The sequence below is a fragment of the Pantoea phytobeneficialis genome (assembly GCF_009728735.1).
Lineage (GTDB): Bacteria > Pseudomonadota > Gammaproteobacteria > Enterobacterales > Enterobacteriaceae > Pantoea > Pantoea phytobeneficialis.
In genome coordinates, this window is sequence record NZ_CP024637.1 from 442,341 (window position 1) to 499,527 (window position 57,187).

At 55.3% G+C, this 57,187-nt stretch carries 52 protein-coding genes (1 of these 52 running past the window's edge); 24 read left to right on the forward strand and 28 right to left on the reverse strand.

Annotated features, from left to right (window positions below; genetic code table 11):
• Positions 1-388 precede the first annotated feature (388 nt).
• The 10 genes from CTZ24_RS22280 to CTZ24_RS22325 all read right to left on the reverse strand — a co-directional run bounded on the left by CTZ24_RS22280 (position 389) and on the right by CTZ24_RS22325 (position 9,097).
• Complete coding sequence (locus tag CTZ24_RS22280) at positions 389-736, reverse strand: YebG family protein (protein ID WP_208725738.1); 348 nt, start codon at positions 734-736, stop codon at positions 389-391.
• Between the two features lie 73 nt (positions 737-809).
• Positions 810-1,604, reverse strand: a complete 795-nt coding sequence (locus tag CTZ24_RS22285; protein ID WP_013511679.1) for an SIR2 family protein — start codon at positions 1,602-1,604, stop codon at positions 810-812.
• Positions 1,601-2,161, reverse strand: coding sequence for a non-canonical purine NTP pyrophosphatase (locus CTZ24_RS22290; RefSeq protein ID WP_208725740.1), 561 nt, complete (start codon positions 2,159-2,161; stop codon positions 1,601-1,603). Before CTZ24_RS22290 ends, CTZ24_RS22285 begins: the two co-directional genes overlap by 4 nt.
• Before the next feature lie 202 nt (positions 2,162-2,363).
• Entirely contained in the window at positions 2,364-3,158 is a 795-nt protein-coding gene (locus CTZ24_RS22295; RefSeq protein WP_208725742.1) for an amino acid ABC transporter ATP-binding protein, read from the reverse strand.
• Positions 3,142-4,056, reverse strand: coding sequence for an amino acid ABC transporter permease (locus tag CTZ24_RS22300; RefSeq protein ID WP_208725743.1), 915 nt, complete (start codon positions 4,054-4,056; stop codon positions 3,142-3,144). Before CTZ24_RS22300 ends, CTZ24_RS22295 begins: the two co-directional genes overlap by 17 nt.
• Positions 4,053-4,562, reverse strand: a complete 510-nt coding sequence (locus CTZ24_RS22305; RefSeq protein ID WP_208725745.1) for a GNAT family N-acetyltransferase — start codon at positions 4,560-4,562, stop codon at positions 4,053-4,055. The genes CTZ24_RS22300 and CTZ24_RS22305 overlap by 4 nt, the downstream gene beginning before the upstream one ends.
• A gap of 9 nt (positions 4,563-4,571) precedes the next feature.
• Positions 4,572-5,507, reverse strand: a complete 936-nt coding sequence (locus CTZ24_RS22310; RefSeq protein WP_208725747.1) for an ABC transporter substrate-binding protein — start codon at positions 5,505-5,507, stop codon at positions 4,572-4,574.
• A gap of 15 nt (positions 5,508-5,522) precedes the next feature.
• Entirely contained in the window at positions 5,523-6,836 is a 1,314-nt protein-coding gene (locus CTZ24_RS22315; protein WP_208725749.1) for an LLM class flavin-dependent oxidoreductase, read from the reverse strand.
• A gap of 82 nt (positions 6,837-6,918) precedes the next feature.
• Positions 6,919-8,076, reverse strand: coding sequence for an amidohydrolase (locus tag CTZ24_RS22320; protein ID WP_208725751.1), 1,158 nt, complete (start codon positions 8,074-8,076; stop codon positions 6,919-6,921).
• Positions 8,077-8,098: 22 nt separating this feature from the next.
• Positions 8,099-9,097, reverse strand: coding sequence for an MsnO8 family LLM class oxidoreductase (locus CTZ24_RS22325; RefSeq protein WP_208725753.1), 999 nt, complete (start codon positions 9,095-9,097; stop codon positions 8,099-8,101).
• A gap of 186 nt (positions 9,098-9,283) precedes the next feature.
• On the opposite strand from CTZ24_RS22325, the gene CTZ24_RS22330 reads away from it, so the two are divergent.
• The 9 genes from CTZ24_RS22330 (at position 9,284) to CTZ24_RS22370 (ending at position 19,556) form a co-directional block, all read left to right on the forward strand.
• Positions 9,284-10,189: an alpha/beta hydrolase fold domain-containing protein gene (locus CTZ24_RS22330; protein ID WP_208725755.1), complete on the forward strand. Its 906-nt coding sequence runs from the start codon at positions 9,284-9,286 to the stop codon at positions 10,187-10,189.
• 192 nt (positions 10,190-10,381) lie between these two features.
• Complete coding sequence (locus CTZ24_RS22335) at positions 10,382-12,004, forward strand: TIGR04028 family ABC transporter substrate-binding protein (RefSeq protein WP_208725757.1); 1,623 nt, start codon at positions 10,382-10,384, stop codon at positions 12,002-12,004.
• Positions 12,005-12,016: 12 nt separating this feature from the next.
• The gene (locus tag CTZ24_RS22340) at positions 12,017-12,958 is read left to right on the forward strand and encodes an ABC transporter permease (protein ID WP_208725759.1); all 942 of its coding nucleotides are present in this window, start codon (positions 12,017-12,019) and stop codon (positions 12,956-12,958) included.
• On the forward strand, positions 12,958-13,815 hold the full coding sequence (locus CTZ24_RS22345; RefSeq protein ID WP_208725761.1) for an ABC transporter permease: 858 nt from the start codon (positions 12,958-12,960) through the stop codon (positions 13,813-13,815). Before CTZ24_RS22340 ends, CTZ24_RS22345 begins: the two co-directional genes overlap by 1 nt.
• Positions 13,812-15,422, forward strand: coding sequence for a dipeptide ABC transporter ATP-binding protein (locus tag CTZ24_RS22350; RefSeq protein ID WP_208725763.1), 1,611 nt, complete (start codon positions 13,812-13,814; stop codon positions 15,420-15,422). The genes CTZ24_RS22345 and CTZ24_RS22350 overlap by 4 nt, the downstream gene beginning before the upstream one ends.
• Positions 15,419-16,414, forward strand: a complete 996-nt coding sequence (locus CTZ24_RS22355) for a putative FMN-dependent luciferase-like monooxygenase (RefSeq protein WP_208725765.1) — start codon at positions 15,419-15,421, stop codon at positions 16,412-16,414. The genes CTZ24_RS22350 and CTZ24_RS22355 overlap by 4 nt, the downstream gene beginning before the upstream one ends.
• Before the next feature lie 12 nt (positions 16,415-16,426).
• Positions 16,427-17,530 carry an alkylhydroperoxidase domain protein gene (locus tag CTZ24_RS22360; RefSeq protein ID WP_208725772.1) on the forward strand — a complete coding sequence of 368 codons (1,104 nt, stop codon included), beginning with the start codon at positions 16,427-16,429 and terminating at the stop codon, positions 17,528-17,530.
• 2 nt (positions 17,531-17,532) lie between these two features.
• Positions 17,533-18,684 carry an amidohydrolase gene (locus CTZ24_RS22365; RefSeq protein WP_208725773.1) on the forward strand — a complete coding sequence of 384 codons (1,152 nt, stop codon included), beginning with the start codon at positions 17,533-17,535 and terminating at the stop codon, positions 18,682-18,684.
• Between the two features lie 23 nt (positions 18,685-18,707).
• Complete coding sequence (locus CTZ24_RS22370; RefSeq protein ID WP_208725775.1) at positions 18,708-19,556, forward strand: VOC family protein; 849 nt, start codon at positions 18,708-18,710, stop codon at positions 19,554-19,556.
• A 93-nt stretch (positions 19,557-19,649) separates the two neighbouring features.
• Here the strand turns inward: CTZ24_RS22370 and CTZ24_RS22375 are convergent, their stop codons facing one another.
• Positions 19,650-20,426, reverse strand: a complete 777-nt coding sequence (locus tag CTZ24_RS22375; RefSeq protein ID WP_208725782.1) for an ABC transporter ATP-binding protein — start codon at positions 20,424-20,426, stop codon at positions 19,650-19,652.
• A 195-nt stretch (positions 20,427-20,621) separates the two neighbouring features.
• Here CTZ24_RS22375 and CTZ24_RS22380 point away from each other — a divergent pair, with 195 nt between their 5' ends.
• From CTZ24_RS22380 to CTZ24_RS22390, 3 genes are read left to right on the forward strand one after another with little or no spacing between them, the layout of a single operon-like run.
• Positions 20,622-21,683, forward strand: coding sequence for an ABC transporter substrate-binding protein (locus CTZ24_RS22380; protein ID WP_208726599.1), 1,062 nt, complete (start codon positions 20,622-20,624; stop codon positions 21,681-21,683).
• A 10-nt stretch (positions 21,684-21,693) separates the two neighbouring features.
• Positions 21,694-22,701 carry an ABC transporter permease gene (locus CTZ24_RS22385; protein ID WP_208726606.1) on the forward strand — a complete coding sequence of 336 codons (1,008 nt, stop codon included), beginning with the start codon at positions 21,694-21,696 and terminating at the stop codon, positions 22,699-22,701.
• Positions 22,702-22,724: 23 nt separating this feature from the next.
• On the forward strand, positions 22,725-23,240 hold the full coding sequence (locus CTZ24_RS22390; RefSeq protein ID WP_244634058.1) for a pyridoxal-phosphate dependent enzyme: 516 nt from the start codon (positions 22,725-22,727) through the stop codon (positions 23,238-23,240).
• Between the two features lie 45 nt (positions 23,241-23,285).
• On the opposite strand, the gene CTZ24_RS22395 is transcribed toward CTZ24_RS22390, so the two are convergent.
• Positions 23,286-24,335 (reverse strand): ABC transporter substrate-binding protein, encoded by a 1,050-nt coding sequence (locus CTZ24_RS22395; RefSeq protein ID WP_208725784.1) that lies wholly within the window; start codon positions 24,333-24,335, stop codon positions 23,286-23,288.
• Between the two features lie 213 nt (positions 24,336-24,548).
• On the opposite strand from CTZ24_RS22395, the gene CTZ24_RS22400 reads away from it, so the two are divergent.
• Together CTZ24_RS22400 and CTZ24_RS22405 are read left to right on the forward strand one after the other, a co-directional pair.
• A complete protein-coding gene (locus CTZ24_RS22400) occupies positions 24,549-25,688 on the forward strand; it encodes an acyl-CoA dehydrogenase family protein (RefSeq protein ID WP_208725786.1) in 1,140 nt (379 codons plus the stop codon).
• A gap of 178 nt (positions 25,689-25,866) precedes the next feature.
• Positions 25,867-26,385, forward strand: a complete 519-nt coding sequence (locus CTZ24_RS22405; RefSeq protein WP_208726608.1) for an SRPBCC family protein — start codon at positions 25,867-25,869, stop codon at positions 26,383-26,385.
• A gap of 64 nt (positions 26,386-26,449) precedes the next feature.
• Here CTZ24_RS22405 and fhuE read toward each other — a convergent pair whose 3' ends face one another.
• Together fhuE and CTZ24_RS22415 are read right to left on the reverse strand one after the other, a co-directional pair.
• The gene (gene fhuE, locus CTZ24_RS22410; protein ID WP_208725788.1) at positions 26,450-28,648 is read right to left on the reverse strand and encodes a ferric-rhodotorulic acid/ferric-coprogen receptor FhuE; all 2,199 of its coding nucleotides are present in this window, start codon (positions 28,646-28,648) and stop codon (positions 26,450-26,452) included.
• Between the two features lie 393 nt (positions 28,649-29,041).
• Entirely contained in the window at positions 29,042-29,929 is an 888-nt protein-coding gene (locus tag CTZ24_RS22415) for a LysR family transcriptional regulator (RefSeq protein ID WP_208725789.1), read from the reverse strand.
• A 125-nt stretch (positions 29,930-30,054) separates the two neighbouring features.
• On the opposite strand from CTZ24_RS22415, the gene CTZ24_RS22420 reads away from it, so the two are divergent.
• The 3 genes from CTZ24_RS22420 (at position 30,055) to CTZ24_RS22430 (ending at position 33,318) form a co-directional block, all read left to right on the forward strand.
• Positions 30,055-31,185: an L-dopachrome tautomerase-related protein gene (locus CTZ24_RS22420; protein ID WP_208725792.1), complete on the forward strand. Its 1,131-nt coding sequence runs from the start codon at positions 30,055-30,057 to the stop codon at positions 31,183-31,185.
• A 271-nt stretch (positions 31,186-31,456) separates the two neighbouring features.
• Complete coding sequence (locus CTZ24_RS22425; protein ID WP_208725794.1) at positions 31,457-32,752, forward strand: CitMHS family transporter; 1,296 nt, start codon at positions 31,457-31,459, stop codon at positions 32,750-32,752.
• 164 nt (positions 32,753-32,916) lie between these two features.
• A complete protein-coding gene (locus CTZ24_RS22430; RefSeq protein ID WP_208725796.1) occupies positions 32,917-33,318 on the forward strand; it encodes an H-NS family histone-like protein in 402 nt (133 codons plus the stop codon).
• A 144-nt stretch (positions 33,319-33,462) separates the two neighbouring features.
• Here the strand turns inward: CTZ24_RS22430 and CTZ24_RS22435 are convergent, their stop codons facing one another.
• From CTZ24_RS22435 to CTZ24_RS22445, 3 genes are read right to left on the reverse strand one after another with little or no spacing between them, the layout of a single operon-like run.
• The gene (locus CTZ24_RS22435) at positions 33,463-34,662 is read right to left on the reverse strand and encodes an aminotransferase class I/II-fold pyridoxal phosphate-dependent enzyme (RefSeq protein ID WP_208725805.1); all 1,200 of its coding nucleotides are present in this window, start codon (positions 34,660-34,662) and stop codon (positions 33,463-33,465) included.
• 15 nt (positions 34,663-34,677) lie between these two features.
• On the reverse strand, positions 34,678-35,979 hold the full coding sequence (locus tag CTZ24_RS22440; RefSeq protein WP_208725807.1) for an LLM class flavin-dependent oxidoreductase: 1,302 nt from the start codon (positions 35,977-35,979) through the stop codon (positions 34,678-34,680).
• A 49-nt stretch (positions 35,980-36,028) separates the two neighbouring features.
• Positions 36,029-37,099: an iron-containing alcohol dehydrogenase family protein gene (locus CTZ24_RS22445; RefSeq protein ID WP_208725810.1), complete on the reverse strand. Its 1,071-nt coding sequence runs from the start codon at positions 37,097-37,099 to the stop codon at positions 36,029-36,031.
• 349 nt (positions 37,100-37,448) lie between these two features.
• Between CTZ24_RS22445 and CTZ24_RS22450 the strand changes: the two genes are divergently transcribed.
• Genes CTZ24_RS22450 through CTZ24_RS22460 form a run of 3 tightly spaced genes read left to right on the forward strand, consistent with a single transcriptional unit; the run spans position 37,449 to position 40,461 of the window.
• The gene (locus CTZ24_RS22450; RefSeq protein ID WP_208725812.1) at positions 37,449-37,994 is read left to right on the forward strand and encodes a GNAT family N-acetyltransferase; all 546 of its coding nucleotides are present in this window, start codon (positions 37,449-37,451) and stop codon (positions 37,992-37,994) included.
• A complete protein-coding gene (locus CTZ24_RS22455; protein WP_208725814.1) occupies positions 37,991-39,145 on the forward strand; it encodes an amidohydrolase in 1,155 nt (384 codons plus the stop codon). Before CTZ24_RS22450 ends, CTZ24_RS22455 begins: the two co-directional genes overlap by 4 nt.
• Positions 39,142-40,461: an MmgE/PrpD family protein gene (locus CTZ24_RS22460; protein WP_208725815.1), complete on the forward strand. Its 1,320-nt coding sequence runs from the start codon at positions 39,142-39,144 to the stop codon at positions 40,459-40,461. The genes CTZ24_RS22455 and CTZ24_RS22460 overlap by 4 nt, the downstream gene beginning before the upstream one ends.
• Positions 40,462-40,550: 89 nt before the next feature.
• Here CTZ24_RS22460 and CTZ24_RS22465 read toward each other — a convergent pair whose 3' ends face one another.
• The 4 genes from CTZ24_RS22465 to CTZ24_RS22480 are packed head-to-tail and all read right to left on the reverse strand — an operon-like array spanning position 40,551 to position 45,424.
• On the reverse strand, positions 40,551-42,839 hold the full coding sequence (locus CTZ24_RS22465) for a molybdopterin-dependent oxidoreductase (protein ID WP_208726610.1): 2,289 nt from the start codon (positions 42,837-42,839) through the stop codon (positions 40,551-40,553).
• Positions 42,840-42,871: 32 nt separating this feature from the next.
• Positions 42,872-43,633 (reverse strand): amino acid ABC transporter ATP-binding protein, encoded by a 762-nt coding sequence (locus CTZ24_RS22470; protein ID WP_208725816.1) that lies wholly within the window; start codon positions 43,631-43,633, stop codon positions 42,872-42,874.
• The gene (locus tag CTZ24_RS22475; RefSeq protein ID WP_208725817.1) at positions 43,626-44,549 is read right to left on the reverse strand and encodes an amino acid ABC transporter permease; all 924 of its coding nucleotides are present in this window, start codon (positions 44,547-44,549) and stop codon (positions 43,626-43,628) included. The genes CTZ24_RS22470 and CTZ24_RS22475 overlap by 8 nt, the downstream gene beginning before the upstream one ends.
• Positions 44,546-45,424: an ABC transporter substrate-binding protein gene (locus CTZ24_RS22480; protein WP_208726612.1), complete on the reverse strand. Its 879-nt coding sequence runs from the start codon at positions 45,422-45,424 to the stop codon at positions 44,546-44,548. The genes CTZ24_RS22475 and CTZ24_RS22480 overlap by 4 nt, the downstream gene beginning before the upstream one ends.
• Before the next feature lie 655 nt (positions 45,425-46,079).
• Here CTZ24_RS22480 and CTZ24_RS22485 point away from each other — a divergent pair.
• The gene (locus tag CTZ24_RS22485) at positions 46,080-48,272 is read left to right on the forward strand and encodes a TonB-dependent siderophore receptor (protein WP_208725818.1); all 2,193 of its coding nucleotides are present in this window, start codon (positions 46,080-46,082) and stop codon (positions 48,270-48,272) included.
• A gap of 54 nt (positions 48,273-48,326) precedes the next feature.
• Here the strand turns inward: CTZ24_RS22485 and CTZ24_RS22490 are convergent, their stop codons facing one another.
• The 4 genes from CTZ24_RS22490 to CTZ24_RS22505 form a co-directional block, all read right to left on the reverse strand.
• Entirely contained in the window at positions 48,327-49,055 is a 729-nt protein-coding gene (locus CTZ24_RS22490) for a helix-turn-helix transcriptional regulator (RefSeq protein ID WP_208725819.1), read from the reverse strand.
• Between the two features lie 212 nt (positions 49,056-49,267).
• Positions 49,268-49,873, reverse strand: coding sequence for an N-acetyltransferase (locus tag CTZ24_RS22495; RefSeq protein WP_208725820.1), 606 nt, complete (start codon positions 49,871-49,873; stop codon positions 49,268-49,270).
• 47 nt (positions 49,874-49,920) lie between these two features.
• Complete coding sequence (locus CTZ24_RS22500; RefSeq protein ID WP_208725822.1) at positions 49,921-51,333, reverse strand: pyridoxal-dependent decarboxylase; 1,413 nt, start codon at positions 51,331-51,333, stop codon at positions 49,921-49,923.
• Positions 51,334-51,576: 243 nt separating this feature from the next.
• Entirely contained in the window at positions 51,577-52,440 is an 864-nt protein-coding gene (locus CTZ24_RS22505; RefSeq protein WP_208725824.1) for a LysR family transcriptional regulator, read from the reverse strand.
• Between the two features lie 133 nt (positions 52,441-52,573).
• Between CTZ24_RS22505 and CTZ24_RS22510 the strand changes: the two genes are divergently transcribed.
• Positions 52,574-52,999 (forward strand): VOC family protein, encoded by a 426-nt coding sequence (locus CTZ24_RS22510; RefSeq protein WP_208725826.1) that lies wholly within the window; start codon positions 52,574-52,576, stop codon positions 52,997-52,999.
• A gap of 23 nt (positions 53,000-53,022) precedes the next feature.
• Here CTZ24_RS22510 and CTZ24_RS22515 read toward each other — a convergent pair whose 3' ends face one another.
• Both CTZ24_RS22515 and CTZ24_RS22520 read right to left on the reverse strand, forming a co-directional pair.
• A complete protein-coding gene (locus CTZ24_RS22515; RefSeq protein ID WP_208725828.1) occupies positions 53,023-53,928 on the reverse strand; it encodes an alpha/beta fold hydrolase in 906 nt (301 codons plus the stop codon).
• 52 nt (positions 53,929-53,980) lie between these two features.
• Entirely contained in the window at positions 53,981-54,580 is a 600-nt protein-coding gene (locus CTZ24_RS22520; RefSeq protein ID WP_208725830.1) for a TetR/AcrR family transcriptional regulator, read from the reverse strand.
• Between the two features lie 165 nt (positions 54,581-54,745).
• On the opposite strand from CTZ24_RS22520, the gene CTZ24_RS22525 reads away from it, so the two are divergent.
• Positions 54,746-55,654 carry a DMT family transporter gene (locus CTZ24_RS22525; protein WP_208725832.1) on the forward strand — a complete coding sequence of 303 codons (909 nt, stop codon included), beginning with the start codon at positions 54,746-54,748 and terminating at the stop codon, positions 55,652-55,654.
• Positions 55,655-55,659: 5 nt separating this feature from the next.
• Here the strand turns inward: CTZ24_RS22525 and CTZ24_RS22530 are convergent, their stop codons facing one another.
• Positions 55,660-56,550 (reverse strand): MurR/RpiR family transcriptional regulator, encoded by an 891-nt coding sequence (locus tag CTZ24_RS22530; RefSeq protein ID WP_208725834.1) that lies wholly within the window; start codon positions 56,548-56,550, stop codon positions 55,660-55,662.
• Between the two features lie 353 nt (positions 56,551-56,903).
• Here CTZ24_RS22530 and CTZ24_RS22535 point away from each other — a divergent pair, with 353 nt between their 5' ends.
• Positions 56,904-57,187, forward strand: the start of a protein-coding gene (locus tag CTZ24_RS22535; RefSeq protein ID WP_208725846.1) for an ABC transporter substrate-binding protein. Its footprint extends 802 nt past the window's final position; the window shows 284 of its 1,086 coding nt (coding positions 1-284); the start codon lies at positions 56,904-56,906; its stop codon lies off the right edge, out of view.

Sequence of the window (57,187 nt, forward strand, 5' to 3'; positions counted from 1 at the left end):
TTCCCGTTGCCGGGCAACAGGCAGAGGTCGAGTTTGTTTTTACTGACATCAATACCGAGATAAATCATAAGACAGCTCCCTTTCACATGAACCATCACGCCATCTTGCCTTGTACATACGAAGTCAGAGCTTCTGGTTACCGTTCAGAGTAGATGCTGGCGTGAAAGGAGAAACGGAGGGCTTTAAGCTACGGCACAAGATCGGGTCTTAAGCGGCGCGACAAGCTGCCTCCGTTTCGTGTAACGGGTAGCTAACCAGTTACAACTTCAAGATACAAGCGGCGCGATTTATCGCGCAATTTGATGCAATGTCAGAAAAAACCGCGCGATAAATCGCGCCGCTACGGGGGAAACAATCACGCCGCCCTTTACGACGGCGTGGTATTAAATCAGGCGGCTTTTACCGCGCGCGGTTTCTTTTCGGGTGCATCCGCCGTTGCCTCTTCGGCATCATCCACTTTGGCGGTTTCGGCAGCCACAGCGTCTTCCGCATTTACCGGCTCCGGCAGTTTGCTGGTACGCAGAATATGCTGCACCGCGTCTTTCTGCTCCGCCAGTTGCAAACCCAGCGCTTCGGCCTGGCCTTCATCCATCTCTGGATTGTTTTGCAACAGCCAGTCAGTAAAGGCATCGGCCATATCGAGCATTTTGTCCCAGGCATCTGCGTCTTTTTTATTGGCAAACGTCATTTTCTCTTCACCCTTTCTGACCACAACATATTTGGTTTCGACTGCCATGATGCACCTCGTTAACTGTATTTATATACAGTATATTCCGAATTATCGTTGCCAGGCAATGGTTTTTTGCCTGTCAGGCGATCAATTCCTGCAAAAAATCCGCGAGTGCTTTGCGCGGATCATCCTCTTCAGAGACGATCATCTCAATCCCCCACTGCCCCAGCACCTCTTTCGCCACCGGATTATTGCGATTGGTAAACAGGTAAGATTTCGGTCGCGCCGATGCCAGCCCGGTACGCCCCCACATCTTGGTCAGGCGATAGAACAACAGACGGATGTTGAAATCGCTGATGCTGTAGCCCACAAACAACACCGAGTTGCCCATCACATCATGTGTCAGCTTAATGTCCAGCGGCGAATCGAAGTACAGTCGTTCAAAATAGCTGCTTTCATCGAGGACAATCGAGGTGTCATCGTCAAAATCACCATGTAATTTGATGATATGCCGCTTATCTTCAGTGAGCGACACCAGATCGGCGGCATTTGCGACCTTACTGTAGGGCACGCCATGCGCCTCGTGCGCCATCTCCAGCCAGCGATCGTAATTGGTCGTGTAGATACGCGAAAAATTACCCTGAGTGATCATGGTATGGATTTCGGAGCTGCGCACATCAATATCCGGGCGATGCCATTCACGATCCATCCAACTGCGTAACGGGCCGAGCGACCCTTTACGCTGCTTGTAATATTCCGCCAGCGACAGATGCGTACCGTAAGTATTGAAAATTTTCGGATCGTAGCCCAGTTCATTGGCGAGATGCGCAATCAGCTCATGCCACTCCGGCAGGCCGAGGTTACGCGAAATCCCGGCCCCGGCAAACAGAATCAGCTTGCCAGCATCGTAGGCGCGTTTCAGTTCCGGTTTCATGCCAATCCCCGTGACGTTTTCAAAAATGTGGCGAAGCGATCCAGCGCCAGGCGACGCATGGAAATCTCGTTTTTCAGCTCGCCCATCTCGGCAAAGGTTTGGTTGTGTCCTTCCGGGATAAACACGCAATCCCACTGAAACTGGCGCGGTCCCGCCGCCTGCGCAGCAATGGTGCCACGAACTTCACCTTCAAACAGGTACATTTTGCGGCCATCGCAATAACCCAATACGGTTTTGGCGGTCACGCTTTGGCTCTCCAGCCCTTGCACCAGCTTGGTAAAACGTTCCGCCTCGAGGCGATTCCAGAAAATGCGGGTCAGTCCGGCCGGTAAGCCGTTTAACCCGTCGAGATACAGGCCAGTATGCTCAACAAACAACGGGCGACCGATAATCGAGAACGCCTTGGTGAGCTTATCGCGCACCAGTTCGACTTCATTTTCGGTCTGGATCTCTTCGATACGGCGCGCGATGGGGATCACCTCGACACCGACCGGCTCAAGGATGGTGCGGACTTCAGCCAGTTTATGCTCATTTGCCGACAGGAAGCGTATTTTCATTGCAACCAGTTGATTTTTAATGGGTGGATTGCAGCAGTTATGATTGTATGACGCAGGATAGCTGCTTTTTGTGACGGCGGTTTTAGTCCCGCCGTGTTTGTGAGGATAGTGCAGTTTATTTTGAATGCAACTGTTTGACCAATAAGTAGCGGCGCGATTTATCGCGCTTTATCAGGTAGTTCCTGCACATGATGAATATTCGTTACAGCACCCTCGCCAAAAAGCGCTTCGTCCTTTCATGACGCGGTTGGTTGAGCACCTGCTGGCTGCTGCCCTGCTCGACAATCCGGCCATCCACCATAAACACTACGTTATCCGCCACTTCACGGGCGAAACCGATCTCATGGGTGACGATCACCAGCGTAGTGCCGGACCTCGCCAGTTTCTTGATCACATCCAGCACCTCGCCCACCAGTTCCGGGTCAAGCGCCGAGGTGGGTTCATCAAACAGCATCACGCGCGGATTAAGCATCAACGCGCGGGCAATGGCGATACGCTGCTGCTGCCCCCCTGAAAGATGGCGCGGCCAGGCATCCGCCTTATGGCGCAGGCCAACGATATCCAACAGCTCGCCCGCACGGGTGATCGCTTCGCGGCGCGAGAGCTGACGATGGGCAATCGGCGCTTCAATTAAGTTTTCCAGCACCGTCAAATGGGGAAACAGATTGAAATTCTGAAACACGTAGCCCACGTTAATGCGCTGACGCAGAATAGCTTTCTCTTTTAATTCATAGAGTTTATCGCCCCGACGCTGATAACCAATGTAATCGCCATCAATCTGGATAAACCCTTCATCCACCCGCTCCAGATGATTAATGGTGCGCAGCAGCGTCGATTTTCCCGAACCGGACGGCCCGAGGATCACGGTGACGGAACCGGGAGCGAGTTCCAGCGACACATCATCCAGCGCCTGATGTTTGCCAAAAAACTTGCTGACATGGGTGATGCTGATGGCACCGGTGGCATGGAGATTACGGTAATCAATGGCTTCGGACATGGGAGAGATCCTCAGTAGTGGCGCGGTTGCGCCATTGACGCCAGCGCGAGGGTTGCGGTTCGCGGGTGACGCTGCGCGCCAGCCAGCGTTCAACGCTGTGCTGCAATAACGACAACACGGTGGTGATAATCAGATACCAGGCAGCCCCAACCATCAGCAGCGGGATCACCTGCTGCGTGCGGTTGTAAATCATCTGGATGGTGTAAAAAAGTTCAGGCATCGCCAGCACATAAACCATCGCCGTGCCTTTGGCGAGGCTGATGATTTCATTAAATGCAGTGGGGATGATGGCGCGCAGCGCCTGCGGCAGAATGATGCGGAAGGTACGACGCGAAGAGGACAAACCCAGCGCCGAGGCAGCTTCAAACTGCCCGTGATCCACACCGAGAAAGCCACCGCGAATGATTTCGGCGCTGTAGGCGCTTTGTACCAGCGTCAGGCCGATCACCGCTGCCGGGAACTGCCCCAGCACGTTGATGGTCTGGAAATGCCCCCACGACAACGTGGTAAAGGGAATGCCGAAGGAGAGCGTGTCGTATAAGTAGGAGAAGTTATACAGAATGATCAGCACCACAATCAGCGGCAGCGAACGAAACAGCCAGATATAACCAAACGCCAGCCAGCTCAGCAACCACGAGGATGACAGCCGTGCCAGCGCCAGCAGGCCGCCGAAGATCAGGCTGAACACGGTGCCAAACAGCGTCAGCAACAGGGTTTGTCCCAGCCCGCTGAGGATCACCGGATCGAAAAACCAGCGGGCAAATACGCCCCATTCCCAGCGCGGGTTAAACGCCACCGACTCAATCACCCCGGCGAGGATAAACAGCGCAACAATCGCTCCGAAGGTGCGCGCCGGATAGCGCGCCGGGACCACAGTTAAAGGTTGTGCGGATTTCATGCAGGCTCCTTGCTGTGCACATCAATCACTTTCAGGAAGCGCAAGCGCCCGTCATGTGGCGGCTGGCCGTAGATCTCCATATCGTCACGCAGTTCAAACTGCGGCTGATAACCGTGGCCGATATACAAACGCACCGCTTCCGGCTGGCGGAAACCGGTGGTGAGGAAAATACGTTGATAACCGGCGCGCAGCGCGCGCCGTTCCAGTTCCTGCAAAATCAGCAGCGCCAGCCCCTGACGGCGCAGGTCGCTACGTGTCCAGATCCGTTTGAATTCAGCGGTGTGGTCGTCATAGGGTTTGTACGCCCCCATAGCAATGATCTCGCCGTCCCGTTCCAGCACAATAAACAACCCATGCGGCGCTAAGTACCATTCGGTCTGTTCCACTTCTTTGCTGTTGCGGAAGAAATCACCGTAGCGCGCCTCATATTCGCCGAATAATCCGGTGAGAATTGGCTGTAACTCGGGCGCTTCCGGCGACACTTCACGGAAAACTTGTTGGCTCATGCCGCCTCCTTAATCGCCCAGACCCGCCGGATTCACTTCCGAGCGGTCGATATGTTCGACACCCTCACCCCAGCGATTAAGTACCTTGAGATAGTCGCCGTTCTGCATCACGCCATTCAGCGCGGTGCTGATCGGTTCCGCCAGACCGCTGCCTTTCTTCACCGTCACCGCGATGTGCGCCGCTTTCGGCCAACCACCGTCGACGCTGCCGACTAAACGCGTCTGTCCGGTCAGGGCCGCTTTCCAGGCACCAATCACGTTGGGGCCGAAGTAAGCGTCAGCCCGGCCCGATTGCAATGCGAGGGTTTGTGCCGCGTCATCTTTGGTATAAATCGGCGTGAACGGTTTCAGACCTTTGGCCTGATTGGCTTTGTCCCACGCCAGCAAAATCGCTTCCTGATTGGTGCCGGAGCCGACGATGATGCGCAGCCCGGCGATATCTTCCGCTTTGGTGAGGGATTTTATCGGGCTGCTGGTTTTGACATAGAAACCGAGCGAGTCCTTGCGATAAGTGGCGAAATCGAAGCGTTCTTTACGTTCTTTGGTCACGGTGATGTTGCTGATGGCGGCATCGTATTTACCGGAAGCCACGCCGAGCGGCCAGTCCTCCCATGAGGTTGGTACGATCTTCAGCTTCAGCCCGAGGCTATCCGCCACCAGCCGGGCAATATCCACTTCGCTGCCCAACAGGGTTTTGTTGTCATCGCTAAACACCGTCAGTGGCGGTGAGTTCTGCGCCGCCACCGCCACGGTAAAGGTGCCGGGCGCGGCGAAATGGTGTCCGGCGGGGATCTGTGCCACGGCAGCACTGTTTTTGCTGGTGTTGATCGGGGTTTTGTTCGCTTCAAGGCTGACCTGCTGGCCGTTCAGCGCCACCTCTTCGGCGAGGGCGGCAGCGCTGCTGGTCAGTAATAACAGGGCGATGAGGGAGATCTTCTTCTGCATAGCATCAACTCGCTTTTATTGTTGTGTGAACTGATTAACCGGATCGGACAGACCGAAGCTGGCACGCAGCGTGGTCCCAGGGTATTCAAGGCGTGACAAACCGCGTGACTGCAAAATCGGCACGACGCGGTCAACAAAACGTTCGAAGCTATCCGGCGTACCGCCGTTAATAATGAAACCGTCAGTTGCTGCACTTTCGAACCACAGTTGCAGGCCATCCGCCACCTGTTCTGGCGTACCGTGGAACAGAGGGCGCGGCGTGGCCGCCTCCAGCGCCGCCTGACGCAGCGTGTGGCCGTTCTCGCGGGCTTTACGTTTGATTTCATCGGTGGTGCTACGGAAACTGTTCTGACCGATATCACCGATATCGGGGAAGGGTTCATCCAGCGGGTATTGCGAGAAATCGTGGTGGTCGAAGAAGCGACCAAGGTAATTCAGTGCATCCTTAATCGACACCAGCGCGGCAGTGGTTTGATACTGACGCTCCACATCCTCGGCATCATCACCCACAATCACCCCAACCCCCTGGAAGATATGCAGATCCTCGGGCTGGCGGCCATTGGCGACCAGCTGCTTTTTCACATCGCGGTAGAATGCCTGGGCCTCTTCGCGCGTCGGCTGATGGGTGAAAATGGCGTCAGCGTGTCGTGCTGCCAGCTTTTTACCATCTTCGGAGGCACCGGCCTGAAAGATAATCGGACGCCCCTGCGGCGTGCGCGCGATATTCAGTGGCCCCTGCACCTGGAAGAAATCACCGTGATGGTTGAGGGTGTGCAGTTTGGTGGCATCGAAGAACTGCCCACTCTCTTTATTGCGCACAAAGGCATCCTCTTCCCACGAATCCCACAGCCCTTTCACCACCTGCAAATATTCGTCGGCGATGCGATAACGCAATGCATGCTCAGGATGCTGCTGGCGCGAGAAGTTTTTCGCCGACCCTTCCAGCGGCGAGGTCACCACGTTCCAACCCGCACGTCCCCCGCTCAGATGGTCAAGGCTGGCGAACTGACGCGCCACGGTAAAAGGTTCGCTGTAGGAGGTGGAGACGGTGCCCACCAGGCCGAGATGCTGGGTGACGCCCGCCAGGGCTGACAGCAGCGTCAGGGGTTCAAAACGGTTAAGAAAATGCGGGATCGACTTGTCATTGATAAACAGGCCGTCGGCAACAAACAGGAAATCCAGCTTGCCCTGCTCCGCTTTGCGCGCAATCTGTTTGGCATAATCAATATTGATGCTGGCATCGGCCAGCGCCGCCGGATGACGCCAGGCAGACATGTTGCCGGATGCACCATGCAGAATGGTGCCCAGTCGAAGTTGTCTTACAGTCATAATGGTCCCTCTTTAGCCATAGCGAAGCCTGACGGCATCGCGCAGGATGCCGCTACAGGTGAATATCGGGTTGAAGAATGGGTTAATTCAGAATGGCGTCACGACATCGGGCATTGAGATGTAGCAGCGCCTGCTGCGCCAGTTGCGTGAAATAACTGGCAGCAGGGGCGATCAGCGCTTCATCCGGGTTAAACCCACCATGATGCAGGCCAAAATCGCTGGCGCTGCCGATGCTGACAAAAGCGCCGGGGATCTGTTGCAGATAAAAGGCGAAGTCCTCGCCACCGAGATGCAGATCGGCGGTTTGCACGCGATAGCCCGCCTGCTGCGCCACGTTACTGGCGAAAGCAGCCCAATGCGCGTCGTTCTCCAGCACCGGTGGCCCGGCGTGCCAGCTCAGGCTGGCGCTGGCTCCGGCGGCAGCCGCCACATTCTCGACCAGACGGCGCACCCGTTGTTCCAGCTGCTGCCGCACTTGCCGGTCGTGGGTACGGGCTGTTCCACCAAATTCGACCTCACCCGGCAGCACGTTCCAGGTTTTTCCGCCATCGATGCGGGTGACGCTCAGCACCAGGCTATCGAGCGTATTAAAGCTGCGGCTGGTCAATGATTGCAGCGCCTGAATAATCTGGCTGGCGACCAGGATACTGTCCACTCCCTGTTCCGGGTGTGCGGCATGCGCGCCGGTACCGCTGACGCGGATCACAAAGCGATCGGCATTGGCATAAAAAGCGCCAGCGCGCGTGGCGAAGGTGCCGGTGGGCAAGCCAGGCTCGTTATGCATCCCAAAAATCGCCTGCACATCCTGCAACACGCCAGCTTTGATGAATTGCCGTGCGCCGGTGGCGTTCTCTTCACCGGGTTGAAACAGGATACGAATACGCCCCGTTAGCTGCGCCTCCTGGGCCTTCAGTTGCAGCGCCGCACCCAGCATCACCGCGCTGTGCACATCATGACCGCAGGCATGCATCACACCGGTATGACGCGAACGAAACGGCAGGCCAGTGGCCTCATGAATCGGCAAACCATCGATATCGGCGCGCAGCGCAATCACCGTATCACCCTGACCGATCTCCGCCACCACACCGGTTTCCAGTGCATAACCCAGCAACCGTATTCCGGCGGCTTGTAGCCAGCCGCGCAGACGGGCGGTGGTTTCCACTTCGTGACTGGAGAGTTCCGGCCAACTGCGCAGCTCGCGTCGCCAGTCAATCAGCTGTTGTTGCGAAAATTGCGTCATAGGATGTCTCCGGGGATGTTGCTCAGGCCGCGACCAGACGATGGGTTGCCAGCAGTTCAAGGGATTTCAGGCGGGCTTGCTCTTCCACCACCGGCGAATCAATCACAAACTCATCAATGCCGAAGTTCTGATGCAGCGCCTCCAATTGGGCGTGTACCTGTGCGGCGGTGCCTTTCAGTAACGACGGGGTACGGGGTTCAATCACGTAATCGCTGTATCCCCCCTGACGCACATAACGTTCCGCTTGCTCCAGACTGGCAACATTCACGCTCTGGCCACCCTGCACGTTGACGTGAAAGAAACGCAGATTACTGACCAGCAGGTCAGCCGCTGCCGGTGAATCCGCCACCACCACCTGCACCGCCACCAGCGCTCGCTGGCCGTTGCTGCGCTGGTGGTAACGCGTGAGTACCCGCTCCATCAATGCACGGTCGCCATTCAGATGCGCGGCGAACACCAGTTGCCAGCCAAGATCGGCTGCCAGCCGGGCACTCTCTTCGCTGGCCCCCAGCAGAAAGCGATTGGCCGGGCGGGTGGGTTGCGGTGTGGCGACCAGTGATTCTTCATCATGTTGTTGCGTTGCGGGCTGAAGCCAGCCATCCAGCAGCGCCAGTTGTTCGGCAAAACTGCCTTTTTCAGCGGCATGGACACCGAGTTGCAATGCACGCGTCGACAGCGGCAGACCACCGGGCGCTTTACCTACGCCAAGATCGATCCGGCCCGGTGCCAGTGAGGCCAGCAGGTTGAAGTTTTCTGCCACTTTATACGGGCTGTAGTGCTGCAACATCACGCCACCGGAACCCACGCGAATATGGCGCGTCTGACCGATAATCCACGCCATCAGCAACTCAGGTGACGGGCTGGCTAACTGGGTAGAATTATGGTGTTCCGCCAACCAGAACCGATGATATCCCCAGGCTTCCGCCTGCTGCGCCAAATGCAGGGTGCGATGCAGCGCGCCAGTCGCACCCTCTCCTTCCGCTATCGGCGATTTATCCAGCAAACTCAGTCGGTATGACATGCGCCTTATCCTTTTCCATCGTGAATATGGCGGCTAGTGTGGAACGGGGAATAACGTTCGTAAAACAACAAAATCGACAAAGTGAATTAAGAAAATGGAAATGGTCAGCCCTGTTCAGTTACACAGGAATGCAACATACTCGGGCAGGTCGAAATGGTTCGGCACCGCTAAATGGAGATTGCGTACATGACAACAGCCATCGAAACACACCACCCTTTGTCCGCCGCAGACCGCACGCAGGAAGTACAAATCCTTGCGGCGCTGGAGCAGCATCGCAACACTTTCCAGGGATCTATCCCGGAGTGGTATGACGCGCTGCTGGAACAGACGCCGATCGCGGCAGGCATGATAACGGAGCCGGTCAATACCGACACCGTCAATGGCTGGTGGGTGAAGCCGGAAACCGCATCCAGCCAGCGGGCGTTGGTGTTTATCCACGGCGGGGGCTATGCCCTCGGCAGCGCACGCGCCTATCGCGGTTTTGCCAGTCAGATAGCGGCACGCACCGGTATCGCCACTTTCGTGCCGGACTACCCGTTGACCCCGAATCACCCTTTCCCGGCAGCCCCCCAGGCCATTTCCCAGATTCCGACATGGCTCGCAGCGCAAGGGATCACGCGATATGCGTTAATCGGTGATTCGGCTGGTGCTGGCCTGGCATTGGGCTTATTACAAAACCCTGCCGTGTGTGCTGAAGTGAGTTCAGCCGTGGTGTTTTCGCCGTATCTCGATCTGGCATTTACTGGCGATTCGTTCAATAACCCGGAGACGTACGATCCGATTTTCCGCCCGGAAGTCCTGACCCAACTGGCCGCAACTTACCTGAACGGTAACGATCCCACCACGCCACTGGCCTCACCGCTATACGGCGTGCCGGAAGTATTACCACCGCTGGCGATTCAGGTTGGAACCGATGAGTTGTTGCTGGATGATGCCACCCGTTATGCCGCAGCGGCTGCCGCGCGGGGTGGCGAGGTACGGTTGGATATTTATGAAGGGATGCATCATGTGTTTCAGGGCGATATTGCCCTCGGCGCGGCGCGTCATGCGCTGGATGCAGCGGCCGCATTTATTACGCGTCACTGGCGTTAATTCTGCGCGATAAATCGCGCCGCTACCGATCGTTCGCTTTGTAGCGCGCGCGATTTATCACGCATTTTTACCCACCCCGCCATTTATTTTTTCCGGCAAAGCTTAGTGCATTTCCTTTGTTCAACTCCGCGCCGCGGCATTCGATGATGAAAACCGCCCGTCGGGTAATTGATAACAAAGGAATTCACCATCATGAAGCAACGTTTTCACTTGCAGGCATTAACTTTCGCCCTGCTGACCGGGATCTTTAGCGCGCAGGCAGCCGACACGCCGGTAAAAGGCGGGACGCTGATTTATCTGGAACAACAACCGCATACCAACCTCTATCCCCCCGCTGGCGGATTCTACCCGAACGGCGGCATTCTCAATCAGATTACCGACAAACTCACCTGGCAAAACCCAAAAACTTTGCAGGTTGAACCGTGGATAGCCGAAAGCTGGAGCAGCAACGCCGATAAAACCGAATACACCTTTAAAATTCGTCCGGGCGTGACCTTCTCCGATGGCACACCGTTAGATGCCAACGCCGTGGCAAAAAACTTCGATACTTACGGGCTGGGTAATAAAGCGCAGCGCCTGCCGGTTTCTGAGGTGATCAACAACTACGATCACAGCGAAGTCATTGATCCTCTGACGGTGAAGTTTTACTTCAAAAAACCGTCGCCGGGCTTTTTACAGGGCACCGCCACCATCGGCTCAGGGCTGGTTTCCCTGAGTACCCTGCAACGCAGTTTTGACCAACTTGGCGATGCACGCCATATCATCGGTTCCGGGCCGTTTGTGGTCAGCAATGAACAACTGGGCCGTGAAGTCGACCTGGTGGCGCGCAAAGATTATCACTGGGGGCCAAAAAACATTCAGCAGCAAGGCCCGGCCAATCTCGACGGCATCAAAATTATTGTGACGCCTGAAGATAGCGTGCGTATCGGCGCGCTGCTGGCGGGACAGGCCGATTTTATCCGTCAGGTACAGGCGTATGACGAAAAACAGGCCACCGCACAAAACTTCCCGATTTATGCGGCCCCCACGCGTGGTGTCAACGACAGCATCAGTTTTCGCCCGGATAACCCGCTGGTCAGCGATGTGAAGGTGCGCCAGGCCTTGCTGCATGCCACCAATGCGCAGCAAGTGGTGCAAACCCTGTTCTCTCCCAATTATCCGCAAGCGACGTCCGTGATTGCTGCCTCAGCGGCGGGTTACGTCAACCTGAGTGACAAGCTGAAGTACGATCCGGCACAGGCGAAACAGCTGCTGGAGGAGGCAGGCTGGCATACCGACAGCGATGGCATCCGTGAAAAAGGCGGTCAGAAACTGGCGCTGACGGTGTATGAATCCCCGCCTCAACCACAAAACAAAGAAGTGCTGCAACTGGTGGCGCAGCAGTGGCGTCAGGTGGGCGTGGTGCTGACGGTGAAAGCCGGTGATGCGGGCAGCAAAACCCTGGATAACCTTGATCCGCTGAAAACGCCGCTGACGGTGTCGGAAGTGGGACGTGCCGATCCGGATGTAGTAAAAAGTATGTTCTATCCCACCAATCGTGATGCGCTGCTGCAAAAAGGCGGCTCCAGCGACAAGGTGAAAAATTTCCGTGACGACCAACTGAACAGCTTGCTGGTCAATATCTCGGCGGAAGTCGCACCACGAAAGCGTCTGCAATTAACCGCAGACGCCCAGCGTTACCTGCTGGACCACGCCTATGTCATCCCGATCTTTGAAGAACCGCAGGTGTTTGCCGGTGCGCCCTGGCTGAAGGGCATCAGTTTTGAAGCCGTAGGCCGTCCGTCATTCTACGGCGCGTGGCTGGAAAAACACTAACGGGGGCTGACGATGCGACACTCTCTGCTGCACAGGTTGGGACAAAGTCTGCTGGTGCTATGGGCGGCGTTTACCCTGTCATTCTTTCTGCTCCAGGTGCTGCCGGGCGATGCGATTCTGATTAAGTTTCAGAACCCGGACCTCGGCCTCAGCCCGGCGCAAATTGCGCAAATGCGGCTGGCGTACGGGGCCGACAGCCCGATCTGGCAGCAGTATCTCCATACCCTGCTGGCGATGTTGCGTGGTGATTTTGGTTATTCGGTACAGGCTGGGGTCGCGGTGAGCGCATTGATCGCCAGTAATCTGCCAGCCACCCTGAGCCTGGCACTACCGGGTTTTCTGTTGGCGGCATTGCTGGCGTTTGCCCTGGCGGCGTTGTCACGTCTGCCGGGCCTGCGTGGGCTGCGAACATTTTTGCAATCAGTCCCGGCGTTATTTATCTCGTTACCCACCTTCTGGCTCGGCATCGCCTTGATCCAGATGTTCTCCTTTCAACTGCTCTGGATCCCGGTCATCAACCCTTCCCCTCTTCAGGGCTTGATTCTGCCGGTGATCACCGTGGCGATCCCTATCTCCGCGCCGCTGGCGCAGATTTTGTTGCGCAGCATTGATGAAGTCGCTACCCAACCCTTTGTCGCGGTGGCGCGCGCCAAAGGGGCCAGCGAAAACCGGGTGTTATGGCGTCATGTGCTGCGCAACGCGCTGCTGCCGGTACTGAACATCGCCGGTTTACTGCTCGGCGAATTGATTGCCGGGGCGCTGATTACCGAAACCGTGTTTGGCCGCAGCGGGCTGGGCCAACTGACGCAACAGGCGGTCAACAATCAGGATGTCGCGGTACTTCAGGCGGTGGTGATGATCTCGGCGCTGGGGTTTGTGCTGATTAATTTGCTGGTGGATGTGTTGATGCCATTGCTCGATCCCCGTTTGCAACCTATTCCAGGAGGCCACTGATGAGTCTGGTGGATTACGCAGCCGCACGCCGTGGCGAACGCGTGTCTGGCCCACGCGCCAGGTTATCGCTACAACCGGGTTTGTGGCTGGCGTGGGGGGTGATAACGCTGGCGCTGTTAGCCGCCCTCGCGCCGGGACTGCTGACCCATTTCAGTCCCACCGCAGGCATCGCCGGCGCGCAGCGATTGCCGCCGCAGGCCACTTACTGGCTCGGCACCGACCAACTCGGACGCGACCTGTTCACCCGCATCGTGTATGGCGCGTCGCAGTCGCTGGCGGCAGCCTTTGCCGCCGTGGCAATGGGGTTTGTCGGCGGTACCACGCTGGGGGTGATTGCCGGGGCCGTCGGACGACGTACCGAAAGCGTGCTGATGCGGCTGGTGGATGTGTTGCTCTCCATCCCTTCCTTGCTGCTTTCCCTCAGCATCCTGATTTTGCTGGGATTTGGCACAGTTCATGCGGCACTGGCGGTGGGTATTGCTTCGGTTGCCAGTTTTGCCCGCCTGGCGCGCGGTGAAGTGGTACGCGTCAGACGCAGTGAATATGTCGAAGCCGCATACGGCAGCGGCGGCAGTTTCTGGCGCGTGTTATGGCGGCACATTTTACCCAATTCGCTGACGGCGGTGGTCGCCTTTGCCGCTCTGCAATTTGGTCAGGCGATTCTGGCGCTCTCCACCCTGAGTTTTCTCGGTTATGGCACCCCACCACCGACACCGGAGTGGGGATTGTTAATCGCGGAAGGTCGCAATTATCTCGCCACCGCCTGGTGGCTGACCCTGTTTCCCGGCATCGTGGTGGTCGCCGTGGTGCTGGCAGCCAACCGCATCAGCCAACAATTGGCCGGAGGCGCAAAATGAGCGCATTGCTGACCCTTGAAAACCTCACCCTCAGCTATCGCCAGCAGGGGTTATGGCGTCCGGTGGTGCATAACGTCAGCTTCAACTTGCAGGCGGGCGAAATGGTGGCGCTGGTCGGCGAGTCCGGCTCCGGTAAAACCACCACGGCTCAGGCGATTATTGGTTTGCTGGCGGAAAATGGTCGCCGCGACCACGGGCGGATTCTGCTTAACGGCACTGATATCAGCAACTGGTCCGCCAAACGGCTGGATAGCCTGCGCGGGGTGCGCATCAGCCTGGTGCCGCAGGACCCTGGCAACTCGCTCAACCCGGTCAAGACCATCGGTGAACAGGTGGGTGAGATGTTGCAACTGCATCTGCGCATCAGCCGTCAGGAGCGGCAGCAGCGGGTAATTGAGTTACTGAGTCGCGTCGGCCTCAGCCATCCCGAGCAGCGTGCTGCCCAGTACCCGCATCAACTCTCGGGTGGGATGAAGCAACGGGTGTTGATCACAATTGCCCTCGCCCTGCGCCCGCAAATTATCATCGCCGATGAACCGACCAGCGCGCTGGATGTGACGGTACAGAAGCGCATTCTCGATCTGCTGGATGTGCTACGCCGGGAATCCGGCACCGCCGTGCTGTTCGTCACACACGATCTGGCGCTGGCCGCGGAACGGGCGGATCGTTTGCTGGTGTTTCGTCACGGTGAGATTCAGGAACAGGGTGACACCGCGCGGGTGATCCATGCTCCGCAGCATCCCTACACCCGCCAGCTTTTACAGGATGCTCAGCTTAATCGCCTGGCACAGGCTCCGCAGGTGAACGCGGCGTTTTCCACCCCGGCGATACAGCTTTCTGCCATTGGTAAACAGTTTCGACTGGGACGACGGCAGCAGTTTCATGCCCTGCGCGAGGTCAGCGTCAGCGTACCGCGTGGCACCACCCACGCGCTGGTGGGTGAGTCCGGCTCAGGTAAAACCACCCTGGCGCGCATTCTGGTCGGTTTTGAGAAAGCCGACAGTGGCCGCGTTGTGATTGATGGCATTGACGCCAGCGGCCTGAGCAGCGAAGCACGTCGCCAGCTGCGACGCAAAATTCAGTTCGTTTATCAGAACCCGTACGCATCGCTCGATCCGTGCCAGACGCTGTTTGCCATCATCGAAGAACCGCTGCGCAATTTTGAGCGTCTGAGTCGTGACCAACGCCGTCAGCGGGTTGAGGCGGTAGCGCAACGCGTGGCACTGCCGCTGGAGCTGCTGACACGCAAAGCACGCGAATTGTCCGGTGGACAGCGGCAGCGGGTGGCGATCGCCCGCGCGCTGATCCTCGAACCGGCCATTCTGGTGCTGGATGAAGCCACCTCAGCGCTGGATGTCACGGTGCAGGCGCAGATTTTGCAATTGCTGCAACAGCTCCAACGCGATCTTGGCCTGACCTATCTGTTTATTACTCACGATCTCGCTACGGTGCGGCGGCTGGCGCATAGCGTCACCGTGCTACGCGCCGGGGAAGTGATAGAGCAGAGTGACGTTGTCACCTTGTTCACTGCCCCACAGCATCCCTACACCCGGTCATTGATCGAGGCGATTCCCGCTTTCCGTCCGCTGATTAAGGAGTCTGCATGACGCGCAAACGCATTGGTTTTTTTACCCGTCTGCTGGATGAAGGCAGCGCCCAACAGCGCTACCGGCTGGCGACCGAACAGATTCAACACGCCGAGCGCTGCGGCTTAGACAGCGCCTGGATCGCGCAACACCATTTTCATGAGCACGAAGGCGGGCTGCCTTCCCCGCTGGTGTTTCTCGCCTATATGGCCGCACATACCCGCACCATCCGTCTTGGCACCGGCATCATTACCCTGCCACTGGAGAATGCGCTGCGCGTGGCGGAAGACGCGTCAGTGCTGGATTTGCTCAGTAACGGGCGTCTGGAGGTCGGTTTTGGCTCCGGAGGCACGGCGACCTCGTTTCTGCCGTTTGGTCTGACAATCGAGCAACGCGCGCCTTTTTTTGCCGAACAATTGCATAGCGTATTGAGTGCCTGGCGTGGCGATAGCCTGGCGCACCCCGATAACCATCTTTATCCGGCGGCCACTTCATTGCCACAGAGGGTGTGGATCGCCACCTTTTCGGTGGAGGGAGCCGCACGCGCCGGTCAGGCGGGGCATGGTTTGATGCTATCGCGTACCCAACCGCGTCCCGCCGAACAGCCCGATTTGCCGCTGGATGCGTTGCAAAACCCGATGATCGACGCCTATCTGGCGGCGCTACCGGCAGGGATTGCGCCACGTATCCTCGCCTCCCGCACCGCCTTTGTCGCGGATTCCAGCGGCTATGCGCGGCGTCTGGCGCAAGCCGGTTTGCAGCGTCAGGCCGACAAGTTTCGCGCCAGTGGACATCACCTGTTCGGTGATTCACTGGATGACCATATTCGGCAGTTTGACGCCCATCTCGGCGATGTCGCAGCGGTGCAGGCCTCACTGGCGCAGGACAGTGTGCTGGCGCGCGCCACCGATATCACCTTCCAGGTGCATTCGATTGATCCTCCCCACGCCGATATTTTGCGCTCGATTGAACTGATTGCCGACCACATCGCGCCACAACTGCGCAATGCTTAACAGGAGAAAGAGATGTCTCAAGTGAATGATTTGCTCGCGGCACTGGCCGATATCGATCCGGCATCGGAACTGGCGCAGGCGCGTGCCCAACGCGATGCTGCCACCCGCCATACTCAGGGCAGCTATGAGGTGCTCTTTGGTCAGCATGACGACGATTTCCCGCTCCCGGCGCGTTTTGCACTGGCGGCACAGGTGGCGGCCTGGCATGGCGAAGTGACTTTGCAGGCGCATTACCAGCAGCAGGCTTCGGGCGCGCAGCATAGCGCGCGCGATGAGGCGGCGCGTGCTTTTGCCGAACGCCTGAGTTTTCGTCCTGTCGAAGCAACACCGCAGCATATTGCCAACCTGCACAGCGCCGGCTGGACACCACGCGGCATCGTCACGCTGGCGCAGTTGGTCGCCTTTGTCAGCTTCCAGAGTCGGCTACTGGCCGGGTTCCGCTTACTTAACGGCGACAGTTTAGCGTCTACACAACACGCGGTAGCCGGTATCTGGCATAACGCCCCGCGCACCCATAGCGGGAAAACCGCCCTCACGGCTTTCACGCAGCAGGAACTGGGCTGGGAACCCTGGCTGGCGGCTAAACCGTTGCATGAATTTACCACCGAAGAAAAAGCCACGCTGGCGCGCTTTGGTCACAGCGATTCTGATTACTTCCGCCTGTTGGGTCGCAACCTGCCACTGCTGGAACAGCGTACCCTGACCGATAAAGGCATCTTTTATACGTCCGGCGGTTTAGCGCGTGCGGAGCGTGAGCTGGCAGCCACGGTGGTGAGTAAAGTCAATGGCTGCATCTATTGCGCCTCAGTGCACGCACGTAAAGCCAGCCAGTTAGCGAAAGATGATGCGGCGGTGCAAAAGCTGCTGAATGTGTCACCTGGCGCGGAGTTATCCCACGGTCAATCGCCGCGCTGGCAGGCCATCATTGATTTCAGCGCCGCACTCTCCGTCACTCCCGCCAGTGCCAGCCAGGCACAGCTACAGGCGCTGCGCGCGCAAGGACTGGACACCCTGCAACTGCTGGATCTGGTGCAGTCCACCGCCTTCTTCGCCTGGGCCAACCGTCTGATGCTAACCCTCGGCGAACCCTTTCTCCCCGCTGATGCTCAAGGATAACCATGACGGCCATTTCCACAGAACAACTGATCCACTGGCGACGTGAACTGCATCAGCACCCTGAGTTATCCAATCAGGAACACGCCACCACCGCACGGATTACCCGCTGGCTGCAACAGGCAAACATTCGCGTGTTGCCGCTCGGCCTGAGCACCGGGGTGGTCGCGGAGATTGGTCAGGGCGACGCGGTGATTGCGTTACGCGCTGATATTGATGCCCTGCCGATTGAGGAATTGACGCAGCAACCGTGGCAATCCCAACAGCCGGGCGTGATGCATGCCTGTGGTCACGACCTGCACAGCAGCGTGATGCTGGGGGTGGCGCATCAGCTCAAACGCATTGAAGCGCAACTGCCTGGCCGGGTACGCATCCTGTTTCAACCCGCAGAGGAAACCTTCAACGGTGCACAGCAGCTGATTGATGCAGGCGCGCTGGAGGAGGTGCAGGCGATTTTTGGTTTACACAACGCGCCAGATTTGCCGGTTGGCACGCTGCGTACCCGTGGCGGTGCGATGTACGCCAATGTCGATCGTTTTCAGATCAACATTAGCGGCAAAGGCGCCCATGCCGCGCGCCCGCATGAGGGCATTGATGCGATCGTTATTGCCAGCCACATCGTCACCGCGTTGCAACATCTGCCCAGCCGGGTATTCAGCGCGCTGGCATCGGTGGTGGTCAGCGTGACGCGTTTTACCGCAGGCAATAGCTGGAATGTGTTGCCGCATCAGGTGGAGCTGGAAGGGACGGTGCGTACCCATGATGCCGCCATCCGCGCAGAGATTCCGCAAAGAATCCGCAGCCTGATTGCCGGTATCGCCGCAGGCTTTGACGGTGGCGCCGAGCTGGTGTGGCAACCTGGCCCACCTTCGCTGATCAATACCCCGGCGTGGGCAGAGGTGGCGCTGCATCTGGCGCAACAGCAGGGATATGACATCCATACCGCGACACCGCAGATGGGCGGCGAGGATTTTGCCTTTTATCTGCATCAGGTGCCGGGGGTATTTGTCAACATCGGCAGCGCCAGCACACACGGGTTGCATCATCCCGCCTTCGACCCGGATGAAGCGATGCTCGCCCCGGCGGTGCAATATTTTACGGCCCTGGCACAGCGGGCGCTGGCTGAGGTGCAGCAAGCGCAGGAACTGGCCTCGTGACGGTGAGAACAAGGAGAAAACCGATGGCGATAACCGTTCCGCTGCCACGTCTCGATCATGTGGTGATCAACGTGGCAGATCAACTCGATGCAGCCAGCACGCTGTTTCAGCGGCTGGGTTTTCAACTGACCGAACGTGGTCACCACTCGCTCGGGTCCAGCAATCATTTGGCGGTGTTTGGCGAGAATTATCTGGAATTGCTGGGTTATGAAGCGGCGCGCGGCAATCTGCGTCAGGATCTCTGGCAGTCCCCCCTCGGATTGAGCGGCCTGGTGTGGAAAAGTGATGATGCTGACGCAGTGTGGCGTTATCTGGAGAGCCTGGATATTGATGGCGAGCCACCCGCCAGTTTTTATCGGCCGGTGACGCTGCCGGATGGTTCAGCGCAACAGGCTCGCTTCCGTACCGTGCGTTTACGCAGCGATCTGGTGCCGAATGGCCGCAGCTTATTCTGCCAGCATGAAACACCGCAGGCGGTCTGGCAACCGGCATGGCAGCAGCACCCGAATGGGGTCAGCAACATCGTCGAGTTTGTGGTGGTGGCGCAGGATCCGGCAGCCGCCGCGCTGGTGTATAGCCGGCTGTTTGGTGCCGGACGGCTGGTGGCCTGTCAGGAAGGGGCTTTTGTGCTGAAAGCCGGTGCCGCAACGGTGCGCTTCGCTGCCGCCGAGTACGTGGTGAAGCGATTTAACAGCCTGCCGGACGATTACGATGGCAGCGCACGCATGGCGGCACTCAGCCTGCACACCCAGGACCTGAGTAAGGTGAAAGCCTGTTTGCTGCTGGGGGACGTGCCCTTTAGCGAGGCGGAGAACGCGGTGAGGGTGGCGGCCGAACACGCGTTCGGTGTCGCGTTACGGTTTCAGCACTAAACACCTTGCGCGATAAATCGCAAAACATTGCGCGATAAATCGCGCCGCTACGGGGGAGTATGACGTGTAGCGGCGCGATTTATCGCGCGTTTCTCAGGCTGCCGCTCGCTCTGCCCCCAGCAGATCGAGAATGCGGCTGCGCAGCGCCACCAACTGTGCATCGTCGCGACGGCGCGGCCAGGGTAAATCCACCGTGATGATATCCAGCACTTTCGCCGGACGCGGGCTGAACACCACCACGCGATTCGCCATGACCAACGCTTCTTCCACATCGTGCGTCACCATCAGGGTGGTGAATTGTTGCTCCTGCCACAAATCGACGATCTCCTGCTGCATACGCAGGCGGGTTAATGAATCCAGCTTACCCAGCGGTTCATCCAGGATCAGCAGACGTGGATGATTGACCAGCGCCCGCGCCAATGCGGCACGTTGCGCCATACCGCCGGATAACTGGTGCGGCCAGGCACGGGCAAACTGCGTCAGGCCGACGCGATCCAACATCGCATTGATACGCTGTTCCCGCACCGTGCGGCCCTCACCACGGATTTGCAGGCCAAGACCGACATTGTCGTACACCGTCCGCCACGGATAGAGCGTGGGGTCCTGAAACACCACCACGCGCGACGGATCGGGCGCGGTGATGGCGCGCCCCTCTTCCGCCAGCAAGCCGCTGACCGGTTGTTCGAGGCCAGCCAGCAGACGCAGCAGCGTCGATTTGCCACAGCCCGACGGCCCGAGCAATGCCACAAATTCTCCGGCGGCAACGTGCAGATTAATATTTTCCAGTACCGGTAACGCCCTGCCTTCAAGGCTGAAATGGTGGCTGACTTTTTCTATCGCAATATTCACCCCTGACAGTTCACCCGCCATATATTTGCTCCCACTGTTCAGAAAAATAAAAAATAATTAGCACGCGCCTTCTCGCCCACGAAATAGCAATTTCGGCAATCAATACCCCCGAAAAACATAAAGGGAAATTGCATGAAGACATGCGGGATTGTTATTTGGTGGCGCAGTCAGGCTTTGCCATAGTGCCTGAAGTGATTTTTTTACATGGAAGGAATGATGGCAATGCACAATATCTCTCTCACTCGCCGCCGCTTATTACGTGGATTAGGTTTGCTGGGTGCCGCTAGCGCGGTAAATCCGACGGTATTTGCGGCGGATAACACGCTGAAAACCGTCAAACTGGCCTGGGGGCAAACCGCTGTCTGTCAGGCCCCCATTTCCGTCGCGCTCAAACAAGGTTTCTTTAAAAAATATGGCCTGAATGTTGAGCCGGTTAACTTTAGCGGGCCAACCGATGCGCTGTTGCAGGCAATCGCGACCGGACAGGCGGATGGCGGCATCGGCATGGCGCTGCGCTGGCTTAAACCGCTCGAGCAGGGTTTTGATGTCGATCTTACTGTCGGTACCCACGGCGGTTGTATGCGTCTGCTGGCACCGCAAAACAGCGGTATCCATCAGGTGAAAGATCTGGTGGGCAAATCCGTGGCGGTGAGCGACCAGGCCAGCCCGATCCGCAACTTCTTCGCCATTCAACTGGCGAAACAGGGCATCAATCCTGATACCCAGGTGAACTGGCTGCAATATCCCTCTGACCTGTTCGGGGAAGCCCTGCGCAAAGGTGAAGTGCAGGCGCTGGCGACCGACGATCCCCAGGGCTGGTTGCTGAAAAAGCAGCATAACCTGGTGGAGGTGGACAACAACCTCAACGGGGAATACGCCCACCTCACCTGCTGTGTGCTGGGCCTGCGTGGCTCGCTGGTGCGTGACGATCCGGCCACCGCGCGGGCAATCACCCAGGCGATTGTCGATGCTCAGCAGTGGACCGCCGACCACCCCGATGAAACCGCGCGCATTTTCCAGCCGTTTGTCCCCGGCTCAGTACCGGTAGCGGATATTGCCGCCATGCTGCGCGAGCATACGCACCATCACCACTCCACTGGCGCGCAATTGCGCAGTGAAGTCGCGGTGTATGTCGATGAATTGAAGAAAATCAATGTAATCCGGCCAGATACGGATGCGCAGCGCTTTGCCGAGCACTACGTCCCGCAGTTGCTGACCGAGTCCTCCAGCCACCATCACGCCAGCACCCTGGCGTCGATGAGTAACATGTCCAGCTAAGGAGACAATGATGGCCAGTGAAACGCTGACGATAACCCGCAGTCAGGCAAGCGTACGCCGGGTGCAGCCCGCCATCTGGGGTGCGCTGGTGTTGTGGTGGGCGCTGGTAGCGCTGATGGTGGCGGTGCCAGATAAGCCAGTTGGCTTCGCTGCGCCGCGTTTTGTCGATCAAACCCATGAACTGTTTGCCGCTCTGGCGGGGTTACTCAGCGTGCTGGCGATTATTGCCGGTCTGTTTCCCCGGTTGCAGGCACTTTCCCCTCTCAAGCGCAGCGGCCCCTGGCTGATGGTACTGGCAGTGCTAATCGGCGTGTGGGAGATCGTCACCGCCAAGCTGGCGTTGCTGCCCGCCCCCTTCTTTGCGCCACCGCGCGCGCTGATTGAGGCGTACGCCACCGACTGGCCGCGTCTGCTTGACAGCGTGCTCAACTCGCTGCGCCTGCTGGCATTGGGGTTTCTCTACGGTAGCCTGGTTGGCTTTGTCACCGGTGTCGCCATCGGTTGGTCGCGTGGGTTGGGATATTGGGTCCATCCGATTTTACGCTTCCTTGGGCCGGTGCCCTCAACGGCGCTGTTGCCGCTGTCACTCTATTTCTTCCCGTCCAGCTTCTCGGCGGCGGTATTTTTGATTGCGCTGGCAACCTGGTTCCCGGTGACGGTGCTGACCTGGTCGGGCGTCGCCAGTGTCGATAGTCGTTACTACGATGTGGCGCGCACCCTGGGGGCAAACGCGTGGTTCCTGGTGCTGCGGGTGGCAGTCCCGGCCGCGTTACCTCATCTGTTCGTGGGTTTGTTTATGGGATTGGGTGCGTCGTTTTCGGTGCTGGTAGCGGCGGAAATGATGGGGGTGAAATCAGGCCTTGGCTGGTATCTGCAATGGGCGCAGGGCTGGGCGGCTTACGCCAATATGTATGCCGCGCTGATCGTGATGGCGTTGTTGTTCTCCTCACTCATCTCCCTGCTGTTCCTGATTCGTGACCGCACTCTGGCGTGGCAGCGTAGTGCGGTGCAATGGTAACCCCTGACTACATGAGGTCGACTATGGTGGCAAAGATTGCTGGTTCCATCACCGAACTGATTGGCAACACTACGGGTGGCACCCTCACCGGCACCGGACGCTACCTGAAGGCGCAAAATCCGGCAGTGCAGATCATCGCGGTGGAACCCGGTATCGCTTCGCAGCCCAGCGAATTACGCCCGGAACCGCTGGAGATCACCGGTGTGCATGCCTTCAGCAACCAGACGCCGGAACGTATCCCCGCTAATCTTGACCATCGCGTCTATGACGAGGTGATTGCGGTAGACACCTGGCAAGCCTACGCCGCCGCACGGCAACTGGCGTTAAGTGAAGGTGTGCTGGTTGGTGATTCGTCCGGTGCGGTGTTGTGGGCGGCGCAGCAGGTGGCGGCACGCGAGGAGAACCGAGGCAAACGCATCGTGTTGTTACTGGCGGATGGCGGCAGCAGTGACCTTTCAACGCAGCTTTATGCTCACCAGGTTCCGGCGGAAAGCCTGAAACTGGCGAGTGCAGTGCAAACCTCGCAGAAGATTGCCTGATTACGACCGTAACGGCGCGATGCGCAAGGTATCGCGCCGTTACGGTCAGACCAATACATTCGAGGTAATCCCTTTGGCGAACAGCAGCGGATCGGTTTCTGGTCGCAATACGTTGATGGCTTTCAAATCCCGCGCATAGATATCAATCTCTTGTACAAACGCATTGCCCACCGAGTAATGGCCGTGGGTATGGGTTTTCAACACGCTGGCGATTTCCTGTGGCGTGGTGTTGAGCGCTTTGCCGTTAAACGCCTGAGCGACGACCTCCGGGTGTTGTGCGGCGTAAGCGTGGGCCTGCAAAATCGCGTGGGTGATCGCCGCAGCGACGTCCGGCTGATCGCGGATCAAACTGCCACGCGTCCCCACCACGCAGCAACTCAGGTTGGCGTATTCATCCATCAGGTTGGTCGCCACTTCGCGATAACCCGGCTGCTGGGTTAAACGCCACATAATCGGGTCGGAGCCGCTGGCGGCCTGAATCTCGCCTTTTTGTAACACCATCGGCAGCAGGTCCTGCGGAAAGACGCGCCAGTTCACGTCGGTAGTGGGATCAACGCCGTGCTTTTTCAGCAGCAGCGAGAAAAAGTTCTTATCCGCGCCAGCCATATCGGTCACCCCAATGGTTTGGCCTTTCAATTGTTCCAGCGAACGCGGGCCATCATCACGCGTCAGCAGGCGCATACAGCCGCCGTGGGTTCCGGCGGTCAGCTTGACATCAAAACCCTGCTCCAGCGCCTTTAGCCAGCGCAGCGCCATGCCAATCGCCGCTTCAGCCTTACCGGTGGCGATCGATTCCAGTAACAGTTCAGTCGAGTTGCCAAAATTGACGAACTCCACTTCGAGGTTGTGCGCTTTAAAGAATTGATGCTGGTCGGCCACCACCACCGGCGCGAGGCAAATGGCGTTCAGATTGACCGCCATGCGAATGTGGGTGGGTTTAGCCAACGCCCATTTTCCCGCTCCGCCCTGCAATAAATCGCCGGACATGTGCATTCCGGCCATCGCATCGTCAGCGAACACCTGGCCTGGTGCCAACATAGCGGCAGCGGAATAACTGAGAAAATGGCGGCGTGAAAGTGAATAATTAACTGGCATGGTTTTACTCCCAAAAATAAATGCAGGTTGAGATGTTGTTGCTGTAATAATTCTTTTCAGGAGCAGGCAGGTTAATCGTAATTAACCGTGGCAACCAGCCGCAGAATTATGCCGATTACGCATGTGGTTATCCGCTTTATTGCTTTTACATCCCCGGCATAAAAATAAACAATCAGACCTTATTAAAAATATGCATGAATAAGGCGGCACGTAATGGCGGATAATATTTCTCTGCTCAACGAAATTTTACCGGTGATGACCCGTTCGTTAGAAAGCCAGGCAGCCGCCGTGGATGAAAACGGCGATTTTCCCCACGCCATTTTTGCGCTGCTGCGCCAGCACGGTTTGTTGCATTACGCGTTGCCGCTGGAAGCCGGTGGCAGCGGTGCGACGTTGCGTGAATGTCAGGCGGTTATCGCTGCCGTGGCACGCGGAGAGCCTTCCAGCGCGCTGATTCTGATCATGCAATATCTCAATACCCGCCGTCTGGGCAAAGACGCTGACTGGCCTGACGCCGTACGCCAGCAGGTTGCCGCCAGCGTTCGGCAGCACGGTGCTTTAATCAATGCGCTTCGGGTGGAACCCGAGCTGGGCACTCCGGCACGCGGGGGGTTACCGCGTACCCGGGCACGGCGTACCGCCGAGGGCTGGCGTGTTAGCGGTGAAAAGATTTACTCCACCGGCAGCCACGGTTTGCACTGGTTTCTGGTGTGGGCCAGCAGCGATGATGCCGATCCGCTGGTCGGTGGCTATCTGATACCCGCCAGCGCGCCTGGCATCCGTATTATCGAGGAGTGGGATCATCTGGGTATGCGTGGCACCTGTAGCCATCGGGTGGTGCTGGATGAGGTGCTGATCCCCTTCGATTACGCGGTGAACGTCGCCCCCTGGAGCACACCCAAACCGGGATTGAGTGACGAGGAGCAGATATGGATGGCAACGCTGCTTGGCACCCTGTATGACGCCATCGCCCGAAGCGCGCGCGACTGGTTTATCGCTTTCCTGCAACAACGCGTTCCGGCCAACCTTGCCGCGCCACTCGCCTCCCTGCCTCGTTTTCAGGAGATAGTGGGACGAATCGACACCCGGTTGTTTACCAATGCCTGTTTGCTGCATAGCTGCGCGCAGGGAGAGATCGCCAGCGCGCATGCCTCCCAGGTGAAACAGGTGGTGACGGAGAACGCCATCCACGCTGTACAACTGATGGTGGAGAGCATCGGCAACCACGCCTTAACCCGCCAGAATCCGTTACAACGTCACTTACGTAACGTGTTGTGTGGCCGTATCCATACGCCGCAGGATGACGCTATCTTCACTTCGGTGGGAAAAGCCGCCCTGGGCGCGGCGACATAACATCCCCTGTAGTGGCACGGTTTTGTAACAGCGCGATGAATCGCGCCGCTACGCATGGAGGCACCCGGCATGAGATAAAAAACAGTGATATCAAATATCATAACTATCAATTTCACTTATATGAAAAACAGGCTCATGCTAATCCCATCAAAACACATGAGAGGTGATTACCATGAAAATGAATGCCATTGTCTGGCCGGAAGGCTTTATCCCCGGTTTTACCGATAACTACTGTTCTAATGAAGTGATTGTTGCGGGTCTGTCTGCCGCAGACATTTGGCCGCTGCTGGTGACACCGGCGCTGTGGCCGACCTACTACAAAAACTCCGCCAATGCCCGTTTCTACGACAACAAAGGACCGGTACTGGCACAGGATGATCGCTTCTACTTTGAAACCTTTGGTTTCCCGGTTGAAGCCCGCGTAACAGAATACGTTGCGCCGTCAGCCGATGAAGCGGGACGTGTTGCGTGGCACGGCTGGGCTGGCGAAGAAGGGGCGGCAGATCGCCTTGATGTGCTGCACGCCTGGCTGGTGGAAGATTTATCTGACAACCGTGTGCGCATCCTGACCCAGGAAACGCAAAACGGTAACCCGGCGAAAGAGCTGGCTAAAGCCCAGCCGAACCCGATGATTAATGGTCATCAGGACTGGCTGGATGGCCTGGTGGCCGCCGCCAGAGCGCAAAAAGGTCAGTAATATTCATTCGTCGCGGCGCGATTAATCGCGCCGCGACAGAAGACGCCGCAGAGGCGTCTTATTATCAGAAGCGGTAAGTCGCGCTGACCGAGAAGTTTCGCGGTTCACCGTAGACAATGCCGCCGCTGCCGACGTTGGTGTCGTACTCTTTGTCAAACAGGTTATTCAGGTTGGCCTGTAAGCTAACGTTTTTGGTGACGTCATAACGGGCAAACAGATCCACCAGCGTATAGCTACCCTGACGGGCACGCCAGGTGCCATTGCCGTCCGGACCACTCACATCTCCCCAGGTTTTTGATTGCCAGGTCGCGCCGCCACCCAGTGTTAACGCGTCCAGTTGCGGCAGGCGATAGCTGGTGAACAGGTTGAACGAGGTGCGTGGCAGCTGCGAGTTGTAGGCATCGCCATTACGATCTTCCGCCAGATAGGTGGTGCCGCCGAAGGTCATCTGCCAGTTATCGGTCAACGCACCATTGACTTCAAATTCGACGCCTTTGCTGACCACGCCATTCTTGCCTTCATAAATGGTGTTGCCGGTGCTGGCATTCACCTGCCCGGTGCTCACCGCAACATTGTCCAGCTCAGAACGGAATACGGAGAACGTGGTGGTCAGACGGCTGTTATACCAGTCCGATTTCACGCCAGCTTCGTAGTTTTTGCCAATCACCGGGGAGAGGTAACCACCGGAAGCATCCTGATAATCCTGCGGCTGGAATACCGAGGTGTAGCTGGCATAGGCTGACCAGTTATCCGAGATGTCATAAATCACACCACCATAGGGGGTGATGTTGTTTTTCTCCATCTCTGCACTCATGGTCTGGCGGTTCCAGTTGGTATAACGGGCACCGAGGATCACATGCAGTGGATCGGCCAGAGAAATGCGTGTCGCAAGATAGGTCGATTTCTGCCGCACCAGTTGGCTGTCGCTGGACTCGGTACGCGGGTTCCAGTCGGTTTCCGGGTACTGTCCGTTGAAATCGCTGTAGTCACCCAACTGGGTTGGAGAGATATTGTCCCAGGCGCTGTAGTATTTGTTGTCCTGGCGGCTGTAGCTCACGCCCACCATCAACTCATGCTGACGACCAAAGAGTTCATACGGACCGCTGGCGAAGGCATCCACCGCATCGACTTTACGTTTTCCGGTGTTATAACCGGTGCCACCGATGACTGGATAGTTGGCATACGGCGAGGTGCCGATACCGGTGGATTTATCGAAATAGCCATCGACATACAGCATCTTACTGTCGAGAAACATCTCGTTGTGCGTGCCGTTCAGCGTGATGTTCCAGCCGTTATCGAAGTTTTGTTGCAGATTAACAAAGACCTTTTTGTTCTCTTTGTCGTTATAGGCCCAGTCCGGCGCGGTGTTATAACCACGGCGGGTACGAATCTGCGTGCCGTCGGTGTACCAGCGCGGCGCACCACTCCACATCGGTGAATCAGTGTTAACCTGGCTGAATTCATAACCGACCGAGAGTTTGGTGGAATCGGTCAGATCGGCGTCCACCACGGCATAGACAAACTGTTTCTGGTTATTGTAACGCTCGATAAAGCTGTCACGGTCCTGATAACCCGCCACCACGCGACCACGCACGCGGCCATCTTCGCTCAGCGGTGCGGAGAGGTCAGCAACATAGCGTTGCTTATTCCAGCTGCCATAGCTGGCTTCAAGGCTGCCGGTAAATTCTTTGCTGTCGGCGTGTTTGCGCACCATGTTGATGGCGGCTGAAGGGTTGCCCGGACCGGTGAGCAGGCCAGTCGCGCCACGCACCACTTCCACGCGCTCATAAAGGGCCATATCGGTCTGCACATCGCCGAGGTTCCAGCGTGAAGCAAACGCGGTGGGAATGCCGTCGATCATGTAGTTATCAATCAGGAAGCCACGCGAATAGAACAGTGGGCGGTCCATATCCTGACTGACACTTTTGATACCGGTGGTATTTTTCAGCACGTCATTCAACGTTTGCAACTGCTGATCTTCCATACGTTGCTTGCTGATAATGCTGACTGATTGCGGAATATCACGCGCGGTCAGCGCCATTTTGGTACCGGCACGGGTCACAGGCACGCTGTAATCCTGTGCGCCCTGCTCCTGCTGGTCGGCATTCGTGGCACTGGCATTAACCGTCAGCGTTTGTTCTTTATTGGCCGTATCTGCCGCATGGGCGATACCCGAGGTAATCAACATCGCCAGCATTGACAACCGCAGCACGCGCTGCGAAGTCCGGGCGTGTTCCCTGACGCGCTTTTCTTCGAAAGACATAATATTCCTCAATTTTTTGTTATTAATGACGACATGCCCGCTGGCGTCTGCTGGCATCCGGCCATAAATAGCTGTTGAAGAATAACGGTCAGGAGGAAATAAGCGCCTGACTGTGCCGTCCCGGCACGTACAGTGCGACAGTAAAGATGTCGTTAAGAAAGCAAATGAGAAATATACGCATTAAGATTTTCATTGCAAGTAATTGTTTCCAGTTACGTAGAATTTTTTCGTGGAAAAATCACTTATTCTTCAATGATTAAGGAAAGATGAGAGTTTCTGATGGCAATCATCACTCAAGGAAAGCTCCGTAGCGGCGCAATTTATCGCGCGAGCCGTTTGCGTATTGAGGCAAAAGCGCGATAAATCGTGCCGCTACGGATCACGAAGATCGTATTACCAATGCCAGCGTTTTTCCGCTAAATCAACCAGTAAACGTGAGGCGGGGGAAAGCTCGCTCAAAGAGCGGAACTGCCAGCCAAAGGTTCGGGGCATGGTGACCAGCGGCAGAGGAATCTCCACCAGCGAGGCATCTTCGCCCTCGCCTTTCAGCAAACGCCGCGAGAGAAAACTCAGCAATTGCGTACTGGCGATGACCTGACGCAGCGGCGACAAGGTATTACTTTCCATTTGTACGCGCGGGGGCGCATAGCCTCCGCTGCGTAAACGTTGCTCCAGCCACTGACGCGTCGCCACCTGCATGGAAGGCAACAGCCAGTTAAATTGATCAAGCTGTTCCGGTGTCGGATGGATATTCGCCAGCGGATGCCGTTTGCTGGCGGCAATCACCACCGGATCGTCAATCAGCGGGCGGGTAATAAACTCGCTGTTGCCATCCGGCAAATAACCGAGGATGAGATCGATCTTGTTTTCCCGCAGCATTTTTTGCAGCAAGTCATTCATCCCCACGGTCACTTCCAGCCGTGCCGTTGGCGCTTTATGTAGCAAATCACGACTCAGCATTGGCAGCATAAATTCTGCCGCGGTGGCAGCCACGCCGAGGCGGATCACCCCCGCCGTCCCTGCCCCCAACGCCTGTAAATCCTGGCGCGTCACCTGCATCATGTGCACGACTTTTTGAGCACGTTCACAAAGTAGCAGTCCCGCTTCCGTCAGTTGCATGCCACGCCCGACCTTCAAAATCAGTCGGGTGGCGTAGAACTTTTCCAGCCGCTGCAAACATTTGGTCAGCGCAGGCTGAGTGATACCAAGGGATTGCGCCGCTTTACCCAGATGCCCGGTCTCCTTCACCGCCAGCAGATAATGCAGATCTTTCAGCTCCATTCATTCCCACCAGGAATTAATTGATAAAAATCAGAGAATATAATTTATCACTCCGGACTGCCAGGATGGAAAGACATTAACAACAGAGCAACAAATAACCTGCCATGTTCAGAAGGAAGATAAGGATGAAGCATTCGCTGCAAGCGCTGATCGCGGCGCTGACCGTAACCGTCGCCGCACCGCTACTGGCACAGGATACCCTGCCGGTTAAGCTACCCACCCAACAAGATAGCCGCCTGCAACAGGTGACCACCTCCCCACGGGTGTGGAATGGCATCACCGTCAGCCACGATGGCCGCATTTTTGCCTCTCTGACCCAATCGGAGGGCAGCGGTTTACAGCTGGCTGAAGTGGTGAACGGTCAGCTTAAGGCGTATCCCGATGCGGCCTGGAATCAATGGCAGAGCACCGATCCTGAGCATCATTTCTATCACGTTAATGCCCTGCGGATTGGCCCGGATGGCGATCTCTGGGTGATGGATGCCGGTAACAAAGGCATCGGCACCGGCGATCACGCGGTAGCAGGTGCAGCCAAACTGGTACGCATCAATCTGCAAAGCGGCAACGTGGTCGGCAGCTACGTGTTTAACGCTCCGGTACTGAAAGCCACCAGCTATCTGGATGATGTGCGTTTCAATGGGGATTACGCCTATCTGACCGATCCCGGTGCGGTGGGGTTGGTGGTGTTAAATATGAAAAGTGGTAAAAGCTGGCGCGTACTGGATGATCATCCGCTCTCTATCGATCATCAACCAATCTATGCCGACGGCAAAAAACTGTTCCTGCGCGATGGCCGTGAAAAACGTGTTGGCCTCGATCAGCTGGAAGTCTCACCTGATGGCAAATGGCTCTACTATCAGGCTATTCCCGGACCGCTGGCGCGCATCGAAACCCGTTATCTGAATGACGAGAAACTTTCACCGGCTGACGTGGCACTACACGCTGAGAAAGTGCGCGACACCTGGAGCACCGGCGGCACGGCGATTGACGCCGCGGGCAATATCTATGCCTCGGATATCAATACCCGCAGCATCAAACGCATTGCGCCGGATGGTGCCGTGACCACGGTGATTCAGGATCCACGCCTCGTTTGGATTGATGCGATGTGGATTTCTAAAGGGGCGTTATGGATGCCTTCGGCACAAATTAACCGCACGCCTGCCACCACCGGCGGGAAACCTTCAACCGTAGAATATCCGGTGAAACTTTATCGCCTGCCATTACCGATTGCGCCTTCACCACGCGATCACGGTTAATTTATGCGCCCGGTTGCAGTGGCCGGGCGTGTTTTATTTCTTCGCGATATGGTTGAGGAGCGCAAATAATACCGCGATAAATCATAACCTGAAGCGATTTTAATTTTATTAAAAATAAGAAGTTGCACGCATTTTTCCCATAAATGCACCTTGCTCTCGTCAAAATAATTTCCGGATAATAATGTCCGAATGATGAGGGGAAAAAAGGTGTGACTGAACAATAAATAGTCGTTTGTTTTTATACCCGAAACCTCTGAACAGGACACCTGCCATGCTGTTAATCCTCAGTGTGCTTATGATCGGCTGTTTTATCGGCTTATTAATGAGCAAGAAACTCTCCGCCTTAACGGCATTGATTATTATCCCAACAATTTTCGCGCTGTTATCCGGCCAGGGTGCGGAAATGGGTGCCATGGTGATTAAAGGATTACGTACCGTTGCCCCCACCGGTGTGATGTTGATTTTCGCCATGCTTTATTTTATGAGCGTCACCGATGCCGGAATGTTTGATCCGATTATTAAACGCATCGTATCCGCCGTTGATGGTGACCCGGTCAAAATATTTATCGGCACCGCCCTGCTGGGTTTTATTGTGGCGCTGGATGGTGACGGCGCAACGGTATATATGATTGTACTGGCGGCTTTTATGCCGATATATGAACGCGTTGGCTTATCAAGACTGAGTGTGGCCTGCCTGCTATTACAATGCACCGGCCTGGGGAATATGTTTCCCTGGGGTGGCCCGACAGCGCGTGCCGCTACGGCGGTGCATGCCGATGTTGCCACCTTGTTTGTGCCAATGCTGCTGCCGCTGCTGGCCTGCGTGGTCTGGACCTTTGTCATGGCCTGGTTGCTGGGCCGCCGCGAGCGCACCCGCATTGGGTTTCACCGCGGGCACTCAGCAACGCTGAGCGGATTGCAGTTTGAAGAGAAACCCTGTGTGGCCTGGCGTTTCTGGTTTAACTGGGCGCTGACAATCGCGCTCATGACCTTGCTGGTGCTGGATGTGGTGCCGATGGCCTATTTGTTTATGCTGGCAACCGCCATCATGTTCGTCGTGAACTATCCGCAACTCAGTCAGCAGCAGGAGCAAATTGCGCGCCATGCCCCGGCCATCCTCGCCGTGGCCGGGTTGATCTTCGCGGCTGCGGTGTTTACCGGCATCTTCTCAGAAACCGGTATGGCAGATAGCCTGGCAACCGCGATAGTGAACGTGATTCCGCCTGCGCTTGGCCCTTATCTGGCGGTAATTACCGCGTTAATAAGCATCCCGGTCACCTGGATGGTTTCCAACGATGTGTTTTATTTCGGCATGTTGCCAGTGCTGGTTCAGGCGGCAGGACATTATGGTATCGCGCCAATTGAAATGGCACGCGCCGCGTTGGTGGGACAACCGGTGCATATTCTCAGCCCGCTGGTTGCCTCAACCTATTTACTGATTGGCATGCTGAAACTGGATTATGCGCAAGCTCAACGCTTTACATTACGCTGGTCGTTTATAACCTGCCTGGTGTTATTGCTGGTTGCGCTGATTACCGGCTGCTTTCCGTTTTATCGTGATGCCTAAAATATCCTCGCTTTGAACGACGGGATATCAGGTTATAGTTTGCCATCCTGATATCCCGATATTTTTCAGGACTAATCTGGCTGCGACAGAATATTTTCTTTTGCCTTCATTTCCCGTAGAATGCCCTTTTTTGATTGAGTCATACCATTACTAAGGGTTTATTTATGAGCGATGCACTGAAGGCATTGAACAATCTTCGTACACTGCGTGCCCAGGCGCGTGATATTGAGGTTGAAGTTTTAAACGAAATGCTGGAAAAGCTCAGCGCGGTGATCGCCGAACGTCGTGAAGAAGCTGCGGCGGAAAATGCCGCACAGCGCGAGAAAGAAGAAAAACTGGCGCTGTATAAAGAAATGCTGCTTAACGACGGTATTGATATTAATGAACTGGCGCAATTAACTCACGGCGAAAGCAAACCTAAAGCAAAACGCGCACCGCGTCCGGCGAAATATAAGTTTACCGATGAAAACGGTGAAGAGAAATTCTGGACCGGTCAGGGCCGTACGCCTTCCCCGATCAAAAGCGTACTCGACGCTGGCGGTTCGCTGGATGATTTCCTGATCTAATATTCAGGGAAAACGCCTTGCTCCATCGTGGGCAAGGCTTGCCCTTCTCTTCCAGGCTACGTAGCGGCGCGATTTATCGCGCGTTTTTTTCCATCGTAAAGGTCAAAAGAGCGCGATAAATCGCGCCGCTACGGTGACGTGCAATTAAATCAATGCTGCACAGGCACGAGCAATGCGATGCCCTGCCTCGGTGACACTCGCAATATCCGTGGCAATCGACAGACGAAAATACGGCGACAAACCGTAGGCACTGCCGGCGACACCGGACACCCCACTTTCCAGCAGGTAGTTCAGCACATCATCTTCACTTTCCAGCCGTTTGCCATCCGGGCGGGTTTTCCCCAGCAGACCAGCACAGCGACAGAAAATAAAAAACGCCCCTTCCGGGTTAAGCACCTCAATACCCGGCACCTGACTCAGCGTTGCCATGATGGCATCACGTCGTTGCTGATACGCTTCGCGCTGCGGCGGCAGAAAATCCAGCCCCCCGTTAAACGCAGCGACCGCAGCGGCCTGGCTGATGGCGCTGGCACCGGAGCTGTTTTGCGACTGCACCACGGTCATGGCGCTGATCAATTTTTTCGGACCGGCGCCAAAGCCGATGCGCCAGCCGGTCATGGCATAGGTTTTCGATACCCCGCCGACCAGCAAGATGCGTGGTGTTAAATCTGGCGCAACGTGCAGCAGGCTAACGTGCTGACGACCATCAAACAGAATATGTTCATACAACTCATCCAGCATGATCAGGACGTCGGGATGATCGCGTAGCACTGCCGCCAGCGCGGTCAACTCTTCGTGGCTGTACACCATACCTGAAGGGTTGCCGGGGTTATTCAGCACCAGCCAGCGTGTCTTGTGGGTGATTGCCGCAGCCAGTTGTTGCGGTTGCAACTTGTACTGCTGCTCCAGCGGGCACGCCAGTAACACCGGCTCGCCACCGTTAAAACGCACGCTGTCCGGGAAGGTCGGCCAGTATGGCACCGGCACAATCACCTCATCGCCCTCGTTGAGGGTGGCAGCAAAGGCGTTGAAGATAACCTGCTTAGCGCCATTGGCGATGGCGATCTGCTCCACCTCATACGACAACTGATTTTCCCGCGCCAGCTTCTGCTGTACCGCTTTGCGCAGCGCCGTGGTGCCGGGCGTAGGCGTATAACGGGTTTCGCCCGCTTCCATTGCTACCACAGCCGCCTGGCGGATAGGGGCCGGGGTATCGAAATCAGGCTCCCCGGTGGTGAGGTCGAGAATATCCACGCCCTGCTCTTTAAGCTGGCGCGTCAACTGACGCGCCGCAGCATTGGCGGAGAGAGACACGGACTGCACACGCTTTGATAAGGTGACCATGCTGTTCTCCAGTCGTTACACCACAGGCAGGGCGAGGTTTTCGCGCAGGGTGGCAAATTCATACTCATCACGGAACAGGCCGCGACGACGCAACTCCGGGATCACCAGTTCAACGAACAGGTCAAGCTGCTCCGGCATAATCGCTGGCATGATGTTGAAGCCATCCGCGCCCCCCTGCTCCAGCCACAGCTGGAAGTCATCGGCGATATCTTCGGCGGTGCCGACAATCACGCGGTGTCCACGGGAACCGGCAGCAACCGCGGCCAGCTCGCGCAGCGTCAGGTTTTCGCGCTTCGCCATATCGGTCATCAGCTTGACGCGACTCTGGTTACCTTCACCCAGCGGCACTTCCGGCACCGGACCATCGAGCGGATACTGGCTCAGATCCATGCTGAAACGCAGGGAGAGCTGACGCAGACCGTTTTCGATATCCACCAGGGTGTTCAACTCTTTCCACAGCGCTTTGGCTTCTTCACGGGTGTGACCGACAATCGGCATCACGCCCGGCATAATTACCACATGGTCCGGGTTGCGTCCGGCGGCAATCACCTGATCTTTCTGCGAACGGTAGAATGTCTGCGCTTCTTCCAGGCTGGCTGCCGCAGTGAAGATTACTTCGGCGGTTTCCGCCGCCAGCTTCTGACCATCGGCAGAGGAACCGGCTTCGATAATCACCGGACGCCCCTGCGGCGAACGGGTGATGTTCAGTGGCCCCTGAACCTGGAAATGCTCGCCTTCGTGGTTGATCGGCTGGATCTTGTCATCAATAAAATATTGGCCGGTGGCTTTGTTTGGCTGCACCGCATCTTTTTCCCAGCCTTCCCACAATTTGTAAGTTACTTCGAGGAACTCACGCGCCCGCGCATAGCGCTCAGCGTGATTTGGCATATCGCTGCGGCTAAAGTTGCGCGCAACGTCGGTGGAGAAAGAGGTCACTACGTTCCACGCCGCGCGACCACGGCTGATATGGTCCAGCGAGGAGAAGCTGCGCGCCATAGTGAACGGGTCGCTAAAAGTGGTGGACGCCGTTGCCGCCAGGCCGATGCGTTTGGTATTGACCGCGAGGGCTGACAGCATGGTCAACGGCTCAAGGCGTGCCATAGTGGAAGGCAGGCGGTACATACTGGTCGCCAACGCATCGCCAACAAAAAACAGGTCAAATTTGCCTGCTTCCGCTTTTTTCGCGATGGTGATCAGCCAGTCGATATCGGTCGGATCGCCGAGTTGCTGCGTCAGACGCCAGCCACTGACGTGTTGACCAACGGGTTGTACAAAAAGGCCGAGTCGCAGGCGACGAGATGAAGTTGCGCTGTCCATAAAAGATGTCCTGGTCTGTAAAAGAGAAAATGTGCGCCGCAGCGCACGCTTAAAATGCGTTGTCGGTTGCCAGCAACGCCTGTTCCAGCGTCTCTGCGGACAGGCTAAACGGCAGACGTTCGGCACTGGCGGCCGGAAATTTAATTTGCTGCGCGATGGCACGAATACGCTCAGCGCGATCGCCGCTTAGCGGAGCCAGCGTCAGCGGCATATCGTATTGACGCAACAGCGCCAGCAATTCAGCATCCGGTACGCCATCATGTTCGATGAGCGACTGAACCAGCAGGCTGTAGCCGACCTTTTCGCCATGCAGCCAGTGATGCAGCTCCGGCTGGTGGGTCAGGCGATTATGAATGGCGTGAGCAAAACCTGGGGTGGGCAGCACGTCGCGTACGCTGTTCGCCAGCCCGGCCAGCACGATATTGGCATCAATGACTTTTACCAGCGCCGGGGTGACCTGCTGCTGCTGATTGGCGGCCACCGCCTCAGCGCCAAACTGACGAAAGGTATCCAGTGCGCGTAACGCGGTCATCACCTTGAGATCGAGCGCCAGGTCGTCGGGGTTGTGGCGTTGATAAGGGCGGAATTCGTAGTATTTTGCCAGCGCATCAACAATACCCGCCTTCAGATAACGGGCGTCGCTGCGCGCGATCACCTCACTATCTACCAGCACCAGTTCAGGCATTTTGCCAAGCGGCTGGCTGCGAACATGCCCGCCCTCCGGGGTGTAGATAATCGCGACCGGCGACCAGGCGGCACAGGTGGCGGCCAGCGTGGCGAAATTAATCACCGTCAATTCCGGCATCTGGCTGCCAACGGCTTTGGCGGCATCCAGCACGCGACCACCACCAATGGCAAACAACAGTTCCGCGCCTTGCTGCTCAACATTGTGTTGCAAGGTGGCGATGGCGTCATCGGTGCATTCACCGTGCAGATATTCCAGTTGCCAGCGAATGCCATGCGCCTCAAGGCTGGTGGTTAATTCTGGGTTCACCGCCTGCCAGGCGTTGGGAGAAGTGAAGATACGGATATGTGTGGCGTAAGGTTTAATAAACTCACCAGCGCGTGCGCGCAGGCCCGCCTCATGCGCATAGGCGCGCGGAGATTTAATCGCTAACACGGCGTTACCCTGATAAAAAGAAAGGCTATAACGGATAAAATTGAGTTGTTACAGAGAGTTAATGCGAATTTGTTATAGCGCTGTATGCTTTCTGCATACTACGGTAAATAAGGATTTAAGCAATAAAAAAGCGGTGATTTCATTTTCACAAATATGCATTAGCTTAGTTATTTTTTAGATATAGCGCGCATAGCCTTTGCTGTTAATCTCATTACCCTTCACGCGTGCCTTAATTATCATGCGCGTTGCCATAAATTCGTAGCGGCGTGATTTATCGCGCGAATCGCAGACCAGCGCGATAAATCGCGCCGCCTTAAACGCCAACAGGGCGGTTTTTCCGGGGAATACTATGCAACTCGATTTTCGCCAGGTCAGAGAAGACGAAGTTGAAACTTACCAGGCGCTGATGCATGCCGCTTACGCGTCCACCAAAGCACTGGGAATAAAATTCGATGCCGCCAGCGCCGATCTTGAAAAAACGCTGCGTCATCTGCAAAGCCACGGGGTGTATGGGTTATATGCCGATGGCGAAATGGTTTCTTCCATTACCATCCGCTATCCGTGGGGACCGCTACCCGGTCCGTTTGGCTTGCCGCATATTGGCTGGTTTGGCGCGCATCCCAACTATCCCGGTCAGCAATATGGTCGCAAGATTCAGGACTGGCTGGAGCAGGAGATCATCATCGGTCAGTTGCGCGCCCCAGCGGTATCGTTGGGGACCGCCATCAGCCATCCGTGGTTAAAGGAAATGTACCTGAAGCGTGGCTTCCAGCCGATGCATACCACCGACCTGGGTAAAGGTCATATCACGCTCTATATGAAGAAAGTGCTGGATGAAAGCGCACATGATGCCTGGCTGACGCGCCAGGCATCACAACAAGGGAACAAGGCATGAGTACCATTGATGAATCCGCGCTGGGTGACTATCTCGTCACTTTCCGCCAGGAATTGCACCGTTTTCCAGAACTGTCTAACCAGGAATTCGAAACCACCGCGCGTCTGCGCCAGCAACTGGAACACCATCAGATTCGCATTCTCGATTTGCCGCTGAAAACCGGCCTGGTGGCTGAAGTCGGCCCGCAACAGGGGCTGTTGATAGTGCTGCGATCCGATATCGATGCCCTGCCGATTGAAGAACAATCTGACGTCAGTTTTCGTTCCGAACGACCGGGCGTCATGCATGCCTGCGGTCATGATTTCCATAGCTCAGCCGCGCTGGGCGCAGCAATTTTGCTTAAAAAGCAGGAAGCCACCCTTCCCGGCCGCGTGCGTATCTTGTTCCAGGCGGCGGAAGAGACGGGCCAGGGTGCCCCGGACGTGATTGCCACTGGCGCATTGCAGGATGCTGTGGCCATTTTCGGCATCCATAACGATCCTTCATTGCCGCCCGGCGTCATTGGCAGCAAAGCCGGACCTCTTACCGCCGCCGTGGACCGTTTTGATATCACCATTACCGGCACCGGCAGCCATGCTGCCAAACCGCATGAAGGTAACGATCCGATCATCGTCGCCGGGCAGATTATCGCGGCGGCGCAAACGCTGATCAGCCGTAACGCCCCGTCGGCTGATAATGCCGTGGTGTCGATTACCCAGGTTCACAGTGGCAGCACCTGGAATGTGATTCCCGACAGCGCCTGGCTGGAAGGCACGGTGCGTTCGTTTTCGCAAACCACCCGTGAACGGCTGGAGCAGCGTTTTCGCGAAATCGTGCAGGGAATCGGTGCCGCCTTTGGCGTAGTGGTGAAATTTAACTGGCATGCGGGGCCGCCGTCGGTGGTCAACGATGCGTACTGGGCCGATTTTGCGTTACAGCAGGCCAGCGCCAGCGGTTTTGAAGCCCGCGTAGTGGAAGCCAGCCCGATTGGCGAAGACTTTGCCTTCTATCAACAGCAATTACCCGGCGCCTTTATGATGATTGGCACCGGTGAGCCTTATGCGCTGCATCATCCGGCATTTCGCATCAACGATCAGGTGTTGCTGCCGACGTCGCGTTACCTGGCAAATCTGGCCGTGGCCGCATTGCTCAGCCTGGAGCCACAGCCATGACCCTCACACGCGCGTTGGCAGAACGTATTGTTCACAGCCAACCCGATTACCTGGCGCAGACCAAAGCGCGCGAAGGCATACGTGATTTCCTCGCGGTGAGCTGGCCGGTGCTACGCGGCCAGGTACCGGACAGCGGCTTACCGGCGCTGCGCACCGTTTACGGCGATGGCAGCATCCGTTCCCAGGCGTTGTTACTGGGCTATGCCAGCCATGCGCTGGATTACGATGATTTCCATGCTGATTTTCGTGGCCATCCCAGCGTGGTGATCCTGCCGGCGTTGTTTGCCTGGCATCAGCACCAGCCACAAGCCACGCCTGAGCAGTTCCTCGATGCTTACGCCATCGGCGTGGAAGTAGCCGGACGGCTCGGTCTGGCGGCCAGTCAGCAACATTACGCGCTGGGATATCACAACACCGCCACGCTTGGCACCCTCGCTGCGGCTGCCGCGCTGGCCCGTTTTCTGCGGCTGGATGTCGCCGCAACCGCGACCCTGTTGGGCATTGCCGCCACCCAGGCGAGCGGCTTACGGGCGCAATTTGGTTCTGCCATTAAACCGTTGCACGCCGGATTTGCGGCGGAACGGGCTGTTGCAGCGGCGCAGCTGACGCTGGCCGGAATCGATGGCAAACAGGATGGCGTGCTTGAGGCTTTCCTCGCGGCCAGCAGCAACGGTCAGGCACAGCCGGAAAAGCTGTCAGAAAACTGGGGCACTCCCTGGCGTATCATCACCCCGGGGCTGGAGTTCAAACCTTTCCCGACCTGTGCCGGGACTCACAGTGCCGCCGAGGCTGCGCGCTTATTAAGGCAGGAGTGGCTGGCAAGCGGGCAACCGCTGGAGGCATTGCTGGATAACATCGTCGATATTAGCGTCGCGTTCCCGCCGGGTGGCGATATTGCGGCGTCGATACAAGTGCCAGCCAACGGCATCGAGGCACGCTTCAGCCTCGAATATGTTATCGCCGCAATGTTGATGTATGACGACCTGCGTCTGGAGGATTTTGCCGAAGGCGACCTCAACCATAACGTGATGCCGCTGGCGGCAAAAGTACGGCGTACGCCAGATGAATCCGCCCCACCGGATGCAATTAACCCGGCGCTGCGCTTTCATGAAGTGACATTGTCACTGAAAAACGGCATGCAACTGCGTCAGCGTCGTACCCGGCAGGAATCGCTGGCCGATGCGGTAGATGTGGCGGGCAAACTGCGTCTGGCGCTGAGGCAGGAAACGGCAGAACGCCAGGCTTTGTTGTGGCAAAGCAGTGAGTTAAAGACGTCAGCAGATTTGCAGGCGTTGGCAGACGTGTTGCGGGGATAGATGCCTGTCATCAAGTAACAGCGCGATAAATCGCGCCGCTACGTGATCAAAATATCCGACGCGATTTATCGCGCGCCGTTACGGATGGGTTAGCAATACGGCGGAATAAATGCCTGTACCGGCGTGAGTTCCCCGGCATACTTCCTGACCTGCACCACGGTAATTTGCCCGCTACAGCCCTGAGTTAATGACGAGGTGCCAATATCCAGCGTCAGCACGTTGGGATTCCCATGACGACACAACGGCCGCTCAGCGGTGGGATCAACCGGATCGTACCAGGCTCCCGTCGGTAGTTGGACCACGCCCGGCATGATGGTATCGGTGACGCGCGCGCTGGCCAGCACATGTCCCCGCTGGTTGTATAACTCGATAATGTCGCCATCATTGATGGCTAACCGCAACGCATCCTGCGGATTCAGGCTGCATACTTCCCGGCCATCACGTTTCCCACTCAGACTGTAATCACCAAAATCCAACTGGCTATGCAGACGCGTGGCGGGTTGATTGGCAATCAGCCAGAACGGATGTTCATCGTTCGGTTGTTGCTGTGGTTCGCGCCATACCGGGTGTCCGGGGCAGTTTTCATAATCAAAACTGGCGATGGTGGCCGAGTAGATTTCGATTTTTCCGCTCGGCGTCGGCAGCGGTGCCGCATCCGGGTCGGCGCGGAATGCGTTGATCATGCGCCCGCCGTCCTTCAATTGCGGCAACTCCACAACGCCCTGTTGCCAGAACTGCTCAAAGGTTGGGACCGTGACCCGATGCGCCGCAAGCTTTTCCTGCAACTGCTGGTAATGATGTTGCAACCAACCGCGCGTATCGCGTCCTTCGGTAAACGCCTCTTCCCGGCCCAGCCTGCGTGCCAGTTCACTGAAAATCGCGTAATCATCTTTCGCCTCAGCATAAGGTTGCGCCACGGGTTGCATGGCGAAGAGATGGCGATCGGTTGGTGCTCCACCTATATCTTCGCGCTCCAGCGTCATGGTGGCGGGCAACACAATGTCGGCGTGTCTGGCGCTGGCCGTCCAGGCAATTTCATGGACAATCAACGTATCCAGCTGACAAAACGCCTGGCGTAAGCGCGCCAGATCCTGATGGTGGTGGAACGGATTGCCGCCCGCCCAGTAAGCGAGGCGGATATGGGGATAGGTCAGGCGACGGCCATTGTAATCAAACTGCGTGCCGGGGTTGAGCAGCATATCGGCGATGCGCGCCACCGGGATCAGGCGGTCGATACCATTTTTACCCTGCGGCAACGCCGGGAAGCTGACCAGGTTATGATGCTTACCATAGTGACCGAGTGCGCCGAGGGCGTAGGTGTATCCGCCGCCGGGCAAGCCGGGTTGCCCCAATGCCGCCGCCAGCACCAAACCCAACCACACCGGCTGTTCGCCATGTTCGGCACGTTGCAAGGCGTGCGCCACCGTTACCAACACACGTTTACCCTGTAACTGACGGGCAAATTGGGCGATAAACGCCGCATCAACACCGCAAATCGCCGCCGCCCAATGCGTATCTCGTACCGTGCCATCCTCTTCGCCGCGAATATACGCCACCATCTGCGGCCAGCCGACAGTGTAGCGGGCGAGGAAGGCTTCATCGGTCAAGCCTTCCGCAATCAGTACCGAAAGCACGCCAAGGATAAACGCCGCGTCAGTACCAGGATGTAGCGCCAGCCACTCACCCTGAGCTTCATCCGGTAAATCACTTTTTAATGGGCTGACGGAGATAAAGCGCGTGCCGCGTTGTGCCGCCTGCTGCATAAAGCCACGTTCGGTGTGTTCGCTCAGGCCACCACTGGCCACCTGTGAATTTTTCAGCGCCAGACCGCCAAACGCCAGCACCACGTCGCTGTGTTGGGCAATCTCTTCCCAGCTTACGCCGCGGCGGGCAATCTCGTTCATATCGCCCACGATATGTGGCAACAGCACGGACGCCGAGCCGGAGCTGTAGCTGTTAACCGAGCGTACATAGCCACCCAGGGTGGTATTGAGAAAACGATGTACCTGGCTTTGCGCATGGTGGAAACGCCCCGCGCTCGACCATCCGTAAGAACCACCAAAAATGCCTTCCGGGCCATAGTTTTCGCCAACACGTTTTAATTCGTTTGCCACCAGGGTATAGGCTTCTTCCCAACTGACGGCAACATACTCATCGTTACCACGGCGTTGATCCGGTCCGGGGCCATTTTCCAGCCAGCCACGACGTACCATCGGACGCGCCACGCGCGCCGGATGGCTGAGGGCGTGACGGAAATTTTGTAACAACGGGCTGGGATCGGGATCGCGGTGGAATGGCTCAATGGTGAGTTGATCGCCCTGCTGTTGAGCATGGAAAGCTCCCCAGTGTGCGCTGTGCATGACTGGTTTCTGCGTCATCATTGTTCCTGGCTAAAAAAGAAAAACGGTGCTTAAAGCACCGTTGCAATAAAGTTTCTCACGCGCCCGTTTTCCGGGTCGTCGAGTACCTGCTGGGTCGGACCAGCGGCGACAATTTTGCCACCTTCCATAAACACAATGTTGTCGGCCACTTCACGGGCAAAGCCAATTTCGTGCGTGACGATCACCATAGTGATGCCGGAATGCGCCAACTGTTTGATCACCTGCAACACCTCACCCACCAGTTCGGGGTCGAGTGCGGATGTCGGTTCATCAAACAACATCACACCAGGGTCCATCGCTAACGCACGGGCAATCGCCACGCGTTGCTGCTGACCACCAGATAGATTCTGCGGCCATTCATCTTCACGACCCGACAAGCCCACCTGTTTCAGCAACGCCAGCGCTTTGCTGGTAGCCTGCTGGCGACTCTGCTTTTTGATGCGCATCGGGGCATCGATGATGTTCTGCAACACGGTACGATGTGGAAACAGGTTAAACTGCTGAAATACCATGCCAATTTCCGCACGCTGACGCGCAATCGCGCTACTGCTCAGCTCGTGCAGTGCCTGACCTTTCTGCTTGTATCCCACCATTTCGCCGCCGATACGGATGGTACCGCCATCCAGCTTTTCCAGATGGTTGATACAACGCAACAGCGTCGATTTCCCGGAACCGGAGGGACCCAGGATCACCGTCACCGAACCCGCCGGAATATCGAGGTTAACTTCATCCAGGATGGTGACACCGGAGAAACGTTTGGTCACCTTACGCAGTGCGATTGCCTCAGCCATTGCTCACGCTCCTTTCGGTCTTGGTGGCAGAAAAACGTGGCAGCGACTGCCACAGGCTGCGTTTCTCACGACGTGTCACGCCGCGACCAAAATAGCGCTCGACATAATATTGTCCTATCGACAGGACCGAGGTCATCAGCAGATACCATAACGTTGCGACCAGCAGCAGCGGGATCACTTCATAGGTGCGCTGATAAATAATCTGCGCGGAAAACAACACATCCTGTAGCGAAATAACTGAAACCACCGCCGTGGTTTTTAACTGACCAATAATTTCGTTACCCGCTGGCGGCATAATGGCGCGCATCGCCTGAGGCAGGACGGTATGGCGGAAGATCTGCGCCGGACGATAACCCAACGCACGGGCCGCTTCCAGCTGACCATTACCTACGCTCTGGATGCCCGCGCGAACAATTTCTGCCGCATAAGCGGATTGATGCATTACCAGCGCGATCACTGCCGCACTGAACGGGCTAACCAGCGAGTTGGACTGAGCGCTCCAGATCTCACCCAGTCCCGGAATCCACAGCGAAATTTTGGGATAGAGCGCCGCAATGTTGTACCAGAGAAACAGCTGCACCAGCATGGGCACACCACGGAAGAACCAGGTATAGGCCCAGCTCACCGCGACCAGTACCGGATTGGATGACAAACGCATCAACGCCAATACCGTACCGAAGGCAAAACCCAGCACCACGGATATCACCGTAAGTTGCAGCGTCATCAAGACGCCCTGCAAAATGGAGGGGCCGGTGAAGTTCTCCGCAATCACCCCCCATTCAAAACGCGGGTTGTTGATCATGGAGTGCGCCATCGCCACGACGCACAACAGTACCACCAGCGCACTCAGCCAGCGTCCGTAGTAGCGTTTGCCGACGATTTTCAGATCGTCGGTGTGGTCCTGAAAATCACTCATTTAAAGATCTCGTCATTGCGTTTAGCTTCGGTCACAGCACCAAATCCAATCCCCCAGTTGTCGAGGATTTTCTTGTAGCTACCATCTTTGATTAATGAGTTCAGGGCCGCCTGGACAGCCGGTTCCAGTTCAGACTCTTTCGGGAAGGCAACGGAAACCGGGTAGTCGGTTACGCTGATCTCACCACTCATGGTCAAAGGTTTGATGACTTTAACCTGCCACAGCAGACCTTCGTACGGACCGAGGAACATCGGCACGCGTCCACTCACCACCGCCTGAACACCAGCCGGGCGGTCCGGGAAGACCGAAACTTTGATTGGCGGTTTGCCCGCGGCTTCACAAGCTTTGCTGGCTTCTTCCAGACGGGTTACCTGAGTGGTGCCAGAACCCGCCCCCACTTCTTTGCCGCACACGGCATCAAAGGATTTGAAAGGGGCGATATTGGCGTCTTTCTGCGAGATGATGCCAAGCAGGCTGGCATTGTAGTAGCTGACGAAATCTACCTGTTTAGTACGCGCTTTAGTCGCGTTGATGTTGGAGAGCGCGACATCATAACGACCGGTTTTCAGGCCAGGAATGATGTTGTCGAAGCCACCGGTATCTTGCCAGTGCACCGGGATACCGAGGCGCTCACCTACCGCATTCATAATGTCGATTTCACGACCGGCCAGAGTTTTGTTGTCTTCTTTATAGAAGGTGGTCGGTGGCGTGTTGGGGTTGGTTCCGGCAACAATGTAGCCACGTTTCACGATATCCGCAGGTAACAGGCTTTTCAGCGCCGGATCGGCTTTAACATGGACTGAGCTGTCGGTGGGAACAGATTGTTCAGCGGCAAACGTGGTGTGCGCACTCAGAGCAAGTGCGAAAAGGGTCATTCCTTTTGCGAATTTCACTGGAACCTTTCTCCTGATATTTAAAATGTTTCCCCAGCGGGAAAAGGCATTGGAGGTAGCGATGTATTGTTCACCTCATAAGCCACATTTATTTTGTGCCTTACGGGTTTATTCATCCTCGTAATGTCCCGTGGTCATTTTCTGTGAATATATGCAGGGATCACAAATGCGAAAAACAGATATCTATTGCCGAAATCTGGCAATAGACTTTTTCAGTGAGTCGGAGGAGACACGAAGTTGTGGTCAGCAGCGGAATTACAGGGATTTTGGCAGAGAATCAATGGGCTACAAATGCAGCACTCACCTCTCTTTTTATTCTTAGACATAACCATGTTTTCTAAGCGATTGCAAAACGCGTGAGGACAAACATCCATCACCCAATAACCGTGAGTGCCTGATAAAATTTCTCCGCAGCACAATTGACTCAGAACAGCGCGATATTTATCAGCAACGCCGGGAATTTCCCCATCCTTCAGTATGTTGTAATTAAATACCCCTCCCCTGATGCGAATCGAACGAATGTTAAGCAATTAAGGAGAAATCAGGGAGATTCCTTACTCAATATATACAATGATAATTATTCTCATTATCATGCGCATTTGCTTACAAACGTTAACATATCAGGGAGAAATCTTAAGTGAATGTAACCAGATGTAGCCAAAAGCGACCTGTCGCGCTGTTTTTGGCCAGCCTGCTGAGTACGTCAGCTTATGCTGCCAATGAGGAGCCAACCGAAAAACTGGCTGACGATGAATCAATGATCGTCACGGCGGAAGAGGAATTGAAGCAACAGCCGGGTGTTTCAACCATCACGGCGGAAGACATCCAGAAAAGTCCGCCGGTTAACGATTTGTCCGACATTATTCGTAAGATGCCCGGCGTGAATCTCACCGGTAACAGCGCCAGTGGCAGCCGGGGCAATAACCGTCAGATCGATATTCGTGGCATGGGACCAGAGAACACCTTAATTATGATTGATGGTGTCCCTGTCACCTCGCGTAACTCAGTACGGTATAGCTGGCGCGGCGAGCGAGATACACGCGGTGATACCAACTGGGTGCCCGCTGAAATGGTTGAGCGCATTGAAGTCATCCGTGGTCCGGCAGCATCACGCTACGGCTCAGGAGCGGCGGGTGGCGTGGTGAATATCATTACCAAACGCCCGACTAACGACTGGCACGGCTCATTGTCATTGTTCACCAATCAGCCGGAAGATGATAAAGAAGGTGCGACTAAGCGCGCCAACTTCAGCCTGAGCGGACCGTTAGCCGGAGATGCGCTGACCATGCGTTTGTATGGCAACATCAATAAAACGGATGCCGACGCTTACAACATCAATACCGCGGAAAACGGTTCCAACGCGGCAGGCCGAGAAGGTGTGCGTAATAAAGACATCAACACGGTGTTTTCCTGGAAAATCACCCCGCTACAAATTGTTGATTTCAGCTATGGCTATAGCCGCCAGGGCAATATTTATGCGGGTGATACGCAATACAGCAACGGCAATATCAGTCCGAATGGTTTGGTCGAGTCACTTTATGGTGATGAAACCAACCGCATGTATCGTCAGAGTTATGGTGTAACTTACAACGGCATCTGGGATTGGGGTACGTCTAAGCTCAATTTTAATTATGAGAAGACCAACAACACCCGCTTGCAGGAAGGTTCGACCGGTCGCGTTGAAGGGATGATCAACAGCAATGACTACGCAACCAGCCGTCTCGAAAGTTATCGCGCGGGGGGTGAGATTAACTTCCCGGTTGAATTGCTGGTTGATCAAACCATGACATTGGGTGCCGAATGGAATCGTGATGAATTGAATGACCCCGCTTCCATGAGCGCGACCGATGCATCAGGTGTGATTATTGATGGCGTTTCGGGTGACCCAGCCTCACGCAGCAGTAAAAACAGCGCCACCATTAGTTCGCTTTATTTTGAAGATAACATCGCCGCCACCGACAGTACTGAGGTGATTCCCGGCCTGCGTTTCGATTATCACAATAAATTTGGTGCTAACTGGAGCCCGAGCCTGAATATTTCTCAGGGGCTGGGTGATTATTTCACCCTGAAAGCGGGTATCGCTCGCGCCTTTAAAGCACCGAATCTGTATCAATCAACGGAGGGTTATTTGCTCTCGACCCGTGGCAACGGCTGCCCGGTGGGGATCTCTACCGGAAGCTGCTATTTATTAGGTAATGAAAATCTCGATCCTGAAATCAGCGTCAATAAAGAAGTCGGGATCGAGTTCCATAATGACGGTTACACCGCCGGTATTACCTGGTTCCGCAATGATTATAAAAATAAAATCGTCGCGGGTGACGAGGCAGTGGGCTACACCTCAAACGGATACAATGTGTTGCGCTGGGAAAACGGTGGCAAAGCCATTGTTGAAGGTCTGGAAGGCAACCTGACAATTCCGGTGATCGACGATACGCTGGAGTGGCGTACCAACGCTACCTATATGTTCCGTTCGGAAAGTAAGAAGACCGGTAACCCATTGTCGGTGATCCCGGAATTCACCATCAACTCGCAGTTGGACTGGCAGGTCACGGACAAACTGGACGCCAATATCAACTGGACACAGTACGGTCGTCAGAAACCGCGCCAGTACGCTGAGATTCGTAACGAGTCCGGTGCCATTTCTAATCGTGAAATCAGCCCCTACTCTATCTTTGGTCTGAACGTAAATTACGCTATCACCAAAAATCTGCGTGCCAACGCGGGTATTAACAACCTGTTTGATAAGCGGGTTTATCGTGAGAATGATGGCGCATCCACCTATAACGAGCCAGGTCGGGCTTATTATGCTGGGGTGACGATGTCGTTTTGATGAATGCCACCACCCTGTTGGATATTGACAGGGTGGTTGTTCTGAAGTGGATAGTTATTTGCCAGACGGGTGCGAAATGATGTTGAGTTCAATGGCGAGACTGATGGCATGTTTAGCGTTATTCACACCGAGCTTTTTCACAACTTTACCCATGTGAAACTTGACCGTACTTACCGTAATATCCAACATACGTGCGATTTCAGGGTAGGTTTTCCCGGTACTGCTCCAGTAGAGAATTTCGTTTTCGCGGGCTGAGAGTGCATTCCCCTCAGCAGTAGGCGTCTCATTTTCTTCACGATAGAGATGAAGTAGCATTTCATGGGTATCGATTAAAAGTCCCTGAATATCATTTTTATTTTTTGTTATATTATCATACATTTCTGCTTCTAAGTACTTATTCACATACAATGATAATGTAACCAAATTGTTTTTTTGATCATGCAAGATAAACGTATGGCCACTCACGATATTATAAGGCGTGACCGATTCAAATATTCTTTCGATAACCCATCGAGAATTAATCATTAAACTATCATCCCAAATAATTGGAGAGATACGGTTTAATGCATTTATTATAACAGGATCTATATTCTGATACTTGCTCTCCAGATAAACCTGTGAAAAGTAATCTGGCAAATCGGAAATGATAATCATGTCATCTGAATTACGCTTATTCATTACTGCAAATGCATAATTCATATCACCATATTTTTTTAGCTGTTTTTCCAGATGTTTCTTTACGATTTTATTTTTTTGAGGATCTGAGAAAAACTTACTATTCATTCACTTATTCCCCTGAACTCATTACACTACAACAAGTGTTGCAGTTGAGAATAGTATCGTATCCAATGATATAGCACAAACATAAATCACAAAAGACGGCATGATGTGAGCCAGCCCACTAAAAGGCTGGTTCGTTTTTAGTAGCCTGCATCAAACCGATGCCAGCAGTGGAGCAGATACTTCGAGGAAAGCACCTCTAATTGACTTTAAACTCAACCTATTGAATTAGGTTCACGCCAGATTGGGAAAAGTTCAGGAAAACCTTCAATTTGCAAAGGTTTGCCCGCATCACGATAACCAAAACGCCTGACTAAAGTACGTGTACTAAAAGCTGTACATTCGGCGTAGCACGGCAGCTTTGCCTTATCCAGAATAACATTCAGCTTGCTGAACAATGCTTTTACAATTCTTCCCCCTCTGTTAGCGCGTGAAACTGCGACAAGGAAAATATAAAAATGCGGTGGTGTTCGAGGATGATACTGGTCAAGCCCGCTCATAAAGGCTGAGGCTGTAGTGTAATCAACCCCACACTCCTGCTTAAGCAAACTATCGATTCGTTCATTTTCTTCTTTAGTCATTTCCATCAACTGCGGATGAAAATATACCAGGACGCCAACGTCGTCCTCAGCCAGAAGAATGCCGCCATTTTGTTGAGCAAGATCCACATAAATACGGAAAAATTTTTTCATTGTACCCAGACGTCTTGACATATTCTCATCAGTAAAGGCGAATTTGAGTACTGGATCGTGATAAAATTCTGAAGCCAATAACTCACAGACTTTTTCCAGTTCGGAAGTTTTCGCATGTCTACATTTCATTGTTCATTCCCCTAATAATTTAATAATCATTCCATTATATTTTATATTCAGACCAGTGCTTGCTTATTCTTTAACTCAGTAATAAGACTATCAATTGCTGCTCGTGTCACATGCGGCATAATAACGATATGTGCTAACTTTCCTCTGCCACTGAGTTGGAATAGATTGAAGATCTCTTCTCTCGGACGGCTAAAAATCACCACCAGCGATTGCGGTCCACGCTCAACACAAAATGAAGGATGAATCGCTTTTATCGATTGCATCTGTTGATAAGCATAAGCGGCAAGTTTCTCGCAGCGTGCTGCAATAGCAGCCTGCATCGTGGGTGTCACCGTATTTATGGCGTACCAGAGAATTAATGCGGCCAAACCATTGCGCGTCCCCCCCAGCGTGGTATCCGGTGTATCGACATATTCAGGCAATGTCGCCGGAAGCATGCGATACTTTTCCTTGCTCATGTAAACGCCTGAAGCAAAGGGTGCACCAAACCATTTATGGGTACTCATCACGATCGAATTCACAAACGGCAGGCGAAAATCAAAAAGCGACCCTCTCTCTGACGTTAGCCGCTGTTCACTGGCTAACTCCAGGTAAGGCAGATACGCGGCCCCCAATGCCCCATCAATATGAATCCAGCAGTCCGAATGATCACAACCATGCCGTTCCAGAATGCCTGACACCTGCTGCCATACCCGCACGGCGTCATCGAATCCACCCAGAAATGTCGTACCCACATTCAAAACAATAATCGGTGGATGCCCTCTGGAGACGAAGAAATCGACCAACGCCGACAATGCTCCCACATCCACCGCACCATGCTGGTCCACCGGTACGCCATTAGGCCATTGACCATCTGGGGTGACAGGACACTGCCCCGGAAAGTATTTATTACCCGCTTCCTGAAAAGCGGTAATATCCAAAACATTTGCACATTTTTCTAGTGAATAATGCGCTTCCTGAGAATAATAAAGTACAGGTTCACGCATCGTATTCTGGCATATTCCCCTGGCTCTCGCCCGTGAGCTGAAATATTCACGCGCACTCCATAATGCGTACATGTTCCCCTCCGTGGCCCCCATGGATAACACATAGCCCCAAAAGGAATCCTGAGTCAAAGGCGAGCGCGGAAGCGCATGCCAGAGCTTGCAAAAGTATTCCAGCACCTCTTGTTCCAGCTCGCGTGTATTCAATAAGGTCGAGTTGGCTTCGTAAGGGTCACCGAGATTATTCAGGTGAACATCGATAAATGGTGCCAGTGCCGAATAGTCGAAGTTTTGATTAAGTGGATAACCTAAAGATAATTTCTGACGGCCGATGACTTCACTGTAAATATTTCTCAACCGTTTCATCACTTTTTGCTGCACCAGTTCTTCAGGACAGGCTAACAAATGAGGGTTGTAATCCCCGCACCTCCCAAGCTCACTCGAAATGGCTTTATTTACGTCAATTAATTTTTCCATAAAAATACTCCATAAACGCGTACTGACGTATCACCCAGACAACCATTGAAATATCTCGCTGACTGTCATCCTTAAACAAATCTTTTTTATCCTGCCATATTTCCAAATGATTTGTCGCGTTAATGGTAACAACTCAGACCAAATAAATATATCTGGCTCACAGATGATATATATTCATTTCTGAATATATAATAGTTTTCGTGAATTTCGTTATTTATGTATTCAGGTATAGCAGTTATTTCCCTACCCCGCCTCCACCAGCAAACGTCCCAATTCCCCCGCCAGTTCTGAGTTCGCCTGCCCGGCCCGCTGCACCAGCCCTACCTCGCGGTAAAACGTCTCCGCTCCCATCTCCACCACCCGCACCGTCTTTGGCCAGCGCTGAGTCGGTTGGGTTTGTGGCACCAGCGCCACCCCCAACCCATTCGCCACCAGTTTTACAATCGCCTCCAGCTCATCCACTTCGCACAGCTCCTGCACATCGATACTGCGCTCCCGCAGATAACGGTCCACCTGGCGGCCACCAAATGAAGTACGGTCATAACGAATAAACGGATGTGTCGCCAGCAATTGTGCCGCTTCATCCCCCGTCACCTGACGCGGCACAATCAATCGGTAAGGTTCGCGACGTAAGGTGGTCCAGTGCAAATCGGTTTGCAGCGCAAACGGCGGGCGGATCACTGCCGCCAGATCCAGCTCCCCGGCGTCCACCAGGTTGACCAATTCCAGCGACAAACCCGGTACGATGCGCGTCTGGCAACCGGGAAACTGCTTATGAAATCGCGTTAACGCAGTGGGCAACAGCGAACGCTGAATAGAGGCAATTGCACCCAGGGTGACGCGAGCTGCCGGACGGGGCAGTTCGGCCTTATCACCGAGATGGCGGTATAGCGTCAGCAGCTCATCCACCTGCGGCAACAATTGTTGACCGCGCAGATTAAGCCTGGCGCTGCGCCCGCTGCGGTCAAAAAGATCAAAACCTAACTCGGCTTCCAGTCTGAGCATTTGCGCGCTCACCGCTGCCTGGGTCAGACCAATTTTGTCACCCGCTGCGGCAAAGTTGCCCTCCTGCACCACCACCATGAAGGTTTTTAGTTCCCGAATCATCGATGACACTCAAAAATTATTTGTATTAACCCCAACTATATATTGTTTTTATTCAAACAAAACCATTCGTATGATTTTGAGCAGATGCTGCACCAGCGGCACACCGCCCCCTCTTTTTGATGCTGGAGACACTATGAGCCTTTCCCCTTTTCACCTTGCCATCCCGGTTTACGATCTTGATGCAGCACGCACCTTCTACGGCACCATTTTTGGTCTGGCAGAAGGTCGCTCCAGCACCCAGTGGGTCGATTTTGATTTTTATGGTCATCAGTTGGTGATCCACGAGCACCCCAAAACCGCCTCCCAGGAAAACGTACATTCCAACCCGGTCGACGGCCATGATGTGCCTGTGCCGCACTTCGGCATTATTCTGCATTGGGATGAGTGGGAAGCGTTGGCTGAACGCCTGCGCGGGTTCAACACCAAATTCGTGATCGAACCCTATATTCGCTTTAAAGGGCAGGTCGGCGAACAGGCTACGATGTTCCTGTTCGACCCGTGCGGTAACGCGCTGGAATTCAAGGCGTTTAAAGATATGAGCCAACTGTTTGCCAAATAAGTTTTTGGTGTCAGCCCGCGTGCTTAACGGAAAAAGTGCGCCAGGGCAGCGGCCAGCGCCAGCGGTTGTTCATCCGGGATGAAATGGCCACTTTGGGCGATAGTGATCCCGGTGACATCGTCGGCAAACTGCCGTAGCGGTGTCGCCATATCGGGGATGGAACCCTGATCGGCGCTGATTGCCAGCAGCGGCAGCGTCAGTTTGCCCTGCTCACGCAGCGCCCGATTCTGCTCCGCCGATTGCGTCACTACCCGATAGGGTGCCAGTCCGGCGCGCAACGCGCCATTCTGACGTAGCAAACGCACATATTCAGCCATGTCAGCGTCGCTGAATACCATCGGGCTGGCGGTTTTACGCCGCAGAAACCACTCCAGATAAATCTCCTCGCGCCCACTGATTAAGGCTTCCGGTAAATCCGGCAATAAATGGAAGGCAAAGTGCCAGGTCTTCCAGGCTTTATCCGGCGTGGCTGGAAGCGCCTCGGGCAATGTGATCCCCGGAATGCCCGCGTCCAGCAGCGCCAGTTTGATAACTTGCTGGCTGTAGCGCACGGCATACGGCCAGGCGACCCAGGCTCCTACGTCATGCGCGGCCAGGTAATAGCGCGGATGACCAAGCTGTTGCATCAGCCCCTGAACCTTAGCCGCCAGTGCCTGAGTATCGTAACCAGCCGACGGTTTGTCAGAGTCACCCTGTCCGGGCAAATCCGGCGCGATAATGAAATACCGATCGGCCAACTGCGCCATGACCTGATGCCAGGCGTACCAGCTTTGTGGGAAGCCAGCCAGCAACAGTAAAATTTCTCCCTGCGGATTGCCGCCGCTGACATAGTGCAGACGAACGCCCTCCACGGTGGCGTAGTGATGCGCAAAACCGGGCAGATTCGCCACCGGTTGGGACCAGGGTTGGGCGATAGCATGATCGGACATGTAAACCTCCAGTTATTTAGGAAATGATTATTTCCTTATTAGGTAAAAAATTTTAATTCAGCAGCGTCAGGGCGCTGGCTATCAGTCGCTCACGCGCCGGTAAATCCTGCATTTTTCCAGCCACGCGCATTCCCAACACCAGACAGAGCAACACGCCTCCCACGGCTTCAGCGTCAAGTTGTGGATTAACCGAACCATCCTGCTGCCCCTGCTCCAGCAATTGCAGCATCGATTGCTGGTTGCGTTCGAGCGCCGCACGCACCAGTTCAGCAAGCTCTGCATCCAGTACCTGGAGCTCGATAGCACTCCCCACCACCAGGCAACCGCGCCGCCCTTCAATATCACTGGCGGATTCAAGGTAAAAACGCAGCACTTCAGCAATACGCGACCGGCCATCCGGTTGTTGCGCCAGCCGCTGGCGCAGCGCCTGATTACGTAGCGAGGTATAGCGCGCGAACACCTGCAAAAACAGGCCGCGTTTGTCGGTAAAGGCTTTGTAGATACTGCCGGCGGTAAGTTGCATCGCTGCGCTGAGATCGCTGATTGACGCGCTGTGGTAGCCCTTTTCACGAAATACCAGCATGGCACGATCGAGCGCGGCATCGGTGTCAAACTGACGCGGGCGACCGCGTTCACGGGGCTGTACAGACATCTTATTACCATTTAGGAAATGATTGATTCCTAAATGGTGCCACAGTTTTGTTTTGAGGGGAAGCACGACAGCTCGCGGCTGATTTCATATTCTAATCACCTTGCCACTTGCCCTGTTTAAATTTACAGTGTCGCCCTTACCCAATCCTTCATCAAAGAAAACCTTATGCGAACAACGGATACGTTACGCCTGCTGCTGCTGGCAGCCATCTGGGGAGCCAGTTTTTTGTTTATGCGCATTGCCGTTCCGGCATTAGGTGCCGTCAATACCGCGTTTCTGCGCGTGGTTTGCGGCAGTATCGGCCTGCTGGTGATTATGGCTGTGCTGAGAATGCCGCTGCGTTTCGACGGCAAACTGCGCTGGGCAATGCTGCTTGGGGTGATCAACTCCGGGCTGCCGTTCCTGATGTATTGCCTCGCTGCACGCGTGTTGCCCGCTGGCTATTCCGCCATCCTGAACGCCACTGCGCCGCTGATGGGCGTAATCATGGGTGCGGCCTTCTTTGCCGAAAAACTGACGTTGAAGAAAGTGATGGGTATGGTGGCGGGGTTTGCCGGTATCCTGCTAATCAGTACCACCGGTGAAGCACATCTTACCCGCGCGTTAATCCTTGGCATTCTGGCTTGTCTGGTAGCAACCACCTGCTACGGCATCGCTGGGTTTCTCGCCAAACGTTGGATCACTGCACGCGGAGGGATGGATGCCACCAAAGTGGCGTTTGGTAGCCAACTGGGGGCATCCTGCTTTCTGCTGCCGTTCTTTGCCGTTACCGCGCCGCAGACCGCAGCCAGCCAGTGGCAAATCCCGGAGGTCTGGGCTTGCATTCTGGCGGTGGGCTTTATCTGTACGGCGCTGGCTTACATTCTTTATTTCCGCTTGCTGGCAGATATCGGCCCACTGCGTACCCTGACCGTGACTTTCCTGATCCCACCTTTCGGCATTTTCTGGGGTTGGCTGGTACTGGGCGAGGCGTTAAATCAAGGATTTACCGCCGGAGCGTTGCTGATCGTTTGTGCGGTTTGGCTGGTGGTCAAAGCGGACCGACCAACCCCGCAGGTCGCCAGCGTAAAATAACCCGACTACTTTTTGCTGGTCGGTTTCATGCTGCGATTCAGATCCTGAATGCGCTTCATGGTTTTGACGGTGCGCGTCGCATTGGCCGACGCCACCGACAAAATCAGCATTTCCAGACACACCAGCACCGCGCTATGCAACGGCATACGGCCATCTTCCCCGCCGCGTGGCACATTGATCACCACATCCGCTTCTTTGGCGAAAACAGAATCCGCGGCATTGGTCAGCAAAATAATCGGGATCCCCAGACGTTTTGCTTCCTTGATGGTGGTAATCCCTTCCCGATGCGCCGATTTTTGCGCCATCATGATCAACACGTCACCACGTTGTAAGGCGATAAGTTGTTCCGCCAACGCAATACCGGAGCGATTTATCGAGACTGCCGGAATACCAATACGCACCAATAAGCGGCGGCTATAATCCGCCAGCACACCTGAGGCATTAATGCCAAATAAGCCAACCTGACGCGCCTCAATTAATAATGCCACCGCGGCGGCAATGGCCTGGCGATTATGCGGTTCAGCTAACGCATCACAGGCGCGTTTATGTCCATCCAACACAAAATCGATCCCGGAGTTAATATCGCAGGAAAGCTCACTGACGGTGGTGGCCATTTTTTCTTCGGAATTCATGACCGGGCCAAACCAGACTTCCAGCGTTTTTTTTAAATCTCGTAATCCGGCAAAACCTAATGCCTGCACCGCACGGACTACCGTGGCATCTGAACTGTTGGTCGCTGCCGCAATCTCCATTGCCGTGGCTTCCACCACCGCCTCACGATTTTCATGGATATAGCGCACCACGGTTTGTAGCTGTGGTGAAAGCGAAGCAGCCCGCGCGCGATAGCGTTCACCCAGAACATCGACACGATTTTTTATTTTATTTACTGACGCCATATTATGTCCGATCTGTTTGTTTTAAATGAGATTGTTGCCGACTGGCGCACTCCCCACGGCCACATCCGTAGTGACACCAAAGGAATTTCACAACAAAAACTACAGGGAAATGTGACGGAAAACCATCGCCTTATATCTTTATAATGGATATTATTCAATAGGTTATTAATAAAATGACCGGTTCAAAAATGTCGCTATTGTCGCTGTAGCGACTCGGGTGTTTTTTAAATTTACTACTACATTCCCTCATGGTTGAATGATTCTCAATTACATCATAACACACCAAATTCGCTGAGAAAGAGAGGCGATCGTTGAATTCTAAGGCGTTAATCATCCGGCCATTACGTGGGGTAATGGCCCTGTTTTTACTGCTGCTGAGTAGTCATGCGTTGGCAAAAACCATCACCGATATTGATGGCAATCAAGTCACCATTCCTGACAATCCACAGCGCATCGTGCTGGGCGAAAGCCGTATGCTGTACACGCTGGCAATGCTGGAACCGGGTGATCCGTTCAAATATATTGTCGGCTGGCCGCAGGACCTGAAAAAGTATGACAGCCAGACCTGGGACATCTTTGCGCGTCAGTTTCCGCAGATGCTGAAGATCCCGACGCTGGGTTCCGGTGGTATCAATGA

What these genes read in the sequence shown, in the direction of transcription:
- CTZ24_RS22280 (WP_208725738.1), bottom strand. Translation starts at nt 736, where the DNA reads ATGGCAGTCGAAACCAAATATGTTGTGGTCAGAAAGGGTGAAGAGAAA.
- CTZ24_RS22285 (WP_013511679.1), bottom strand. Translation starts at nt 1,604, where the DNA reads ATGAAACCGGAACTGAAACGCGCCTACGATGCTGGCAAGCTGATTCTG.
- CTZ24_RS22290 (WP_208725740.1), bottom strand. Translation starts at nt 2,161, where the DNA reads ATGAAAATACGCTTCCTGTCGGCAAATGAGCATAAACTGGCTGAAGTC.
- CTZ24_RS22295 (WP_208725742.1), bottom strand. Translation starts at nt 3,158, where the DNA reads ATGTCCGAAGCCATTGATTACCGTAATCTCCATGCCACCGGTGCCATC.
- CTZ24_RS22300 (WP_208725743.1), bottom strand. Translation starts at nt 4,056, where the DNA reads ATGAAATCCGCACAACCTTTAACTGTGGTCCCGGCGCGCTATCCGGCG.
- CTZ24_RS22305 (WP_208725745.1), bottom strand. Translation starts at nt 4,562, where the DNA reads ATGAGCCAACAAGTTTTCCGTGAAGTGTCGCCGGAAGCGCCCGAGTTA.
- CTZ24_RS22310 (WP_208725747.1), bottom strand. Translation starts at nt 5,507, where the DNA reads ATGCAGAAGAAGATCTCCCTCATCGCCCTGTTATTACTGACCAGCAGC.
- CTZ24_RS22315 (WP_208725749.1), bottom strand. Translation starts at nt 6,836, where the DNA reads ATGACTGTAAGACAACTTCGACTGGGCACCATTCTGCATGGTGCATCC.
- CTZ24_RS22320 (WP_208725751.1), bottom strand. Translation starts at nt 8,076, where the DNA reads ATGACGCAATTTTCGCAACAACAGCTGATTGACTGGCGACGCGAGCTG.
- CTZ24_RS22325 (WP_208725753.1), bottom strand. Translation starts at nt 9,097, where the DNA reads ATGTCATACCGACTGAGTTTGCTGGATAAATCGCCGATAGCGGAAGGA.
- CTZ24_RS22330 (WP_208725755.1), top strand. Translation starts at nt 9,284, where the DNA reads ATGACAACAGCCATCGAAACACACCACCCTTTGTCCGCCGCAGACCGC.
- CTZ24_RS22335 (WP_208725757.1), top strand. Translation starts at nt 10,382, where the DNA reads ATGAAGCAACGTTTTCACTTGCAGGCATTAACTTTCGCCCTGCTGACC.
- CTZ24_RS22340 (WP_208725759.1), top strand. Translation starts at nt 12,017, where the DNA reads ATGCGACACTCTCTGCTGCACAGGTTGGGACAAAGTCTGCTGGTGCTA.
- CTZ24_RS22345 (WP_208725761.1), top strand. Translation starts at nt 12,958, where the DNA reads ATGAGTCTGGTGGATTACGCAGCCGCACGCCGTGGCGAACGCGTGTCT.
- CTZ24_RS22350 (WP_208725763.1), top strand. Translation starts at nt 13,812, where the DNA reads ATGAGCGCATTGCTGACCCTTGAAAACCTCACCCTCAGCTATCGCCAG.
- CTZ24_RS22355 (WP_208725765.1), top strand. Translation starts at nt 15,419, where the DNA reads ATGACGCGCAAACGCATTGGTTTTTTTACCCGTCTGCTGGATGAAGGC.
- CTZ24_RS22360 (WP_208725772.1), top strand. Translation starts at nt 16,427, where the DNA reads ATGTCTCAAGTGAATGATTTGCTCGCGGCACTGGCCGATATCGATCCG.
- CTZ24_RS22365 (WP_208725773.1), top strand. Translation starts at nt 17,533, where the DNA reads ATGACGGCCATTTCCACAGAACAACTGATCCACTGGCGACGTGAACTG.
- CTZ24_RS22370 (WP_208725775.1), top strand. Translation starts at nt 18,708, where the DNA reads ATGGCGATAACCGTTCCGCTGCCACGTCTCGATCATGTGGTGATCAAC.
- CTZ24_RS22375 (WP_208725782.1), bottom strand. Translation starts at nt 20,426, where the DNA reads ATGGCGGGTGAACTGTCAGGGGTGAATATTGCGATAGAAAAAGTCAGC.
- CTZ24_RS22380 (WP_208726599.1), top strand. Translation starts at nt 20,622, where the DNA reads ATGGCAATGCACAATATCTCTCTCACTCGCCGCCGCTTATTACGTGGA.
- CTZ24_RS22385 (WP_208726606.1), top strand. Translation starts at nt 21,694, where the DNA reads ATGGCCAGTGAAACGCTGACGATAACCCGCAGTCAGGCAAGCGTACGC.
- CTZ24_RS22390 (WP_244634058.1), top strand. Translation starts at nt 22,725, where the DNA reads ATGGTGGCAAAGATTGCTGGTTCCATCACCGAACTGATTGGCAACACT.
- CTZ24_RS22395 (WP_208725784.1), bottom strand. Translation starts at nt 24,335, where the DNA reads ATGCCAGTTAATTATTCACTTTCACGCCGCCATTTTCTCAGTTATTCC.
- CTZ24_RS22400 (WP_208725786.1), top strand. Translation starts at nt 24,549, where the DNA reads ATGGCGGATAATATTTCTCTGCTCAACGAAATTTTACCGGTGATGACC.
- CTZ24_RS22405 (WP_208726608.1), top strand. Translation starts at nt 25,867, where the DNA reads ATGAATGCCATTGTCTGGCCGGAAGGCTTTATCCCCGGTTTTACCGAT.
- fhuE (WP_208725788.1), bottom strand. Translation starts at nt 28,648, where the DNA reads ATGTCTTTCGAAGAAAAGCGCGTCAGGGAACACGCCCGGACTTCGCAG.
- CTZ24_RS22415 (WP_208725789.1), bottom strand. Translation starts at nt 29,929, where the DNA reads ATGGAGCTGAAAGATCTGCATTATCTGCTGGCGGTGAAGGAGACCGGG.
- CTZ24_RS22420 (WP_208725792.1), top strand. Translation starts at nt 30,055, where the DNA reads ATGAAGCATTCGCTGCAAGCGCTGATCGCGGCGCTGACCGTAACCGTC.
- CTZ24_RS22425 (WP_208725794.1), top strand. Translation starts at nt 31,457, where the DNA reads ATGCTGTTAATCCTCAGTGTGCTTATGATCGGCTGTTTTATCGGCTTA.
- CTZ24_RS22430 (WP_208725796.1), top strand. Translation starts at nt 32,917, where the DNA reads ATGAGCGATGCACTGAAGGCATTGAACAATCTTCGTACACTGCGTGCC.
- CTZ24_RS22435 (WP_208725805.1), bottom strand. Translation starts at nt 34,662, where the DNA reads ATGGTCACCTTATCAAAGCGTGTGCAGTCCGTGTCTCTCTCCGCCAAT.
- CTZ24_RS22440 (WP_208725807.1), bottom strand. Translation starts at nt 35,979, where the DNA reads ATGGACAGCGCAACTTCATCTCGTCGCCTGCGACTCGGCCTTTTTGTA.
- CTZ24_RS22450 (WP_208725812.1), top strand. Translation starts at nt 37,449, where the DNA reads ATGCAACTCGATTTTCGCCAGGTCAGAGAAGACGAAGTTGAAACTTAC.
- CTZ24_RS22455 (WP_208725814.1), top strand. Translation starts at nt 37,991, where the DNA reads ATGAGTACCATTGATGAATCCGCGCTGGGTGACTATCTCGTCACTTTC.
- CTZ24_RS22460 (WP_208725815.1), top strand. Translation starts at nt 39,142, where the DNA reads ATGACCCTCACACGCGCGTTGGCAGAACGTATTGTTCACAGCCAACCC.
- CTZ24_RS22465 (WP_208726610.1), bottom strand. Translation starts at nt 42,839, where the DNA reads ATGACGCAGAAACCAGTCATGCACAGCGCACACTGGGGAGCTTTCCAT.
- CTZ24_RS22470 (WP_208725816.1), bottom strand. Translation starts at nt 43,633, where the DNA reads ATGGCTGAGGCAATCGCACTGCGTAAGGTGACCAAACGTTTCTCCGGT.
- CTZ24_RS22475 (WP_208725817.1), bottom strand. Translation starts at nt 44,549, where the DNA reads ATGAGTGATTTTCAGGACCACACCGACGATCTGAAAATCGTCGGCAAA.
- CTZ24_RS22480 (WP_208726612.1), bottom strand. Translation starts at nt 45,424, where the DNA reads ATGACCCTTTTCGCACTTGCTCTGAGTGCGCACACCACGTTTGCCGCT.
- CTZ24_RS22490 (WP_208725819.1), bottom strand. Translation starts at nt 49,055, where the DNA reads ATGAATAGTAAGTTTTTCTCAGATCCTCAAAAAAATAAAATCGTAAAG.
- CTZ24_RS22495 (WP_208725820.1), bottom strand. Translation starts at nt 49,873, where the DNA reads ATGAAATGTAGACATGCGAAAACTTCCGAACTGGAAAAAGTCTGTGAG.
- CTZ24_RS22500 (WP_208725822.1), bottom strand. Translation starts at nt 51,333, where the DNA reads ATGGAAAAATTAATTGACGTAAATAAAGCCATTTCGAGTGAGCTTGGG.
- CTZ24_RS22505 (WP_208725824.1), bottom strand. Translation starts at nt 52,440, where the DNA reads ATGATTCGGGAACTAAAAACCTTCATGGTGGTGGTGCAGGAGGGCAAC.
- CTZ24_RS22510 (WP_208725826.1), top strand. Translation starts at nt 52,574, where the DNA reads ATGAGCCTTTCCCCTTTTCACCTTGCCATCCCGGTTTACGATCTTGAT.
- CTZ24_RS22515 (WP_208725828.1), bottom strand. Translation starts at nt 53,928, where the DNA reads ATGTCCGATCATGCTATCGCCCAACCCTGGTCCCAACCGGTGGCGAAT.
- CTZ24_RS22520 (WP_208725830.1), bottom strand. Translation starts at nt 54,580, where the DNA reads ATGTCTGTACAGCCCCGTGAACGCGGTCGCCCGCGTCAGTTTGACACC.
- CTZ24_RS22525 (WP_208725832.1), top strand. Translation starts at nt 54,746, where the DNA reads ATGCGAACAACGGATACGTTACGCCTGCTGCTGCTGGCAGCCATCTGG.
- CTZ24_RS22530 (WP_208725834.1), bottom strand. Translation starts at nt 56,550, where the DNA reads ATGGCGTCAGTAAATAAAATAAAAAATCGTGTCGATGTTCTGGGTGAA.